Below are 45,905 nucleotides of genomic sequence, written 5' to 3'. Positions count from 1 at the left end.
TCCCGTCAGCCGACGAGCAGCGAACACTAAGAAAAGGCATGACTTTTCTTAGTGTTCGCTCATTCACCTTAACAAACTCAGAACTAATTACTAAGAAAACAATTTACACAAAAATATTGACACTGCCCACTAATCATTCTATTGTAATAAATGATTTATCTTAAAGATTTTGTTAATTGAATTTTTAATCTTTATTTTGATTCATGAAGGATAAAGAAACGCTAATTATTTGTTATATAATTATTTTATAGGTAATCTATTTTTAAAACGTTGATTATTTATACTGTAAATCATAACACCTAGCAAAAAAGGTCCTTCTAAAGAATATACAAATGAATATCGAAGAAGTGAAACAGGTCCTAAAAACATTGTTCCTATATATAATATTGGGTAAAGCAAAACGAATAAGGAAAATGTTCTTTTATATATCAAACTATAAATCAACATAAATATTATTAAATACAGAACTATTGCTGGATCAAATATTCTAATCCAAAAAGGACAATTTAAACTAGATGAATCATATAATACATCTTTCAAATACTGATAATAACCAGGAAATAGTGAATATGTTTTTATATTTCTGTTGGGATTTAAGTCTTCAAAACTAGTATTGATGGCTAGACCATTGTAAGGACTTAATCTAAAATCAAAATATGGTGTAATCAAATCTAAATAACTATTAACGGATGTTGGCAAATCAGAAAAAACCAAATAAATATATAATTTTAAAAATCCAATTGGATTTTCTTTAACTTTATCAGTTAAAAACATGCTTTTGGGATAATCAGCCGAATATTGATCAATACGATCTTTGTCAAAATTTTCAAAATAAGAAATTGCTTGATCATATATATTAGAACTCAATAACTTATTATCTCTTTCTAGATCTTTTTTTAAAATAGTAGCAATTTGTTGGATAGGAACAGATAATGCTTCTCGACTATCTCTATACCCACTGTTTAAAAAATAAGGAGTAATCATAGTAATTAACATAGATATCCCTATAACAAAAATTTGCATAAAAATAAATTCTTTATATAGAGCGTTTTCTTTAAATAATCTGCACCAACAAATCAACAATATTAATAATGCAACAATAAATATATAAATACCTTGACTTCTTAATTGAATAGATAAGAAGCCAAATAACCCTATTTTAATAAGAGTTATTTTTAAAAATCTTTTATTCCTTCTTAATCTATCAGAGGGAAATAGATATTCACAACAATTTACAATAAACAAAAGAAATGTCGCGGCAAACATAATATCTTTTGTAACATAGCATATAAGAGATTGAACTATTGGATTAACTCCCATAAATATAATTAATAACAATAGCAGCTTCAATGACACTTGTCTTTTATAAAGATAGCTCAACGAATATGAAATAGAATAGGCACAAAAACAGATTTGAAATACAAAAGTATATATTGCTAATCCTATATTTGAGTTTTTAAAAAGAACATCCCCTAAATGAATTAAACCTCCAATTAAAAAAGTATGTAAAATTGGTTGATGATCAGATAAAGGATAAATACCATCATACATAGCTAATTGAATTGGTGCATCAGCACCAAATGTTCCAGGAAACAATGCTAAAAAAGCTGGTATCCAAAATAAAACTAAAAGAAGAAAAAATATAAGCATTATTCTACTTGAAGAATATGTTGATTTTGTTATTCTTTTTGATTTAAATTTTCGAAAATACTTTTTATAGAAAATATTATATAAAAGAATCAATATAAATATTATTATTAAATTAATACCTGTTTTTAATAATAGTTGAACTACTATACCCGTTAGTGATTGATCATTTATTTTTGTCAAGATATTGAAAACCGCTAATATAGAAGCACTCCATAACCAAAGCCTGATTTGTTTTTTACTCATCATTACTTCTAACCCTTTCCAATTAAAATAGTCATATAATATATTATACGACTATTTTAAGAGTTTAATCAGCCAAAATAACTAAGTATCTCGCCAAAGCATCTTTCCAATCGGGAAGACGTTCAAATCCATGTTTATCCAATTCAGTTTGATTCATTCGCGAATTATGGGGACGTTTTGCTTTCGCTGGAAATTGAGAAGAATCTACTGGAGTTACTTCTACATCCATATTGGCTTGTTTGAAAATTTCTTTCGCAAAGTCATACCATGAAATAAAGTCTCCTGAGTTTGTCGCATGATACGTTCCATACTCTTCGGTTTGAATCATATCCACGACAAGTCTCGCTAAATCATAGGTATATGTTGGAAGTCCGATTTGATCGTTTACGACCGAAACAGCTCCTCTTTCTTTTCCTAGACGAAGCATCGTTTTGATAAAGTTGTTTCCATTCTTTCCAAAAACCCAAGCAATTCGAATAATAAAATGTTTCGGGTTTTCAAGAACGAATTTTTCTCCTTCGCCTTTCGTAATTCCATATACGTTCAACGGTTCAAATTCATCATATTCATTCCAAGGCGTTTCTCCTTCACCATTGAAAACATAATCCGTCGAAAAATACATGATAGGAATATTCAATTCTTTACAAACATCATTGATATATTTGGTCCCTGTCGCATTGACTGCGCGAACTTTATCAAGAAGTTCAGGTTCTTCGGCCTTATCTACTGCAGTCCAAGCCGCACAATGAACGACCGCATCATAATTACCTTCTTTAATGACTTTTTCAACTTGCTCTTGATTCGTAATATCCATTTCGTCAATATCGACACCAACCGCTTCAATTCCCCGTTTGGTAGCTTCGTTCACAACATCATAACCAAGTTGTCCTTTAACACCTGTAACTAAAATTTTCATTATTCTTCAACTCTTCCTTTATCCACATACATTTTTTGGAAATAGTTTTGGTATTCACCAGAAATGATGTTTTCCCACCATTCTTTATTATCGAGATACCATTGGATCGTTTGAGGAATTCCTGTATCAAATGTATATTTTGGCTTCCATCCAAGTTCTGTTTCCAATTTTGTTGGATCAATCGCATATCGCATATCGTGTCCTTTGCGATCTTCTACAAACGTAATCAAATCTTCTGATTTTCCAAGTGCCTTCAAGACCGTTTTAACGACTTGTAAATTCGTTCTTTCGTTGTGACCGCCAACGTTATACACTTCTCCAACCCGACCATTTCGGATGATCATATCGATCGCCACGCAATGATCATAAACATGCAGCCAATCTCGTACATTCGCTCCATCCCCATAAACCGGAATCTTCTCATCGTTCAGCGCACGCGAAATGATCAAAGGAATCAGCTTTTCTGGGAAGTGATATGGACCATAGTTGTTCGAGCAGCGAGAAATCGTCACAGGAAGTCCATACGTTCTGTTGTAAGCTAATACGAAAAGATCCGCAGCCGCTTTTGCGGAAGAGTATGGTGAACTTGTATGAAGTGGTGTTTCTTCTGTAAAAAATAAATCAGGACGATCAAGCGGAAGATCCCCGTATACTTCATCAGTGGAAACTTGGTGAAAACGTTTTACTCCATACTTTACGCTAGCATCTAGTAGAGTAGTTGTTCCCATCACATTCGTACGAACAAAGATTTCTGGATCTTCAATCGAACGATCGACATGCGATTCAGCCGCAAAGTTTACTACAATATCTGGACGTTCTTTTTCAAAAAGATCAAATATAAAATCATGATCCGCGATATCGCCTTTATAAAACTTATAGTTTGGCTTATCTTCTACAGGCTTACAAGTTTCCAAATTTCCTGCATACGTTAAGTTATCCACATTGATGATCATATCTTCTGGATATTTATTGACCATATAATGAACAAAGTTACCACCAATAAATCCAGCTCCACCTGTAACTAAAATTTTCATCGTTATTCCTCCTATTTTTCAAAATACCATTTGCGGGTGATATAGTTGAATACCATGACCACTCCGGTCGCAAACAGTTTCACGATCATATAATTAATTCCAATTTTATCTACACCCAACCACATAAGCAGTTGATTGAGTCCAAGTCCAATGACGCTAAACGTAATAAAGAAAACTAAATTTTGTGTTTGTGTTTTTCCATTATCGACATTAAATACCCACTTTACACTCATTATGTAATTGAAGACCACGGATACAGTGAAGGAAATCAAAGATGACCATAAGTAATAAATACCTAATACTTCTGTACAAAAGATCATTAATCCGTAATCAATAAAGAAAGCGAGTATCCCAACAAATCCGAACTTTAAAATTTGTTCAATCAGTTTCTTCATCGTTTTGTCCTTATATAAAACAATTCAAAAATCTGTCTGTTCTTCTTTACAATGACTTCCAGAATCAATCCGCACATAAACAACAGCAAACCGATGATCAACAAAAAACCTGCTACGATCAATGTCGGAAATCTAGGAACTAATCCCGTCGCAAAATACTCATTAAAGACAGGTACGAACAAACAAATCGAAATGATCAAAAAGATCAAGGCAAACAGTCCAAAAAATGCCATTGGCTTATATTCTTTAAATAATCTTGCGATTGTTCCAAGCACTTTCGCTCCATCTGAATATGTATTGAGCTTTGATTCGCTTCCCTCAGGACGATCTCGATAATTGGTAGGCACTTCGACCATTCTCAAATTGTGTGCTGCGGCATGGATCGTCATTTCCGTTTCGATCTCAAATCCTTTGGAAAGTACTGGAAAAGTTTTAACAAATGTATAACTAAAAGCACGGCTGCCAGTCATAATATCTGTAACATTTACATCGAACAGTGTATTGATCAAACCACGAACCATTCGATTTCCTGTATTGTGGAAAGGCCTTTTGTTTTCTGTAAAATATGTGCTCGAAAGACGATCACCAATGACCATTTCTGCTTCTCCTCGCAAAATCATGTCGGCCATTTCAGGAACTGGAGGATTCGTATCATCTCCATCTGCCATAATATAACAATCGGCATCGATATCTTTGAACATCGCGCGAATCACATTTCCTTTTCCTTGTGCGTATTCTCTTTTCACGATCGCTCCTGCTTTTTTAGCAATTTCTCCTGTTCCATCGGTAGAATTGTTGTCATAAACATAAATATCGGCGGTTGGAAAGGCTTCTTTATAATCTTTGATTACTTTTTCTACAGTTAGCGCTTCGTTATAACAAGGAAGCAGCACCGCGATCTTCTTATCTTGATTCATATATTCCTCCTGTTCAATAGTCAAGTTTTATAATTTCTTCATTGGATGCTTGATCTGTATACAGAACAGAATACTGAATTCCATAATTCTGTAATACCGTTTTTGTTTCAGATCCTATATTTGTTGTTAAGTAATGAATATCCCATTTCTTTAAATCCTCTATATTTAAATGAATTTGACAAGCATCTTTACTTATTAAAGAAAAAGATGTTGGATCTGAAGTTAGCTCAATTAACATATGCAAATAGCGGTTGTAAAAATCCTCTTGCTCATGTTCCGGATCAATCAAATTCCATTTCATCTCATCTGGATAAAAATTCACTGCATTTAAAACTGGAATTCCATTCGCCATCAAAAGATTTTGAGTATGTAGAGAGTTTAAGCACAGCCAATTTTCTTTGGGATTCTCAAGATTGATTTTAACAGCCTCCGAAACAAGAGTGTGATTTGTAATCGATTCCGCTCCGATTACAATTGGATTCACAAACATCCCTGTCAAGATTACCCAGCTCCCAAAGACAGGGAAAAACAATTTTCTCCATTTTGTGAATAATAAAATAGAAAAACCTCCTAAGATAAAAGGAATAACAAAATATATCAAACTGCTGATATGTCCTGAATAGAACGATGACCCATAATTTCGATAAGCAAGCAAATATATAATAATATAAATACAGCCTGTAGCAAATGCGATCGACTTTCTTAGATTCTTTCTATATTCCCATACTTTTTGAATTGACCAAAATGTAAAGAGAAAAGCCGTAAATCCATAAACGAGTACCATTCGATTCATATAAGAAAACAATGTGATTTTTGCCAACCAGGTTGGAAAGCCAATAATCATAAAGAAAATCTCTATGAGCAAGATAATAAATAACGCATTTCCAACAATTGTACTTCCTCCTTTTTTCTTCACCACATAGTAAAGGTAAGGATAATAAAGTATAAATAATACTCCAAAATGATTGAAACAGCTAATCTCACATTCATTTAATGCTTTCGGGGCTTGAAATGGAGTCAACATCATAGCGGGATCTGTAAACAGATTAGCGAAAGGATAATCGCCACCCGTGCTGATTCGTTTTCCTGGGTAAACTGTATCATTTAATAGTTTAATAGCATCTTTCGATTCAACTAAAAATACTCCCAAAACGATTCCAACGATCACTATAACAAAAAGCAGTCTCAAGAAATCGGTTTTTTCCCATTTCAATTCTTGACGATCTCGAATCAAACAGCAAACCATTAAAATCAGCATGAGCAATCCAAGCGGAACTTGCAAAGAAGGGAATATTGAAACAACAAAACCTACAAGAGCGCTTATGGATAAAATTGTAAATAAAACCTTTTTCCATTTTTGATGCGCAATGAAAAAGTAGTAACCAACTACAAAAAGTGTAGAAGCCCAAAAAAACACTTGATACATATGGGGCGCGAACCACCATTGAAGCGCTGGACTAAAAACTAAACAAATTGAAGCAAAAAGAGATAAGTATTTATTCTTCGTTAAAATGACGAACATCTCATAGCCAATGAGAAGAAAAGCAATGATCCGAAAATTCCAATACCACGAGAGTCCTATTTCATTTCCAAATAACATATATCCCCATATATCTGGCTTACCAATCAAAGTTAAGTCCAGTACAGGGCTATTGTAGCCTATGATCATATTTTGACCTGAAAGCGACATCATATGAGAATTCAATCCAAATGAATTGAAATATTGGGAAAAGAAATAAGGAACCTGAACCACAAATTCGTCACTTCGTATTGGTCTAGCCTTTCCAAATAGTTCAGTGATTATATTTTCTTCTTTGCCATATATCGTATCAAAAACTCCAATAGAAGAGCCATTGACTCTAAAAAAAACGAGAACTAAAAATACGAACAAAGCTATCGGATATCGATATCGAATAATAAAGTCCAAACTTTTTTTTAATTCTTTCGAAAACCATAATTGAAGTGTATTAACTAAAATCAAAACTGGCCCAATATAAAGAATCAATTGTGAATTCTCTAAAAAACGATGAACAAATAGAGTTATGAAGAGAATCCCAATATCACCAAGGAGAACGTTGAGATATTTTTGATTTTTATAAAGAAGATCCATTAACAATTCTCTCCATACACAAACTGATTATCCGACTCCTCCAAAGTAGGTCCGATTTGGTCCTTTTCACTTAATACAGGTTCGATTCCTTGAAGGAGGCTTCCCCAATCCACATTGACTGTCGGATCATCATAACGCATACCACCTTCTGATTCCTTATTATAGACATTATCTACTTTATAGCGAAACTCCACATCTGGAGTCAATGTCAAGAATCCATGCGCGAAACCTTGTGGAATAAAGAACTGTCGATGATTGTCTTCGGAAAGCTCTACGCTAACCCACTGTCCAAATGTAGGACTTCCTTTACGAATATCAACAGCTACATCGATCACTTTTCCTTTTGTACAAGATACCAGTTTTGACTGAGCATACGGAGGATTTTGCCAGTGCAATCCTCTCAAAGTTCCTTCTTGCGCGCTGAAGGACATATTGTCTTGAACAAAGTCAACATTGATTCCTAACTTCTCATATTTTGGTTTTGAATACGTTTCTGTAAAATAACCTCGATGATCTCCAAACACATCAGTGTCGATGATCAAAACGCCAGGAATTTTTGTTTCTGTTACTTTCATATACTCTCCTTTAGTCTTTAATATATTTGCGGTCCATGATCTTTTTCAAATAAGTTCCATATTGGTTCTTTTTATAGATTTCGTACGTTTCTTTCAATTGATCTAGATCGATCCAGCCATTATCGTAGGCGATTTCTTCTAAACATGCGATCTTGCGATGTTGATGGTCTTCCATCGTTTTTACGAAGTTGGTCGCGTCTACCAAAGATTCATGCGTTCCCGTATCCAACCATGTAAAACCGTCTCCAAGCAATGTGACATTCAAATTTCCTTTTTCAAGATAAATTTTATTTAGATCCGTAATTTCAAGTTCTCCACGAGGACTCGGTTTTAGATTTTTTGCATAATCCACTACATTGTTATCATAAAAATAGAGTCCAGTTACAGCATAGTTCGACTTTGGTTCTGTAGGCTTTTCTTCTAAAGAGATCGCCTTTCCGTTTTCATCAAATTCAACCACACCAAATCGTTCTGGATCTTCTACGTAATAGCCAAATACGGTTGCTCCATTTTCTTTTTGTGCAGCAGCTCTAAGACGTTTCGTCAATCCATGACCATTAAAAATATTATCTCCAAGAATCATTGCGACAGAATCGTCTCCAATAAACTCTTCTCCAAGAATAAAGGCTTGCGCTAATCCATCAGGAGAAGGCTGAACTTTATAAGAAAGATTCACTCCAAATTGATGACCATCTCCCAACAATTCTTCAAAACGAGGAAGATCTTCTGGAGTAGAGATGATCAAAATATCGCGAATTCCAGCCTGCATCAAAATAGACATTGGATAATAGATCATTGGTTTGTCATAAATTGGAAGAAGTTGCTTACTCGTTACTTTTGTTAAAGGATACAGCCGAGTGCCTGAACCTCCCGCTAAAATTATACCTTTCATAGTAGTCTCCTTTTTTATCGTTATAAAAATATTAAACCCTTACGTTACGTAAGGGTCAATATATAAGATTCAATTTGATAATTTCACAAAATTATTTTTTCGCAATGAACAAACACGCTTCCTTGGTGACAGTGATCGCCCCTTGCGCTTTGATCTTATCTTCTACAAATTGATAAAATTCGCGAATATGACCACTTAAGATCTCATTTTGATTTCCATGACAACTTATTATATAGTCAACGATCGGCTTTGCTTGGTCGATCACCAATGTATCGTTGTAGTCCTTGCGTTCAACTTGAGAAAAGAAAGAACCTAACAATTTTTCTCCATTTTCTTTGCCAAAAACATCAGGTAAAACGTTTTGCGACAGTTGGATCCTTGAATCAAATTCTTTCGCGAGATCCGTGATCTCTTTCATATGGCTTTTTGAATATGAGCTCGCATAAAAAACTCCACCTTTTTTCAATACACGATAGATTTCATTCAATCCCTTTGAAAGATCATTCAAGTAAAACAGAACGTGATTCGCGATCACTAAATCAAAAAAGTCTTTTTTAAATGGAATATTTTGCGCGTCGATCTGCATAAAAGAAAAATCATCAGAAAGTCTTTTTTTCGCGTCTTCGAGCATTCCCTCCGAAATATCGGAAAGAAAAATTTCTCGATTTCTTAAATCAACTTTTGGTTCAATCCATAAATCGCCATTACCAACACCTAATTCTAAAATCCGATACCCTTTTGAAAAATCGATCTGTTCTTTCAGCCAAGAAAACCAATCAATAGGATTTGTCGAATATAAATGATGAAGACGAATACGAACATGAAGATTCTTTGAATTTTTATATTGTTCTACAAGCTGATCATCTTTAGAAATAATTTCAAGAAGCTGCACTGTTTTTTCAACCGACATTCCATTACGCTCTACGATCTCGATCGTCTTTCGAATCGTTTCTTTGAGTAATTGAAAATATTGAATCTTTTGATCGACCAATCCAATTTGCTCTTTTAATGAATCGATCCAAGAAGGATCTTTTTCTAGCAGCATTCCTTCGATTTCTTCTAGAGAAAAGCCAAGCTTTTTTAATAACAAGATCTTCTGCAATCGAATGAGATCTTCTTCATTGTATTGTCGATATCCATTTGGAGCGATCTGCGAAGGTTTCAGAAGCCCTATTTTGTCATAGTAACGTAAAGTTCGTAAACTTATATTTGCGATTTTAGCGAGATCTCCAGTTTTCATCATAGAATACTTATCTATCCTTTAGTCTCGAATAACTCCATTTTAGAATACTCCAAGTCAAACACATGGCGATCAAAATAGAAAGATAGATCATCGGAACAATTCCTACACCATAAAATATGATTCGCCATATTTCATCCGTTTGAATATTACCAGCTGTAACTAAAAATTCAGAGAACCAAACGATTCCTGTCGCATAAGCGAAAGAAATACCCATTAAAACAAATACTGAAAATAGACTTAACCACTGATCTAGAGTATTCGGTTTGATTTTTTTAAATCCTAAAAGCAGCGATAAAAGCCAACTTAATATTCCAGTAAAAAACAACACTGGAATCCAAATTCTATATATATTAAAGTCAATCTCAGTTATCTTTTTACCTATTTCATTTTTAAAAATAAAATCATTTCTTAATTTTGAGTTTGAAGGATATGTTAAATCTTGATTTAGTTGTTCTGTAAACGAACCAATATAATCCTGGTCTTCTTGGCTAGGCATCTTATATGATGAATCATATCCTTTTAAGAAGATTACGGTTTCATACAATTGGATAATATCTGGAAACATTAAGAATATCTCCTGAACACTTCTTCCCCCAGCTGATTTCGTTAACTGAAATTTTTGATCTTTTTTTAAACTACCATTTTCAAAGGCTTGTCGTATTTCTTCATCAATTTTACTGTAAATTTTTTCAATATCTGCAGCGTTCGTATATCTTCCTGTATCTTCTAAAGAAAATAACATTACCCAAGGTAAAAAATCACCTGGTATTTCAGTACCTGCATACCATGGAAAATTATCTATTCTTTCTATAAGATCGGGCATACTTTGTAATGTTGGAGAGACATCAATTGCTTTCTTTATCGCATCTCTTGGAGCCCAAAATCTATAGGTTCTTTCATCTGATGCTATTTTATAAACTTGATTTGCTACAGAAGCAAAAGAGCCGCCAGTCCTTAAAGTTATATCCGAATAATTAAATGATTTTTCATTTGCTTTTAAATATTTTGCGGTTTGTATATTGAAATTGACTATTGGTAAAACAAGACATACTAGAAACAGAAATATTCTTTTAATATTTAAAGTTTTAATAAAACATAGTTTGATAACTAAACCTATAAATGCGGTAAATAAAAAAAAGTATAATACGGGTTTCATCCAGAATCCATCTTCTTTAATATAAAAACACATAGGATAGATAATACTTAAAACCACAGAATAAATTATATAGCTAATTATTCTTGTTTTCTTTGGATTCCAGCTTAAATAAAGTATATTTAATAAAGAACAAAAAAATATAAAAAGGAATGGAGCAATTATTAAATTTCGATAAAAATGAACCCCCGTATTAAATTCAAATCCAGCAGGGCAGAATAAAACGGTCGCATATCCAATTAAAGATAAAATCCGATTTCTTGAAATCCTCAACAATAGTAAATAGGTTAAAATTGCGGCCAAGCCCCAACATAAAGCAAGTAATTTATTTAAAGAAATACCAAGTTTTCTAGGTAAGTTTATAAACCAAGAAAAAGTCATCGTTTTCTGTAGAGTACGAGGATTTTCAAATTCTGGATCAAAATGCTTTTCTAGATCTGAATACTCTAACATCAATCTTTCATCACTATAACTATTAGTATCATATATTATAGTTCTATATTCAGAAGAAACAATTCTCACTAACAGTAATAATATAACTGCTATAAAAACCGACAACTTTTTAATAATCAATTTCTTAGTATTGATATTCAAAGAAAATTTTTTCAATACAACCTCCCTGTCTTAGTTTTTCCCATTAAATCTTGATGCCAATAATGAAACATAGTAATTTTTTTAATAAATCTAATTATAATTTGCTTTATTCAACGCAAAAATCAAATCATACATCCGAGCATTCCTTGTCTTTAATTGCTTATAGATCGGATTGAAGTTCTGCCACAACAAATGAAAGAACTGTTTGTTTTCCAAATACTGGCAATGCTTTTCGCAAAAAGCTTTCATTTTGATATATTCTGGATGCTGGTTCATAAAATCAGGATCGATTTGTTCTACGACACTTAATGATTCAACGCGTTCCTTCGCAAATTGTTCGCGAATAGCTAGATCGTTCATCAAATTCCATTTTTGTTTTAGAGTTGGTTTGATTTCACCGACCATACCAATCGTATTTTTTTCGTGGATGCGATAATCAAACAGCGGATGATTATAAAAAAACATCCCCTTCTTCTTAGCTGCTAGTAGATGAATCAACCAATCATGAGGCAAGGTGGTTGAAAAATTGTTTAAAAAATCTTCCTTCAATTCTTGTCTGATGACAGAAGAACACCCTTGAAAATAATTATGATAGACGAATTCTTCAAATGTGATTTCAGTAATCGAATCTGCTTCTACTTTCTTCAGCAATAAGTTATGGTTAGAACGGCCTTCTTTTTCTTCGATCATTAAAGGATCACCATTCCCATCGATCAAATCAAAACTACTCGTTAAAGCTAAGATTCTTGAATTCGAATCAAGGATATTCATCATTTTTTCAACTTTGTCTTTATGCCAAATATCGTCCTGATCACATAAAAAAATAAAATCGCCGCTCGTCAATTCGATCGTGTTTTTAAAATTCGTTTTATATCCGACATTTTTTGTATTGACATGGATCTTGATGTTCCATTCCGGATGATCCTTTTGAAGATGGAGAAGAATCGGAACCGTTTGATCGGTAGAATGATCATCTACAATTATAATTTCATCCACCTTTCTTGTTTGGTTTATGATCGAATCGATTTGTTCGCTAATATAGTTCTCGCCATTATACGTTGCCATCGCAACCGATATCATAAAATACTCCTTTTCTTTAATGCTTTCCATAATTCGATCCGCCAATTCAACATTTGCATCATAGAGGCATGCGATAATGAAGAAGCGTTCTTTGAATGACGGACATAGTCCATCAAAATAGTTTTATCCCAATAGACGTTGCCTTTTCTTTCAGCAATCAATCCGATCCATTGATCATGCATTGGAATCCGTTCTGGAAAAGGCAGGATATATTGTTTGAGTTCCTTTTTAAAAGCCATGCAACAACCAATGTATGAATTTCGGATTATATTCCGTAAAAAGCCTGGCTTAGAATGATGAAACCGCATAAAGGAGTGTTCTATCTCTTTCCCACATTCAACGACAATTCGACAATCATGGATCACAAGAATCGAATCTTTCAATTTTGGTAAGATCGATTGGATCTTGTTAGAATACCAAATATCATCTTGATCAGAGAGAAAAATAACATCATTTCTTGTATGAAGAAGCGCGTTTTCAAAATTTTTGATCAATCCTTTTCCTGGCCCTTTTAATAGTTTGATTCGTGGATCATGAAAAGAACGTATAAGTTCTTCGCTTTGATCTTGGCTTGGATCTAATGAAATAACAAGTTCATCGTCTTCTTTGAGTTGTTCTAAAATCGATTGAATTTGACGATGAAGATACTTTTCTCCATTGTAAGCAGCTAACGCGACAGAAACGCTCGGACGCTTTAATGAAGCCATATCCGCCAGTCTTTCGTTTGCATAAAGATACTTCCTTTTCTGCGGAATAATACATAATAATAATAAAGACGGTTTTTCCATCCTTCTTTATAGAATACGTTTAAATCCCTTTTTAAAATATCGTACCTGCTGATTGCTTTCGTTCCATCGGTTTGAAAGGAAGATAAATCTTGGTTGAGTTCTGCGTTCAAGATTTTAATTATCGCCTTTTGTTTTCGCATAGAACGAATAAAGTCATGATCTACATGATCTAAAAACAATTCTTCATTATATCTATATTCTTTAAAAAGAGACAATGAAATCAACATTCCGCTATTGATCCCGCAAATTTCTTGTTCCTTCAAAAGCCATGGCGTTTTTGTTCGGTGCACATATGGTTCCCTTAAAATTGAAGGAGATAAATACCCTTGTTCAGGGTGTCCATCAGTCACTAAAGGCAAATAGATATCCGCTTCTTTCGTTTGAATGGCTTTTTTTACTTCTTCAAAATATTGATTCGATATCTTTGTATCGTCATCAAACAACATGACGTATCCTTCAAGTGTAGGATCTTCTACTTGGATCTGATCCAACGCTCGATTATAAGCTTTAGATAACCCACGATTCCCATGCATGGAAATATAAATATTTCCGTCCTCGACAACATTTGAACGAATATCCACTCCATTCGTACTGTTATCACAAACGATCAGCTGAATATCTTTATGTTTGTTCAATGCTTGATAAGAAGGCGATTTTTCTAATGAATGATTATACGCGACTAAAATGGCGTATAAGGGAACAGGTATGTCAGGTTCTTTCGAATGTAAGTTCAATTTCATAGTCCTTTCTTTTTTAGAGTCTCGATAAATGAAGCTTCATAAAACATTTCGCGATAGACTTTTCGGCAATTTTCTCTTTGTTCAAATTGTTTTTGTAAAGGATAGTGACAAACCGTCTGCACGATCTGTTCTATAGAATTTTGGTCGATGTTGAAACCTAGATCATACTTTTTAACTAGATCAAACGTATCGCCTTGGATCGTGTTGATCAAAGGAACGCCTCCACATAAATAATCTAAAGATTTCATAGAAAGGCCGACGACAACGCTTGGCTTCATAATATTGAGCGCATAATTACATTGATCAAAGATCGCTTGTTTTTTTTCTTGTGAATATACGATACCGTGATCGATCACTTCGATCTCTTTTTCCTTTAATTTTTGGATCAATTGTTTTTTAGATTCCCCTTGTCCAATAAGATGCATGATCGTAGTCTTTTCTTTTTTACATAAACACAAAAACTCAACAATAAAATCGATATCGATAATATTATTGATCGAGCCCAAATAGATAAAGTGCAATTCATCTTCCGAAATCAAATTCGAAAAAGAACAAGGGATTTCTGAACGAGCCCAATATAGCGTTTCGTATTTTGGGTCATTTTCTTTTTTTAATACATTTTGATATAAATTGCATTCTGTAAAGATTTGATCTGCCGCATCTAAATGATGGTCTCTTAGATTTTTCCAAAACCGAAACGGCAGCAGATTTAAAAATTTTTGGACTGGCATCGCTTCAGGCCAAAGGTCGATCACATCAAAAACAAGTTTCGTCGATGGATGCTCTTTTTTATAAGATTCCATTTCTTTCGCAAGGGAGTTCGATGGTAATAAGCAATAAATCAAATCTGGATGGATTTGTTCAACTTGTTCTTTGATCGATCGAGATAAGCGATAATGGGAAAGCAAGCGAGATACTGAAAGATTCTTACGATATTTTCGGGCATGAACCAAAATATCCGCTCCCGAAATATATTGAACATATTCTTTCTTTCGATGCGAAAAGTCAGAAGTAATGACAGTGACTTGGTTTCCTTGCGCTTCAAAAAAACGCTTCAAAAGCCGCACTCGATCAAAATAGGTATCAAATGCAGAAATGATAGCCACATTCATTCTAGTCTCCTCCTTCACTGATTACGATCGATTGTTGAAAGGTATAGATTTGATAATCAAAACCAAACGTAGATAGCGAAGGATCGATTACTAAATTACCAAAAAGCTTTTTTATATAAACTTGATTTTTAAACAATTGAATCAGTGGATTCCAAATATTGGAAATCCACATTGGTCGTTGATGGATCTTTGCGATTTCTTTCACTAAATACCTTGTTTCCACTTCTTCTTTATTTTGAGGTAAAAAGAATCCCGAACTAGAATGATCGATCACTCCTTTGATAAATGCTGTAAAGTTGCCAACGAACAACATACTTCTGTGATTCGAAACATTCGGAAATAGGGGAATCTTTTTTGCAAAATTTGAAAGCAGACGATAATTCCCTTTTGAATTGGGACCATAGATCATAGGTGGTCGAACGATGCAGACTCGAAAATTCTCATCATTCAAAGGCCAGATTTTTTCTTCCGCCTTTTTTTTAGAATCTCCATAGAAATTTTCTGGAAGCAAGGGTGTTTTCGAAGTGATCGTCTCGACTTGATTTCCATAAACGATGATCGAAGACATAAATATAAACTGCTTACAACCAGATTCTTTCGCTTTTTGAGCTACTTCATAGGCAAGATCCGTATTGATCTGATAATAGAGCGATCGGTCTTCTTCTTTTGGAGTCGAATGAGCCAGACCCGCAACGTGAAATATCGAATCATAGTTTGAAAAATCAAAATCTTTCCAATTTGTATGAAGATCCAGTTCTTCAACCTCATAATCAGGAAATTGTTCAAGATATTGTTTTACTTGTCCGCCAAGATAGGAATGCTTTCCTGTAATCAAAACACGTTTCATGAATGCTTCCCTTCCTGAACGCCTTCGGAACAAAGCACTGAAAAAACAGTCGCGAAGAGAATACGAACATCTTCTAAGAATGTGATCTTTTGAGCATATTGACCGTCTAGTTTCGCTTTGATCGGGATCTCGAGTTCGTCGCGCCCACTGATTTGCGCTAATCCAGTTAATCCTGGTCGAATCGTAGAAGAACCATTTTCGTCGCGCAGAGCGATCAAATCATATTGATTCCATAAAGCAGGCCGAGGCCCAACGACAGCCATGTCGCCTTTAAGAATGTTAAAAAGCTGAGGCAGCTCATCTAAACTTGTTTTTCTTAAAAAATGACCGATCGGTGTAATAAATGCGTCAGGATTTTCCAAAAGATGGGTCGGCATATCTTTCGGCGTGTCTGTATACATCGTTCTAAATTTATAGATCATGAAATGAGTATCATTTTTTCCAATTCTTTTTTGCTTAAAAAGTACAGGTCCTTTCGATGTGCATTTTATGATAACAGCTAAGATCAGCAGCAAAGGAGATAATACCACAATACCGCAAAAGCTTAAAAAAAGATCGATTCCTCGCTTAAAATACTTTTGATACATAGTCTCTCCTTTCAATTCCGTTCTATTTTAGCATACTCTTTCTTCTAAAAAAAATGATTCCGTCCCGTTTCGGATTTTCGCGATAATTGTTGTAGATCCTGTTTTGTTAACAATATTCAAAAATTAAAAAGAACCGCTTTCGCAGTTCTGAAATATATTTATCGATTCTTTTGATTCCGATACGCAGGATCATCTTTGATCAAATCGAGTAAAACGGACTTGATCGTAGCGATATCGTCCGTATTTTCGATCGTTTTTTTCAATACTTCTAGTTTTTGGTCAATTTCCTGTTGAGGAATTTCTAGACGATCATGAACAAAAATCAATTTATTGTCTGTACGATGACATTGTTCGATCTCCAAAGCGAGTTCTTCAAACATTTTTTCGCCAGGCCTCAAGCCAATCTCTTGGATCGCGATCTCCTCATAAGGCTTAAATCCAGATAATCGTATCATCTTCTCTGCCAGATCCAAGATCTTTACTGGTTTTCCCATATCAAGAACGAAGATTTCTTGTTGGCTGGCATAATAACCAGCTTGCAATACAAGCTGAGCAGCTTCAGGAATTGTCATAAAATAACGCTGAATATTGTAGTCTGTCACTGTGACAGGTCCACCTTGCTTGATTTGTTCTTTAAAAATCGGAATAACAGACCCGTCCGAACCTAGAACATTTCCAAAGCGTACAGCGGCCATCTTGATTTCTCCAGAATGTTCTCTTGACTGCAAGATCAATTCTGTCATCCGCTTTGTCGCCCCCATTACATTGGTTGGATTGACTGCTTTATCGGTTGAAATCATGATCAACCGTTTTACACCGCCTTGAATGCAGGCATCGATCACATTTTTCGTGCCGAAGACATTATTTCTGATTGCTTCCATAGGACGATCCTCCATCAACGGAACATGTTTATGGGCTGCCGCATGAAATAAAACATCAGGATGATATTGCTCCATGAACTTGAACATCTCTTCTCGTTCGCGAATCGAAATGATCAAAGAGATGAGTTCAATATTTGGAGAAATCGATCCATTCCGCATTTTACGCATAAATTCTTGCTTAAGCATGTAAAGCGTATTTTCGTTGATATCGATCATGATCAATTTTTTAGGTTGAAATTGAACGATCTGACGACATAATTCAGATCCGATCGAGCCTCCTGCTCCCGTCACGCAGACTACTTGATCCGATAAATACATTCCAATTTCTTCATTTTTCAGATCGACCGTATGACGATTCAATAGATCTTCAATTTGGATCTCATCCACTCGAATAGGTTCTTTATCGTTTTCTAAAGAAAAGCGCATGATCTTTGTGATACATGGGGTTTCCGCGCACCGTTCAATGATCCTTTGCTTGTTTTCTTTATCGATCTTTGAAATTGCGATAAATATGTTTTTTACATCGTATTTTTCAACAATTTCTTTGACCTCTTCGGTCGTTCCTAACACTTTTTTCCCGCCGACCAGGGTTCCTTTTGGTTTAAAATCATCCAAATAGCCAACGACATTGTATGGATATCGGCTTCCCCGATAAATTTCATTGACCATGATATATCCACCATTGCCCGCTCCGATCACGAGCGCTTTTTCGCTTCGGTCTACATTGAGTAGATATTGATGCAGATATCGATAGCCTAAACGAACGCCTAGCTGCAACAAAAAGGCGATCACTTCCGAAATAATGATCAAAGATGGATGAAATAAATGCATCGTTTGCGTGAAGATCAGCATAATTACAGTACAAGTCAGCGAACTAAGTCCAGTCCGAACGATATCTTGAGGTCCTGTATAGGTCCATAATGCTTTTTGAGTACTAAAAACCAACCCAACAACGAGATGCAAAAGAAGCAAAAAAAGCATTCCATAAAGGATCAAATGCGTAATATGCAAAATCTTTCCATCCAGAAAGAAATTGTTATCCATGAAAAATGTAAATACATAACTTGCGAAAACGATCAAAAGATCGATCACAACGATCAAAACACTACGATAATTTTGATACAATCTAGTTTGATATAAAGTTTCCATATTTCTCATTATACACATCCCTTACGATTTCGTAAAATAGGATTGTGTATCGAATATTTTTATGTAAACTGAAAACTTAAATTCCAATCCAGACCATCAAAATCGGAATTTAGTCATTCAAAAATTCCAATTCGAATTTACTCGTACATTTCCTTCTATTTCCGTGTATCCTTTATTTGGAACGTCTTCTTTTGCTCCCCCTTTCAAAGAGCTTTTTCCTTATTCAGCTTCTAAATCGCTCATTTGCTTAGAAAGCGAAGGTTGTGTGATATGGATCCTTTGAGCAGCTCTCGTAATATTTTCTTCTGGTACCACGGCTAAAAAAATAACGCATTGTTCGAATATCCATTAAAAATACCCCTCTTCCATTATAAAAAATCCTATTCATTATTCCTATAGTAGTTATAGAAAACCAGTATTGGAAATATAGAAATAACTTGAATATCGCATCTATAGAAGGAAAGAAAAATGGATCAAAGATACGTCTGTGATTGTTTAAAAAATTGCGGATGTTCGCATGAAGATATTGAAAAATACCAAAATCATAGACAACCAAATCGATATTTAACGAACTTAGACGAAAACAGCTTGATGAAGTTCACAAACAACAAGACAAGTTGGCTATACTTGACCAACTGTGCTATGAAATCAAAGAGGAGACAAAACATGGAAATTATAAAAATTAAACAATTTGATGAAGAACGCGCACTATATAATTCGAAAAACGTTACAATTGATCACTGTCTTTTTGCTGGAATACGAGATGGAGAATCGGTCTTGAAGGAATCAAGGAATATTGAAGTCTTCGATTCTTCTTTTTCGCTTCGCTATCCTTTATGCCATGTCGATACTTTTGTTTTAAAAGATTCTTCTTTCGATGAGAAAACAAGAGCGGCAATTTGGTATTCAAAGTTTGGAAAAATCGATCAAACAAAACTATTTGATATCAAAGCGATTCGTGAATGTCAAAATATTCAAATCAAAAATAGCCAAATCCGATCGAAAAAGTTTGGATGGAAATCAAAAGATATAGAGCTCATCGACTCTTCGATCGAAAGTTAATATCTATTTCTAGACTCGAAAGATGTGTTTGTAAAAAACATTCAAATGAAAGGAAAGTATTCCTTCCAATATATGGAAAACCTCTTGATTGAAAATTCCATACTAGACACAAAGGACGCATTTTGGCATTCAAAAAACGTGATTGTTAAAGACTCGACGATCAAAGGTGAATATTTAGCTTATTTTTCTGAAAACCTCACCTTGATCAACTGTAAGATCATAGGTACACAACCACTTTGTTATTGCGAGAATTTGAAATTGATCGACTACGAAATGATCGATACCGATCTTGCGTTCGAATACTCTCAAGTCGAAGCGACCATTAAAGGAATCATCAAATCCGTCAAGAATCCAAAAAGTGGTTTTATCAAAGCTGATTCGATTGGACACATTATTAAAGAAAATTCGATCATGGAAGACACTTGTAAAATTGAAACAAAATTTTAGATCCACTTCTCTTATTACTCGAGCATTTTGAAACACTGTTCCATTCTTTGAGAAATGTTCTTTTTTGTCTTGAATTTCCTTTATACTTACATTAAGGAGGGTTTTTGAGTATGGATCAACAAAAGTCTACGATGTTGTATGGATCGTTGTGGAAAAATGTCTTTTTATTTGCGATCCCTTTAGCGTTTACAGGAATTCTTCAGCAGTTGTTCAATGCGGCAGATATCGCGATCGTCGGTCAATTTACCCAAGAAAGAGGAGCGGCTGCCATGGCCGCTGTGGGCGCGAACGCTCCAATCGTCGCCCTATTGCTCAACTTCTTTGTTGGAATCTCTTTAGGAAGCAATGTTGTGATCGCCAATGCGATCGGATCGAATCAAAATGGAACGATTCATAGCGCGATCGGAACTTCTATTTTGATCGCCTTGGCTGGAGGGATATTGCTCGCGATCGGCGGACAATGGATCGTCGATCCCCTATTAGCGTCTTTAAGCGTGCCTTCTGAAGTCATGAATATGGCGACCATCTATTTGCGTATCTATTTGATCGGAATGCCCGTGATCCTGCTTTATAATTTTGAAGCCGCTATCTTAAGAGGAGCAGGCGATACGAAAACTCCTCTATTCGTTTTGTCTATTTCTGGTGTTCTGAATGTAATCTTGAATTTAGTATTTGTTATTGGATTTAAGCTGGATGTAGAAGGGGTCGCGATCGCGACAGTTGTCTCAAACGCAATGAGTTCGACCATTTTATTGATCAAGCTTATTCGTTCAAAAACAATCATTCATCTAGATTTAAGACATTTGGATTTTAATCGATACGTCCTCGTTCGGATCTTGAGGATCGGGATCCCTGCTGGTATCCAAAGTTCAGTTTTTTCGATCGCGAACGTGATCGTTCAAGGAGCGACAAATTCTCTTGGCACTTTAGTTATGGCAGCCAGCAGTGCCGCTATGAATATTGAAATTTTCGCATTCAATGTCTTAGCTTCCTTTGGACAAGCGTGCACGACTTTTGTGGGTCAAAACTATGGCGCACATCAAATTGCCCGATGCAAACAAATACTTAAAGTATGTTTAACAGAAAGCGCGATGCTCACTTTTGCTTCCATTGTTTTAATTCTTTGTTTTGGAAAAAACTTGCTTTCGATCTTCAATGGCGATCCCGATGTAATCAATCTAGGCTATATGCGAATGATGATCATTTTCCCCGCCTATGCTTTTTCTCTTACGTATGACGTGATTTCTGGTTATTTACGTGGTTTTGGCATCTCGCTTCTTCCTGCATTTTTAACAAGTTTGTCGATTTGTGGATCTCGAATCAGCTGGGTAGCCTTTGTATTTCCAAACTTTCCAAGCTTTCAAACGATCATGATGATCTTTCCTATCTCATTAGGTCTTGCAGCCTTAAGTTTGATCGTTGCTTTATTCATAAAGCGTCCTGCTTCAAAGATCTTGCAGAAAGAAAAGGAAAGTCAAGAACTCGAAGTAAAAAACAAACCAGAACTTGCCTTAGAATAAAAAAGAAAGTCATGACTTCATCTAGAAAATGAAATCATGACTTTTTTATTCAGAAGGCATTTCTTCTCCTCCTGGGAGTGGTTCTTCTTCTGGTTGGGTTACTGGCTCATCTATAGGCTGATCGTAATACGATGGATCGTAATACGTATTGTTTTCTGTATAATCTGGATAACTTTGAATACCTGAGTATGGATCATAATAATCTTCTTGGAGTCCATCGCTTGAGCTAGAAGAAGGAACATAACCCTCATTCGAAGTAAAATCCGAGACTGGTTCGGTGATTGAATCGGCTGATTTGCCATGCAGGACCGCTTCGATCTTGTCGTGTGCCATCGTGATCGATGTAGGATCTACAAGCGTTACATACGCGGTTGATCCTAATTCTGGAGAAAATAATTGATCGCCTTCTCCTGTTAATTGGTAGCTTTCAAATTTCCATTGCGGATTTTCTTGGATCTGATATTTGATCAAAGACGTAATTTCATCTTTGGAAAGGGTCGTATCGAACGCGCCTTGGAATGCGTCGAGTAGACTCGCGTAATTCGTGATGATTTCAGGAGATGTCGCTTTTGCGATGATCGCTTTCAAAACCGTTTGCTGGTTTCGAACCCGTTGATTATCTCCATCAATGTAGGCATATCTTTCTCTTGCGAACGCTAGGGCACGCTCTCCTTCTAAATGGTTCATTCCTTCTTTGACACCTTCAAGTGTATGGTTGGCATAGAATGTTTCCACAGCCATTCCTTCTGGAATTTCTACGTCGATTCCTCCGATCGCATCCACAATATCCATGACGGAAGAAAAGTTCGCTCTAAATGTATAGTTGATCGTTATACCTAGCAATTTTTCGACAGTCTGCTTTGTCGTGTTGATACCATACATTCCTGTGTGTGTGATCTTGTCTTTTTGTCCTAGAGCACAGGCATCTTGTTCATTACAATACACATCTACATAAGAATCTCGCGGAATACTTGTTAGTAAAACTGTTTTAGTCGTTGGATTTACTGTAACAACCATATTGACATCCGAACGAGAAAGTTCTCCTACATCTCCATAAGTGTCGTTTCCGGAAATGAGGATATTGAACGGATTCTTTGTGATTTCTTGTACTTTGATCGGAGAGTTGTCCACTTTGGTCACATACGTGATTTGATAAATAGAACGAGTTTCATTCGCGAAGTTCGCGTATTGTTCAATTTCAGCAACATTCGCTTTATATCGATCATTCAAGATGATTGCTTGCACTTCATTATCATAAAGAGCTTTTACTTCACTTTCCACGCTATCAAAATCAACGAGCTTGAATGGTAAAAGCGTTTCGGTATCGACACCATATTGCTTCGTTAGATCAGATAACATCTTAGTTGTTCCCAAAGAATCGATTGATTTTAATCTTCCTACTTGAATGTCGGCGAGATCATGAATTGAAGAGTATGTACTATCGGCCTTGACCAATAAAGAAACCGTATTTGTCACTTTGGTTGCTTGATGCGTGATCGTTGTCAAAGTATCGTGCGTTTTATTCAAATATAAATCACCAACTGAAAAAATGATGAGACAACCAATATTCAAAACACTCAATAAGATCTTTGAAAAAAGCGAATGCTGAAAATGATTCCAGCAAATCACTAAGATCAGTACAAACAAAACGATTGCACAGCTGATCGGGATCACTAGCTGAGGTGGAAGGGCTTGTAGTGAATAAAATTGATATAAAAAGAAACCTGTCACACCGACTAAAGCAATAGAAAATACAATGACTAAAGCTTTATAGATCTTAGAAGTTTTCGTTGTTTCATTCATCAATGATCCCCACCTTGTTCTTTCCTATTCGCGTAAAACTCATCCGGCGATTTTAAATAATAACCACCCGGATATCGTAAAGAAAAATTAGGATTATAATATGGATCTCCATTTTTTAAAATATCTTTCCATTTTGTTTCAAATCGTTCAATCTCTCCATTGAAACGTTCAATTTTTTCAGGTGTATCTTCTAAACCTCTTGACTTTGATTCAAAATGATAAAATAAAGCATGAGGATCAAAAATAATCGAATAATTCTTCTTTCTTATTTTCATGCAGAGATCAATATCATTAAATGCGACTTTAAAGTCTGTATCCAGCTTTCCAACTTCTTCAAAAACACTTCGTTTTATCATCATGCACGCCGCTGTTACAGCACTAACTTCGCTAGCAGTAAAAGCCATATTGAAATAGCCCCCATTTTCGCGATTCAAATTAACAAAAGCATGATTTGCGATTCCGCCTAATCCCATGATCACTCCAGCATGTTGAATCGTATCATCAGGATATAAAAGTTTAGCGCCAACAGCTCCAACTTCATCTAGCTGACAATAACCAAGCATACTTTTCAAACTATTTGGCTCGATCATTTCTGTATCGTTATTTAAAAGAAGAATATAATCTCCTTTAGAAAACTCAAATCCAAAATTATTGATCGCAGAATAATTAAACTCATCTTTCCAATAAACAACTTTTACATTTGGGTATTTATTTTCGATTTCTTTATAATAATCAAAAGTGGACTCATCCGTACTATTGTTTTCCACAATGATCATTTCAAAATTTCTATAAGAAGATTTTTCCTGAATCGATTCGATTGCACGGTCCAAATCATCAATATGATCTTTATTAGGAATAATAATAGAAACTAGTGGATTTCCTACAATCTCATAATGGACATTATAGATTCCTAGTGATTTACCCATTTCAACCGTTGCTTGTAATCTCAAGCGCATCAAATGATCTTCAAGAGCCCTTTTTCCCGCCGTAAAAGCATATAGTTTACTTTCAGGATTAGCCGCTGTAGAAGCTTGATGCATTCTCCAATGATATAGAATTTTTGGGATATGATAGATCTCTTCCGGTTTTAGAACTTCGCTAGCTCTCAAAACAAAATCATAATCTTGAGCCCCATCATACTCTGACTTAAATGCTCCAATTCTCGATATCAATGATTTAGAAACAACTAAAAAATGACAAATATAATTCTGCGTTCTAAGAAGCGTTAGATTGAAATCTGGTTTAAACCTTGGATCTTTGTAAATTCCGATTTCGCTAATTAATTTATCTTCATCTGAATACACAAATTTCACATTTTTATTTTGAAGGACTTTAACATTTTCAAAAAGAGCATCCGGTGTCAATAAATCATCATGGTCAAAAAATGCAATATATTCTCCAGTGCATAGTTCCAAAGCCGCATTCATATTTCCTGCAATTCCTAAATTGGAATGTAAACGTTTAAACTTGATTCTTTGATCATCATAATGAGAACGAAAATACTCTTCTACTTGATTATTTGAACTTCCATCCGCTATGCATAATTCCCAATTAGAATACGTTTGGTTAATGACAGAATCAATCATAGCTTTCAAAAAGCTCGGATCCGTATTATAAGTAGCTACAATCAGACTGATTTTTGGCGCAAACTCAAAATGATATTTTTTTTGGGATTCAAGTACTTTAGAAGTAGGTGCCATTGTATTGAACCATTCATGGTATTCATCATAAGATAATGGTCCATTTGGATCACTTAATTGAGATGGCCCTTTTTTCAATCGCTCAAGAAACCGATCAAATCCCTCTCTGGTTAAATAATTGAATGCGTTTTGAATACGTTTAGGATTGGCTGCCCTAATATAAGATTTTGCAAGAGAGAAGACACTTTTACTCTCTATGATCGGAATAATTAATTCATCATTTTGATAAATAAATTTTAAAGAGTACGCTTCTTTTGGATCTACAGAAGTAAATATCACCTGAAAGCCGATGAGTTTATCGTTCGAATCTAATTGATAAAGTTCAACGACATCACTCCGTCGTACAGGAACATATGTGTATTCAACGCTTCTTCCAGCTTTATTCAACAATTCTATTGTTACATGTTCCAAAGTAGGAACATATACGAAACCAGAAACAACGATTTGCCCATGATTGTTTTTAATATCATCTATTGAATAATGAAAAACTTGACGATTATGATACTTATGAAGAAGATTATGAGATAAACTATAAATCGTTTCAGATGTATTTTTAGAATACGCAATAACATCAACCTTTTTTAAAAATTGAATATGTTCCAATGGTACAGTTATGACAAACCCTATTTTTTCAAAAGAATCATGAAATTGATATAAGCCTAATACATCTGGTCTATGGATCGATGTTATCTCAAAATCGATTGGTTCTTTATTCACAAGGATAGATAGTTCTGCCACCTTTCCTTCATCGAAAAAACACCAACCAGTTAAACGGATATTTTTTTCAAATTGATTATCGTTATATTCAATAGAATCAATACAAGATTTAAAAATATTACTCATCCACTTCTCCTTGCCTATAATTGTTCCGCAAAGCCTTTCTCCAATTTCTTGAAGACTTCATAACCTAAAACGACTAGCACGAGTGCTAAAAGAAATACAATCCCTAAATCTTGCCAATTGACCCAACGATGATACATGAAAACATCTCGATAAGCCGTGATCAAGATCGTCATAGGATTCCATTCGATCAATTTATATAAAAATCCAGCCGAGTCAAATTGTTTAAGTTGATAAATGATCGGAGATCCATACATCAACATATTCAAAAGGAATTGAACGATATTTTCAACATCCTGCACATACACATTTATAGCACTTAAAATAAAAACCAAACCTAAAGCCAAAAGAGCTTCAATGCAAGCTATAACTGGAACTAAAATGATATGATAAGAAATGCCGACACCACTTCCTAATAAAAAAACAAGAATGATGATACAAGAAATAAAAAAATTGACCAAACCACTCGCCACCATTGAAATAGGAAGGATTTCTCTTGGAAAATAAACTTTATTAATAATTCCCGCATTCGATTTTATGCACACTGTTCCTTGAGAAACTACAGTCATAAAAAAGGTCCATGGAATAAGCCCAGTAATCAAATAGATCAAATAGTTTTCACCTTCCATGGCAGCTCTTCCCATTAAGTATGGAAATACGATCCAGTAAACCACTACTTGCAGCAATGGATTGATAAATGACCAGAGAATCCCTAGAAAAGATCCTTTATATCGGCCGCGGATATCTTTTTTAATATTTGTTTTCAATAATTCACGATATTGATACAAATCTTTAAATAATTTCAAGAGATTCCCTCCTATTCTATTGTGAATTCACTTTCTTTTTCTTCAATAATATTCGATTCTTTATCGACCAATTGTGCTTTTATTATATGTTTCCCCAAAGAAAGTTCAGAGTATGGCATTTCAAAAGACCATCCAATAGTATCTTTATTTAAAAAACCGGCATAATCTTCTGCATACGCATTATAAACATCCGGTCGAGGATTATGCGAGTAATTTTCGACTGGTTCATTATCTAAAAAAATCTTTAAACGAATATCATACCCATTATGGATCGACCATCCATGAAAGGCCAAATTCCCCTCAACCTTAAACAATTTTGAGAAATTTTTAGGAGAATCAATATAGATAACTCCTTTTATTTTATGGCGACCTTCTAAAATCGCGGTTTTTATATCGTATTGATGATCGAGTTCAACTTGCTTTAAATATTCATCGATGACATACGTTGGATCTCCATCTAAACGAAATTCTCCTTTATAGATCCATATTGCTCGATCACAAAGCTTCTTTACAACATCGAGCGAATGCGTAACGATCACGATCGTTTTATCGCTATTTTTTAATTCTTCTAATTTGGCAAAACATTTATCCTGAAAATGCTGATCCCCCACTGCGAGAATCTCGTCGATCAAAAGAATCTCCGCATCCACATTGATCGCGACCGAAAAAGCTAAACGCATATACATACCCGACGAATACGTTCTAATTGGATTGTCGATATTCTCACCCAATTCAGAAAACTCGATAATATCATTGATTCTTTTATCGATTTCTTGATGCGTCAAGCCAAAGATGGAAGCGTTGAAGTAAATATTCTCTCGTCCCGTAAAATCAGGATGAAAACCCGCCCCAAGCTCTAAAAGCGAAGTCAATTTCCCATCCGTTTCTAAAGTCCCTTTATTTGGATAAATGATCTTGGTCATTAACTTTAATAAAGTCGATTTTCCACTTCCATTCGTACCAATCAAAGCCACAGTTTCGCCCTTTTTAATATCAAGACTAATATCCTTCAAAACTTCTTTGACATCTTTGTTTCCTCTTTTCCAAAAGATCAAACGTTCTTTTAACGTATTGGCTTTATCATATTCAACGGTAAAGTGTTTATACATATTCCGAACTTCGATCGCATTTTCTTTATTCATATCTCACCTCACACGACTCTTTCTCTTTGAAAAAGAGTGTATCTCGTACACTCTTTTTTACTCTCCATACGAAGGATACTGTTGAGATTCACTATCCAAAGACCAATTCGGATTATAAGCCTCTTCTTCATTAGAACTGTTATATTGTAAAGGATCTTCATTTTCGTAAGCTGACAGCCCCTCGTCGATCTGTTCATCATACGTCGGTGCATTCTCATAAACTGGATATGGATCCTCGAAATCCTCTTCCTGATTGATTTCCTCGTCTTGCTCCGATGTATCTTCTTGGCTAAAAGCTCCTGCAGGCGCTAACTCTTGCTCGTCTTTGATCGAATCTGCCGACTTTCCATTCAATACAGCCTGTAGTTTTTGACGGGCGATCTCGACTGAGTACTCATCCGGCATTGTAACATACGCATAGTCTCCTAGCTCCGCACAATATTCCGTACTGCCTTCTCCGCGCAGCGAATAACTCTCAAACTTCCAGTGTGGATTCCGAGCTAACTGAAAACGCATCAGATCCTTGATCTGGCTTGCAGGCATATCGGTTTCGAAGGCGCCACCGATCGCATCGACAAACTTCCCATAATTCATCAAGATCGCAGGAGAAGTGATCTTATCGATGATCGCTCTAAGCACGGTTTGCTGGTTTCGCACGCGCTGGGTATCCCCATCTACATACGCATGCCTTTCTCGAGCAAACGCTAAAGCCCGCTCCCCTTCCAAATGATTTCTTCCCTCTTTCACACCTTCCAATGTCTCATTGGCATAAAAGGTCTTGACGGCCATACCTTCTGGAACATCGATATCGATCCCACCTAAAGCGTCGACAAGATTAACAAGCGAAGAAAAATTTACTCGAACCGTATAGTTGATATTGATTCCTAGCGCCTTCTCTAAAGTAGCTTCTGTCGTCTCCACCCCACGAATTCCAGTATGGGTCAATTTATCCATTTGACCAGCTAGACAGCCATTTTGATTTGGACAATCCACCTCTAAATAATAATCGCGAGGAATGCTTGTCATTAAGATGACCCCCGTTTTTGGATTGACCGTCACGATCATATTGACATCGCTTCTTGAATTTTCCGATAAAGAACCATATGTATCATTGCCGCTGATGAGCACTGAAAAAGGCTGCTGGGTCACATTGACTTGATCTTTAGAATCCTCGACTTGATGTGTACGATCAGTATAATAGATCAATTGATCCACCGTTTTCGTATCTGTTGTAATAAATGTAAACGGCTCAGTATCATGGACCAAACCAAGATAGGCGTCATTCAAGATCATAGCGTCGATCTGCCCATCATACAAAGCAGCCGTCATTGACGTTAGACTATCAAAATCTTCCTGCTCAACAGAAACTCCTTTATCCTGAAGGGAATCAAGCATTTTTTGCGTTCCTGTCTGATCTTGAGAAAGACAAACACCAACCTTGACTCCATTGAGCTGATCTGCGTCTTTGATCGATGAATTCTTCATCACTCGAACTGATATCGTATTCGTTATCTTTGTCGCAAGATCATCGATTCGAGCGAACAATTCATCCGTCTTATAAATATAATAATTTCCAACACTATAAACGATCGTCAAAAGGACGGTCATAAATGTAGTGAATCTTCGGATCCAAACTCGATGTGTTTTTGTATAGCTGCAAATCAATAAAATAAGGGTCAACACAACAATTACGATCAAGATCGGCAGCAAATATTGAACCGGCAAAATATTCAGACGATAGATCTGAAAAGCCAACACTAAAGAAAGAACAAATAGAATCGGTGAAAGCAATTTAGAAAGAATTCCTTTTCTCACTTTTCTCTTTTGTTTTTGTTTCATAGTAAAGACGTCCCTTTCAACTTTAAAAGTTTATCATATAAGACTTTCAGTATTGAGGAATTCGATAATTTCACATATTCACTTGATGAAATATCTATAAATACAGAAAAAGGGAGAATAATAGAATTCTTATTCTCCCTTTTCGCTCACTTCTATAAATCATTTTCCTGAATATTTCGCATTAAATTTATCAATCGAACAATTGATCTGCTCTGCCAAAACGGAAATCGTATCCGATTCTTCCAAGGAAAATAGCTGAAAGTAGTATCGTTTCCAAGCTTGCGTCTTTGTATCAAACACAATCAATGTATCCTTAATCGGTTGAAATACAAAGTTTTGGATAGAAAGATCCTTCTGAATAAAGATCTCGATATCTAAAGGATTTTCAATATCCTTATATAAACTGGAAACGACAGCACATCCGATGTTGTGTTCTTGAACAAAAGCCTGAATATAAGGTGTGTTCAATAACGCAGCATCAAATAGAGCGACTTTCATTTTTTAACGATTGAAGAAAAAGTTCGGAATTTGATCGTCCTGATTTGGTTCTTCAACAGCCGTTGTCACAACGCCTGGATTGACAGTCGTCTGGATCGTCGGTTGAGTAAATAGTGCTTGGTTGCTTTGCGCAAGCTGCACTTGCGGATTTTCATTTCTTTTCTTTCTTGTGTTATTTTTTACTGGTTCTTCAAATCCAGTCGCGATTACCGTAACGATCACCGCATCGCCGAGCTGCTCATTGATCGCAATACCGAAAATGCAGTCCACATCGCCACCAGCCGCATCTTGGATTACAGCCACTGCGTTTTGCGCATCATAAAGCGAAACTTTATCGCCACCTGTAATATTGATGATCGCTGATTTTGCGCCACTGATCTGCGCTTCGAGAAGAGGAGATTGGATCGCCTTTTCAGCCGCAACCACTGCCTTGTCTTCTCCTTCAGCCATACCAATACCAATCAAAGCGCGACCTTGATTCTGCATCACGCTTCTTACATCCGCAAAGTCAAGATTGATCAGCGCAGGGACAGCAATAAGATCGGAAATCGTCTGAACACCTTGACGAAGCACGTTATCCGCTGCTTGGAACGCTTCTTCGATTGGTTTTCTTCCGATCACTTCAAGAAGGTTATCATTTGAAACGATGATCAAAGAATCTACATACTTTTTAAGTTCATCGATCCCTTCTGCAGCATTGTTGGCTCTTCTTCTTCCTTCAAATGTGAAAGGACGAGTTACGACCGCAACGGTCAAAGCCCCTTCTTCTTTTGCGATCTTCGCAACAAGAGGAGCCGCGCCAGTTCCTGTTCCACCGCCCATTCCTGCTGTGATGAAGACCATATCGGCTCCATTGACAGCGTCACGGATCTCGTTTTCGGACTCTTCTGCCGCTTTACGTCCATATTCTGGATTTCCGCCGGCGCCAAGTCCCTTAGTCGTTTCTTTACCTAAAACGATCTTGTTTTCGGCAGGCGAGTTTTTCATCACTTGTACATCGGTATTGCAGATGAAGAAATCGACTCCTTTTACTCCATCGGCAACCATACGGTTCACGGCATTGCTTCCGCCGCCTCCCACACCGAAGACTTTAATATTCGCTACTTGATTAAATTCTGGCATATTCTCAGTTCCTCCTGTTACTAATCTTTATCCGACAAAATGACACTTTTCATTTTTCGAGTGAAGCCGCCATCGCCATCTTTTGCTTTTTGGTTGATGGAATCGATGCTCGCCTCCAATTCGTTGTTGTTGACAGAGATCCGATCGTCCTGACGGATCCGATTCGTATCCTGCCATACATAGGCTGCGCCAAGATCTGCGATCAAAGCACCATCTCGAGCGCCGATCGTTGAAGGTTCATAAACGATCGCTTCCGCGTTGAAACTCGTTTCCATATCCTTCAATACAGGAATGTTGCTTCCCTTTCCTGTTAGCACATACCGCGTTTTACCGTTTCGAACGATCGGATCGCAAGCTGTATTGATCTCTACGATCCACTCTTTCAATCGTGGCAAAACAACTTCCGCTAGCTCTTTCGCGCTGATCTCAACACGATTCTCTTCTTTCTGCTCGATATATACGATCACGTCGCTGTTTTCTTCTTCTTTTCCTGAGAAAACATTTTGCAGCAGCCGATAACATATCTCGCTAGAAAGTCGATACTTCTCCTTCAAAGGCTCGATCAGCCAGCCAAATCCTTTCTCAAGATCAGCGACGGACATCAGTTTTTGATCCATGAATAAAGCGAGTTCTGTATGGCTTTCTTCAATACTTAACTGAATGATCGACCGATCGATACTTTGTTGTAAGGCCGCTGTTTCTTCACCCATGGCGAATACATCCAAACAAATATCCAGGATTTCCAGATTGGCTTGCTCGATGCACCGCGCAAACGTGAAGATCGTTTCTTTGCTGGCATACAACAAATCTACATACATATAAAAATCATTGCACTCTTCACCTTTTGGAAGCTTGCTTGTCTCGCTTCCATTGATCAAGTACGTGATTTTATTTGGATTCACATACTCCACGTCATCTCCCATCTTCTTTTGGATCGCTTTTTGATATCCTTGCTGAATATGGAATTGACGAACCGTCCTTGTTCCATCCTCGATCTGAACATGAACTTTTTGGCTGCTGTGTTTGACATTGACAGCTGGGATCAAGAGAATGACCCGCTCAATGCGATATCCAAGAGCCGCCTGTGCACTTTTCGTGGCTTCGCGGATCGCCGTTACGACACTTGCTTCATCGACGATCGAATTGCCCTGTATGCCGGAACAAGCAACACGCTCGACTCTCAAAATGTTCGATCGGGATTCAAATATTTCCATAACGACCAAACGGACCTCTTGATCTGCCAGCTCGATCGCCGCATATACTTTTTTACTCATTCGACATCTCCTTCAAGCACTTCGGCTCTATTATACATGATTCAAATTGTATTTTTAAAGGTGAAATTAACAATTCGGACATTCTCTAACAACATACTATCAAAATTCAAACTATTATTGAGCCAATTTGCCTATTCTAAGACAACTTGGATATCGCTTGAAGTATTGATCGATTCTCCAGGCGGAATATTTTGCGTAGTCACTTTTCCATATCCGCTTGTCTGAATACCGATCCCACTCAATTGCCAAAAAGCCGTAATATCTTTTCGGGTCCAATTGGTCATATCCGGCATCGTTATGTTTTCACCATTCGTCTTCAAGAACACGCGATCATAAGAATACACGGTCGAGCCTTCTTTGGCAAATTGATCGACAATTGTATTTCCATCTCCGATCATGACGATATTTACATTTTTGCCCTCCATTTGCGAATTCACGTATTCGATCGAATGGTTGATCAATGAAGGCATCGTATAGGTAGACCAAGTTGGTTCTTCGCTCTGGTCGGAAGGCTGTGGATTAGCGCCAGAAACCGCATTGGCAATCAAAGCAGCCTGCATGATCGTTTGAGCGGGAGATGGCGAATAATCTAAATAGTTCGAAGACTGCATTCCCCAATACACCATGATCTTTGGGTCGTTGGCAGGAGCAGCAAGCATCGCTGAGGACGTATAATTCGTCTTGTCATAACCGCCCGTCTTTTCATTGTAGATTTCTCCCGTTCCTGTTTTTCCGATCATCTCGATGCCATCGACATTAAATTTATCACCGGTTGCTCCTGGAGCCATGACCCCACGCATCAATTCTCTTACTTTTGCCGCCGTTTCGGCCGAAATCGGTTCGCCAACAACTTCCGGTTCGAACTTTTTCACAACATGATCACTTTCGACATTATAGATCTCGTCCACCACATACGGACGCATCATTTTCCCATCGTTAAAGATCGCAGTATACGCTTGAATGAGCTGCAAGATCGTCAAAGAAGAAGCTTGTCCAAATCCAGTGGACAAATAATCCGAAGGGGACTCAATATTCTTCGTTCCTTTCGCTTCCGAAACAAAAGGAATATCTACATATTGATAAAAACCAAAACGATCCAAATAATCACTAAATTGATTGTAATTGACATAATTTGTCAATAACTCACAGATCGCGATATTGGACGAAAAAGCCAAACCTTGCTCGAATGTGATCACCCCAAAGTTTTCACCTAGCGCATCGTTGATTACAGGAAAACCCGTTTGCGTTCCATTTGCGACTCGGGCGATGTTTCCGTTCGCATCCAAACCATAAGTGAACGATCCAGCTGTGTACGATTGTCCTGCCGGATAGACGCCGCTGTCGATCGCTGTCGCATAAACAAAAGGCTTCATGACAGAACCAGGCTCGATCGCCATTTCCGTCATATTATTTAAAAAATTCGGAATTTCTGTAGGCTGATTTTGATTGAATGTCGGATAGCTTCCCCACGCCAAGATCTTTCCAGTCTCCACTTCGACCACGATCGCCCACGCATTGCTCGCGTTGTTGGCGGTTATCGTTTCTTGAAGCTGGGCTTCTACGACCGATTGAAGGTTCGAATCAATCGTCAAAATAACATCATCCCCATCGACGGCTTCTTCAAAGACTTGAAGCGTACCCGGAAGGACAGTTCCATCCACCATTTGTTGATATTGAATCGATCCGTCTTCGCCCGCTAAATACTCTTCAAGCATTTGTTCTAGGCCGAGTTTTCCTAAGATTTTTTGTTCATCTTCATCATAAGAGGCGTATCCAATCAAATTCGATGCAAATGGAGTCGTCGGATATTCTCTTTTAATATCATCAATAAAACCGATTCCAGGAATATTGGCTTTTCGGATCGTTTCCATAACTTCTTTATCGATTCGTTTTGTTCCTGATCCAAGTTCTGTTTGACTTAAATCATTTTTGATCGCGTTCTCCAAGATCTGCGCGACTTGCTTTTCATCAATATTGGGCAAATACTTTTTCAGTTCCTTCGCCGTCTTTTTTGGATCGGAGACATAGTCAGGGTCTCCATTTTCATCCACGATCGAATCATCCAAATAAGCGACAACTGTATACGCAGGAATCTGATGAGCGATCACATTATGATTTCGATCATAAATATTTCCGCGTTTTGCTTCGACACTCGTATTGACGATCGATGAACGGATCTTTGAATGCAAGACATCTTGTCCAGACCATATATGGTGTTTAGATATCATCGTATAGACAACGTTAGAAACGACGATCGCAGAGATGACTAACATGACCACAAGGATCGCACTCATTTTTTTATTCGTTTTATTTATATTCATAATTGTCCATTCTAAGCTGTTTTTATTATATTCATTCAAACGATGAATTCAAATGGTAAAAAAATAAAAACCGCGTAAAGCGGTTATTCGTCACTGTTTCCAATAATGAAGATGTTGTTTTGATTATCTTGGACTTCATTTTTGAGCATTCCAAGAACCTCTTTTTTATCCTGCATGTTTCGAATGGTGACCTGCAGTTCTTCTACTGCGTCTTGTTTTTGATTGTTCTTCGCCGCGATGCTTTGCTCCTCTTTCGAAAGCGTTATATTATAGGCGTTCACTACGACTTTGGAACCACAGTAGAACAGGAGAGAAAAAGCAAAAATGATTCTCGAAAGACGTTCTAATGCACTTTTTCGTTTAGTTTTTCTCATTCTCATTTCTCTCAACTCCCCTTAATTTTGCGCTGTGCGAGCGCGGATTATGTTCTAGTTCCTGAACAGAAGCCACGACCGGCTTACGATTTAATAAACGATATTCAATCTTTTCTATCCCTTGTTGAGGTATCCGCTTATCGACTTTTTTTGGTGTCGCGACCTCTTTAAAGGCATTTTTCACAATGCGATCTTCTAAAGAATGAAAGGTGATCACTACCATTCGCCCGCCAGGTTTCAAAAGCTCCAACCCCTCAATCAAAGCTTTTTTCAATTGGCTCAACTCTTGATTCACCTCGATCCGAATCGCTTGAAATACCTTTTTGGCCGGATGACCCTTCTTTTTCAATACCGAATTTGGAAGCGCTGATTTGATCGTATCGACAAGTTCAAAAGTCGTTTCGATCGGATGATCTTCCCGTCTTTTAATAATAGCCTTGGCGATCTTATACGCGAACGGTTCTTCGCCATACTCGCGAAACACTTTTGTAAGTTCTTCAAGCGAATAGGCGTTCACAACATCATGAGCTGACAATAGAGCGCTTTGATCCATCCGCATATCTAATTTCGCATCCTCTCGATAACTGAACCCTCGTGTGGCATCGTCAAATTGGGGCGAAGATACTCCAAGATCCATGACGATCCCATCGACTTGATCGACCCCATACGTATTTATACGTTCCTTGATCTGCTCAAAAGGAGCATGGATGCAGGTAAAATTCTTTCCGACCTTTTCTAGCCGTGGAGTGCTTTCTTCGATCGCTTTTTGATCCATATCAAAACAATATAAATGACCATGCGAGCAGCGCTTCAAGATTTTGGAACTATGCCCGCCACGCCCTAGCGTACAATCGACATAGATCCCATCCTCTTTGACATTGAGCATGTCTATCGTTTCTTTAAGCAATACACTGATATGTTCCATAAACTACATTTCCATAAAATCCGATAAGCTTTCTGCAATTTCTTCAAAGCTTCCATCTTCCTCTTCTTCCATGCTTTCCCATTTATCTTTAGCCCAAACCTCGATATGATTTGCCACACCGATGATCATACACTCTTTTTCAAGTCCAGCCAGTTTAACGAGATTGCCAGGAATCAAGATTCGACCTTGTCCATCTAGTTCACATTCAGAAGCTTTTGAAAGCATTAGACGCTGATATTTTCGAGCGTCCTTTTTTGTCGTGGGTAATGTGGATAATTTGGCATATACAACTTCCCATTGTTCCATCGTATAAACATACAAGCAGCCATCCAGTCCACGGTTGACTACGACGCGCTCGCCCAATTCATCACGGAATTTGGCAGGCATGATCAATCGCCCCTTACGATCGATGTTATGCGCGAACTCTCCCATGAACACGTGCCATCACCCCACTTTCTGACACTTTGTGCTACTTCGTACCACTATAATACATCAACCTACCGCTTTTAACAAACTATTTTGAAAAGAATTATCTGTGTGTGACGAAATGGATTCTGTTATAATAAATCGAGAAAATGAGAGGAGAAAACAAATGATAGGATTACTTTTCGTCCTAGGTTTATGCCCAATCTTGTGGTTGATCGTAGCCTTGACACTGCTAAAATGGCCGACTTGGAAGGCCGCGTGTGGTTCAATGATCGTCGCCTTCTTGCTCGCTTTATTTGTCTGGAAACTACCCGTCATGGAAACTAGCACAGCCGCTCTAGAAGGCTTTTTGATGGCTCTTTGGCCAATTGTCGTGGTGATCGTCGCAGCTGTTTTTACATATAATTTGACAGTTAGAACAGGTGCGATGGAATTGATCAAACAAATGATGACTTCTGTCACGAGCGACAAGCGACTTCTTGTTCTATTAGTCGCTTGGTGCTTTGGAGGATTCATGGAAGGTATGGCTGGCTTTGGGACAGCGATCGCGATTCCTGCCGGAATGCTTGTGGGATTAGGATTCCCGGCTTTATTCTCTTGCTTAGTTTGCTTGATTGCGAATGGCGTCCCTACTCCATTTGGAAGCATCGGGATCCCGACAGTGACTTTAGCCAATCTTGTCGGTTTAGAAAACACATATCTTTCTTTTACAGAGACGTTGCAGCTCGCTCCATTCATGATCTTGTGTCCGTTCTTGATCGTGATGGTGGCTGGCAAAGGAGTCAAAGCGCTTAAGGGAATTTGGCCGATCGTATTAATGTCAGGTGTCGCTTTTGTCCTTCCGCAAATCGCGATTGCTTATTTTGTAGGAGCTGAGCTCGCTGTTGTTGTAGGGTCGGTTTGCTCAATGGCGGTGACGATCCTCATGTCGCTCAAGAAAAAGCCGGATCCAGCCTATCAAATGGACATTCAAAAAGGCGCTTCTCTTACTCTAAAAAAAGCGCTCGTAGCTTGGTCCCCTTTTATTTGTATCTTTATATTATTATTGTCGACTAGCAAATTGCTTCCGCCCGTCAATTCATATCTTTCGCAATTTGCTTCGAACGTGATCGTCTACAGTGGAGAAAATCCAAACACATTGACATTCACTTGGATCAATACTGCTGGTGTTTGGATCTTCCTTTCCGCGATCATTGGCGGACTGATCCAAAAAGCGAACTGGAACGACTTTAAAACAGTATTTATCGCCACCCTTAAACAAATGACACCAACGATCTTGACAATGTGCTTCGTCCTTGCGTGCGCAAAGATCATGGCATATTCTGGAATGATTTCTTCGATTTCAGAATTCGCGATCTTAGTGACAGGCGCCTTCTATCCATTCATCGCTCCTTGGCTAGGTGCTCTTGGATGCTTTGTTACCGGATCTGGAACAAGCTCAGGTGTTCTGTTTGGAGCGGTGCAAATGAATGCAGCCGAAGCGCTTCACTTAAATCCATATTGGATCGTCGCTTTGAACTCGCTAGGTGTTGGAGCCGGTAAAATGCTTTCTCCTCAAAGCATCGCGATTGCTTTAAGCGCAGTCGATGGAAATGGTCAAGATTCTAAACTTCTATCCATGATCCTTCCTTATGGAGCCGCCTTCTTGATCATTATGTCCATACTCGCTTATGTTGGAACACTATTTTTTGGACAATTGTGAATCAAATGAAAAAGCACATCACCCTGATGTGCTTTTTATTGTTATAAATTGAGCATGCCGACCTTATCGATCAGCTGTTGAAGTTTGCGAGCGCTCACGATGTCATAATCCATCGAGTGTTCTTGAGGATACATGGAAAAATCGACACCACCTAACTTTGTGGTAGGATCAAAATGATACGAACGACACGATGAATGAATTTGATCACACTGCGTATAGTTCAAAAACGGTTCTACGTTTTTTGCGGTGATCCCGCAAGCAGGCAAGATCTCGATCTGATCATGAAATTGGTTCTGCAGTTTCCGGATCAATTCCATCCCTCTTATCGCAGTTTCGTCCATGCCTGAAGTCATGACTCGATCGACATGACAAGCGATCAAAGTTTGAATCGATTCATATGGATCGATTGAAACGTCAAAAGCCCGATGAAAAACAGCCTTCTTATTATAACTATGGATCAAATCGACCATTTTTTCAGTTTCAGCTTGATCAATTTCTCCATTGGCTTTTAAAAACCCAAACGCGATCCCATCCGCTCCAGCATCTAGCAATGCTTTTGCCTCATCAAACATGATTTCTTTTTCCATCACGTCATAACAAAATCCACATCCGCGCGGCCGCACCATACAGATCACCTCAAGATCTGTATATTTCTTGACTTTCCTAAGAGTTGCAGCAGTGCATGTTAAACCTCCTAGCGCAAGAGCGGAATTTAACTCCACTCTCTTGATTCCAGCTGCTGCAGCACTCAAGCAATCCGCAAATCCGCCTGCGCAAACTTCTATAACGATATGTTTCATAATCTTATAATACCCATCATTTACACTATTTACTAGCTCTTGAGCTGTTTTTACGAATTTTACATTTTATTTTCGTATAATATCTTGGAAAGGAAGAATACTATGAACATCTATTTGGATATGTTTATCACATTCGCTAAAATTGGCGCTTTTACATTTGGGGGCGGTTACGCGATGCTTCCCATGCTCCAAAGCGAGATTGTCGAAAAAAAGAAATGGGCGACAGATGATGAGCTTTTAGATTATTTTGCTGTTGGACAATGTACGCCAGGAGTGATCGCCGTTAATACCGCAAGCTTTATCGGCTATTATCAAAAAGGGATCTTAGGAACGATCGTCGCCACGAGTGGTGTCGTCTTTCCTAGCCTCGTGATCATCATACTGATCGCTTCTCTTTTATCAAATTTTGCTGAACTCGAAATCGTCCAGCATGCTTTATCCGGGATACGGATCGCCGTGTGTATCTTGATCATGCAAGCCGTAATCAAAATGATCAAGAGTGGCATCAAAGATACTTATGGTTGGATCATTTTCGCGATCGCACTTGTCTTTTCTTATTTTCAGTGGCTTCCTACGATCTTGATCGTCATTTTAGCGGCAGGAACTGGAATTTTGATCCAAGCGATCAAAACGAAGCGAGGTTTAAAATCATGAATCTTCAATTATTGTGGACATTGTTTATTGAGTTTTTTAAAACAGGTCTGTTTGCTTTAGGCGGAGGTCTTGCTACGATTCCATTTCTTTATGAAATGATGGAAAAATACCATTGGTTCAATGCTGACGATCTGATGAATATGATCGCGGTCTCAGAATCCACCCCAGGTCCAATGGGAATCAATATGGCAACCTATGTTGGCTTTCATACAACAGGAAATAATATCCTTGGTGGATTGATCACTACGTTCGGCTTGATCCTTCCTAGCGTGATCGTGATTTGTATCGTAGCCAAATTTTTGCAGAAATTCAAAACATCACATTGGGTTCAGGATGCATTTTATGGTTTGCGCCCAGCAGTCACAGCGATGATCGCGACTGCTGGTTTAGGGGTTTTTGTTTCTACGATTTTTCCAGAAGGTATTATTTCTGTTGGATCGATTTCATGGATCCATCTTATATTGTTTGTGATCTTGAGCGGAATATCGTTTTATTTTAAAAAGATTCATCCCATTGTCATGATCTTGTCTTGCGCGCTTTTAGGAATTCTTTTTGCCCTATAAAAAAGATATGAATGCACTCATTCATATCTTTTTAATTTTCGATTTCTTTGACCCAGTCATCGATCCCGCCAATATTTTCTACATGAAAGCCTCTTTCATTCAAGATCCTTGAAGCGAGCTCTGATCGTCGTCCGCTATGACAATAAGCAAAATACTCTTTTTCTGGATCTAGCTGTACTTTCGATGTCGTGTTGAGTGGAATATTGATTGCTCCAGGGATATGGCCATGTCTATATTCTTCTGGAGTACGTACATCCAGCAAAGAAATATCGCGTATTTTCGCTTCTTCAACTGAGCGATTGATATCCATCATATCCTTCTTTCTTTATAACGTCATGTTTTGTTTTTCAAACAGTTCATATGCCTCTTCAAGAGAAATATGCAGTTTTGAAAGTTGATCAATATCAACATTCGCCCCGTGATCATCTTCTCCTGGAAGCTGGTAATCTGTGAAAATCAAGTCATCTGCATTCACACCATAAAAAACGGTACATTTGGCTTCTGGTCCGATTTGATTCATATCGTTTTGAAGATCCTCTAAAATAGATTCACTTGGATAATCGATGGTTGGATAAAAATTCAACTGACCTAAAACGACATCCCAAATATGTTGGTTGGCTTCATTTTCGTCGCTTAGGCGTTTTAGATCTTCCATACCAATGCCTGTTTGAGAAGAGAGATCTTCTAAACTCATTCCATTTCTATGTAATTCATCGATCAACCATTCTTTTGTTTTATAGTGTGCCATACTGACGCCTCCTTAACGGATACACAATAGCAAAAACTTTGTTGAGCTTCTATTTATTTGCTTGTCATAACAAAAATTCTCGATATAAGCGCACACAAATTCCGTTGTTTTTCTAGTCTATTTTTATTAAAATAGATATATAAATAGAAAGAAGGTATAGATTATGGTAGTGGTACTCTCAACTCCTTTAGTAGCCATGCTGAAAAAGACCGCATTAGAAATCCCTGGTGTATATGAAATCAAAACAAATCGCCAAAATTGTTTTTTGTATTGCGACAATGACAAAACGTCAGAAGAAAATGTCGCTATGATCAAAAACTATATCAAAGAGAAAAAAGGGACCGGATTCGTCTATAAAGTTTACGGGATTTTCAATGGAAAAGTGGATCTGACGGCCGACAGCAAGACGCCAGAAGAAAAGATGAAAGATTCATATTTTACTTCTGGTAAAAAAGATATTACAGACGAAGAAATCGAAGCGTTCAAAAAGAAAAACAATCTATAAAATAAAAATGGTTCAGCTGCAGTTGAACCATTTTATATTCTATTTTTCTTGAAGCCGGATCATTTCATCCAAACAGGATTTTGCTCTATTTAAAGTAAAAGGATCCAGTTCGATCTTTTCGCCACTTATTCCCTTTAAACAAAGATAAATATCCATAAGAGTTGTTGCTTTCATATCTGGACACACTAAATTTGTAGATACTGGATAGAATATTTTATTCATACAGTCAAACTGAAGATGCTCTACGATGCTGTTTTCTGTTCCGATCAAGAACTCTTGATGCGTGCTTTCTTTCGCAAATTTCATGATTTCCGTAGTAGACCCCACAAAATCTGCAAGCTCTACCACTTCTCTCTGACATTCTGGATGGACCAACAGAAGCGCTTTTGGATGGGCTTGTTTAGCTTTCAAAACATCTTCTTTTGTGATCGCCACATGATGAGGACATCCTCCTTGAACGAATTTAAATTGTTTTTCTGGTAGTTTTTTGGCAATGTAGCTTCCTAGATTTGGATCTGGAATAAATAGGATCTTATCGTTTTCAATATTCTTGCATACTGTATAAGCGCAAGAAGAAGTGACACAAACATCCGTTTCTGTTTTTAGTTCCGCACTCGTGTTGATATAAGCGACTATTGTATATTCTGGATATTCTTCCTTGAGCTTGATCAAAGAATAACGATTAAGCTGTTCGGCCATTGGGCAGCCAGCGCTTGGATTTGGTAAATACACCGTTTTATCCGGACATAAGATCTTGCAGGTTTCTGCCATGAACCGTACCCCGCACATCATCATATTTGGATTCTCTTCTTTTTTAGCCAATAAAGCTAAACCATACGAATCTCCAACATGGTCAGCGATCTCCAATATTTCTTGGCTTTGATACGCGTGAACGAGAATCGTCGTTTTTGTTTCTTTTTTTAATCTTCTAATTTCTTCTTGGATCTCTTGAACGCTTGCCATTATTCTATCCCACTTTCTTCTTTTTCCCACGGACTTAAAGGAGCCAATACACCAAGCGCTTTCAGCCTTTCCTCAATGAGCAGGAGGCGATCATCATTATCCGCCTCCACGAGATGATAATGATAGCCGCTTGTCACTTCCCCTAAATACTTGGACTTGCTTCCTTCAAACGCTTTCATAAAATCAAGCACATCTTGCCTTGAACGCAAATCAAGATCAACACTGATTCTGCCATAAATACGATGGGAAATACTGACGTTTTTTATTTTTCCGCCACAATCCACGATCGTAAACAACTCTTCTTGAGTCATGGAAGCATCGTGACATACTTTAAATTCTTTTTTTGGAGAATTCTCTTGTTCTTTGATCATTACATATCCCCGCGAGGTGGAAGCGATTCCCGGGGTATAGGCGCGGATCACGGTTAGATCTTGTACGATCGCTTGTCTGGATACGTTGAATTTTGCCGCGAGCGCTTTCGCGGGAATCGCTTCTTCGGCTTGCTTCAAGATCGAAATGATCGCTTCCCGTCTTTCACTTGTTTTCATACTTCTCCAATCGGTTTTAAATTCTTTAGCGAAAGATCAAGAATACCGGCATTATAGATGATCGAACCGCTAGAAATATAATCGACATTCAGATCTTTGAGTCGTTCAATATTTTCTTTCGAAATATTTCCGGAGCATTCGGTTTCAGCTCGCCCATCGATCCATTCGATCGCTTTTTTCATCGTCTCATGATCCATATTATCAAGCATGATAATATCCGCTTTGGCTTCGAGCGCTTCTTTGACTTGTTCTAGACTTTCGCACTCGATTTCTATTTTTCGGACAAATGGAGCATATTCGCGAGCCATTTGGATCGCTTCTTTAACGGAACCAGCCGCGTTAATATGATTGTCTTTCAATAAAATTCCATCGGAGAGATTGTAGCGATGATTATATCCACCCCCGATTTTGACTGCATATTTTTCAAAGAGTCTGTTGTTTGGGGTCGTTTTACGAGTATCCAGCAATTTGATGCCCGTTCCTTCTAGAAGCGAAACAACATGATGCGTCATCGTAGCGATCCCGCTCATTCTTTGCAAATAGTTCAAAGCAGTTCTCTCCCCTGTTAAGATCGTGCTGATCTTTCCAGTCACTTTTCCCAAAAGCATTCCTTCTTCAACGGGTTGTCCCTCTTCACAAAAAAAGATCACATCGCTCGAGTCATCGAGCAATTGAAACACACGTTTGAAAGTATCAATCCCGCAAATGATTCCTTTTTGTTTACAGATCAGATCCGCTTCTCCATATTCCCTATCTTTATGGATCGCGTTTGTCGTTATATCTTCGTTGGATATATCTTCTCTCAATGCCATCAAAATATAAGGATCGGCATTAAGCTTCAATGTTGTTTCGTTCATGGATCAACTTCCACCTTTCTATTTCGCTCCATAATTCATCTTGATAGTCTTGCATCAATTTTGAAGTGTCTTGATACATCTCCTTCATTGTAAAAGGAAGGAGTGCTTTGGGTTCGTATTGAGAAAACGTGATATCCTCAGCTGCTTTTTTCGCAAACACAAGAGATTCTAGCAATGAATTACTGGCTAAACGATTTCTTCCATGTACGTTCGAACAACTCGTTTCTCCACATGCATATAAATCTTTCATGCTTGTTTTGCCTGATAGATCGATCTTGATTCCTCCCATAAAGTAGTGCTGAGCTGGAACGACTGGAATTGGTTCATGAAATACATCGTATCCTTCTTCTTGACAGCGGGAACAAATATGAGGAAAATGCGTCTTTAATGCTGTTTCTCCGATCGGTGTAAGATCTAAGAATACATGATCGCTGTGATCGATTCGCATTTGCTCGTTGATCTTATCTGTCAATAGATCGCGAGGAAGCAACTCATTGACAAACCGTTTTCCATGGATATTTAAAAGGCGAGCACCTTCGCCTCGCAAAGATTCTGAGAGGAGAAAACGTCTTCCTTTCTTCGTAGAATAAAGAGTCGTAGGATGGATCTGGATATAATCGATATTCTCTAATTCAACATGATGATGTAAACAAATACTTAAAGCATCTCCTTGCAAGCTTTCATAATTCGTGCTGTTTTTAAAAATGCCACCTATGCCTCCGCAAGCCAAAACAATAGAATTGGCAAAAAGAGGAAAGATCGTTTGATCTTTTTGGACAACGATCCCGTATGCTCGGTTGTCCTTTTCTAGAAGATCGATCATCATGCAATATGGATAGATGCGGATATTCTTTCTTTTTTTTGCTTCAAGTAAAAGTCTTGACGTAATTTCTTTTCCAGTTTCATCTTCGTGATACAGGATCCTTGGCTTGGAATGGGCACCTTCTTTTGTAAAGCAAAGGCGACCATCTTGATCTTTTTCAAAATCAACGCCATGCTTGATCAAATCGTTAATGATCGTATTGCTGTAGCGGATCATCAAATCTACACTTTTTGGATCGTTTTCATAGTGCCCGGCTCTTAGCGTATCATTAAAATATTCTTGATAATCGTCTTCGCCTCGAAGCATGCTGATCCCGCCTTGGGCAAGATAAGAATCACTATGTTCAATATCTTCTTTGCATATCATACAAACATTTTGATTTTCGGGCAGATTCAGCGCGCAATATAGTCCCGCTGCCCCGCATCCTACGATCAATACATCCCAATTTTCTTTCATTGAGCTCACCTCACAGTTGACACTAATTATAACAGGGAATTGTTCTATGTCAATCTTGTGTCATGACAGTTTGTTCGATAATAAAAAAGACCAGAAAGCATACACTTTCTGGTCTATTCTAGAACCGGCAGCGTCCTATTCTTGCAGGCGCTAGGCCAACTACCTTCGGCGATGGAGTGCTTGACTTCTGTGTTCGGGACGGGAACAGGTATTTCCACTTCTCTGTCACCACCGGATCTTCTTCTCGATCGATCCCTCAAAACCGGAAAAATCTTTCAGAC

41 protein-coding genes, 1 rRNA gene and 2 pseudogenes are annotated in these 45,905 nt (G+C 37.4%); 6 read left to right on the top strand and 38 right to left on the bottom strand.

Annotation, left to right across the window (positions count from 1 at the left end; translation table 11 throughout):
• Nucleotides 1–240 precede the first annotated feature (240 nt).
• The 18 genes and pseudogenes from BO225_RS05055 to BO225_RS04970 form a co-directional block, all read right to left on the bottom strand.
• Entirely contained in the window at nucleotides 241–1,893 is a 1,653-nt protein-coding gene (locus BO225_RS05055; protein ID WP_076341184.1) for a DUF6020 family protein, read from the bottom strand.
• Nucleotides 1,894–1,957: 64 nt separating this feature from the next.
• A complete protein-coding gene (gene rfbD, locus BO225_RS05050; RefSeq protein WP_076341183.1) occupies nucleotides 1,958–2,809 on the bottom strand; it encodes a dTDP-4-dehydrorhamnose reductase in 852 nt (283 codons plus the stop codon).
• On the bottom strand, nucleotides 2,809–3,843 hold the full coding sequence (rfbB, locus tag BO225_RS05045; RefSeq protein WP_076341182.1) for a dTDP-glucose 4,6-dehydratase: 1,035 nt from the start codon (nucleotides 3,841–3,843) through the stop codon (nucleotides 2,809–2,811). The genes rfbD and rfbB overlap by 1 nt, the downstream gene beginning before the upstream one ends.
• A gap of 11 nt (nucleotides 3,844–3,854) precedes the next feature.
• Nucleotides 3,855–4,238, bottom strand: coding sequence for a GtrA family protein (locus BO225_RS05040; RefSeq protein WP_076341181.1), 384 nt, complete (start codon nucleotides 4,236–4,238; stop codon nucleotides 3,855–3,857).
• Nucleotides 4,235–5,155, bottom strand: coding sequence for a glycosyltransferase family 2 protein (locus tag BO225_RS05035; protein WP_076341180.1), 921 nt, complete (start codon nucleotides 5,153–5,155; stop codon nucleotides 4,235–4,237). The genes BO225_RS05040 and BO225_RS05035 overlap by 4 nt, the downstream gene beginning before the upstream one ends.
• A 13-nt stretch (nucleotides 5,156–5,168) precedes the next feature.
• The gene (locus tag BO225_RS05030; protein WP_076341179.1) at nucleotides 5,169–7,265 is read right to left on the bottom strand and encodes a DUF7657 domain-containing protein; all 2,097 of its coding nucleotides are present in this window, start codon (nucleotides 7,263–7,265) and stop codon (nucleotides 5,169–5,171) included.
• On the bottom strand, nucleotides 7,265–7,840 hold the full coding sequence (rfbC, locus tag BO225_RS05025) for a dTDP-4-dehydrorhamnose 3,5-epimerase (protein ID WP_076341178.1): 576 nt from the start codon (nucleotides 7,838–7,840) through the stop codon (nucleotides 7,265–7,267). The genes BO225_RS05030 and rfbC overlap by 1 nt, the downstream gene beginning before the upstream one ends.
• Before the next feature lie 10 nt (nucleotides 7,841–7,850).
• The gene (gene rfbA, locus BO225_RS05020) at nucleotides 7,851–8,732 is read right to left on the bottom strand and encodes a glucose-1-phosphate thymidylyltransferase RfbA (protein ID WP_076341177.1); all 882 of its coding nucleotides are present in this window, start codon (nucleotides 8,730–8,732) and stop codon (nucleotides 7,851–7,853) included.
• A gap of 91 nt (nucleotides 8,733–8,823) precedes the next feature.
• Entirely contained in the window at nucleotides 8,824–9,975 is a 1,152-nt protein-coding gene (locus BO225_RS05015) for a MerR family transcriptional regulator (protein WP_076341176.1), read from the bottom strand.
• A 7-nt stretch (nucleotides 9,976–9,982) separates the two neighbouring features.
• The gene (locus tag BO225_RS05010; RefSeq protein ID WP_076341175.1) at nucleotides 9,983–11,737 is read right to left on the bottom strand and encodes a hypothetical protein; all 1,755 of its coding nucleotides are present in this window, start codon (nucleotides 11,735–11,737) and stop codon (nucleotides 9,983–9,985) included.
• A 75-nt stretch (nucleotides 11,738–11,812) separates the two neighbouring features.
• Complete coding sequence (locus BO225_RS05005) at nucleotides 11,813–12,832, bottom strand: glycosyltransferase family 2 protein (RefSeq protein WP_083632093.1); 1,020 nt, start codon at nucleotides 12,830–12,832, stop codon at nucleotides 11,813–11,815.
• On the bottom strand, nucleotides 12,799–13,509 hold the full coding sequence (locus BO225_RS05000) for a glycosyltransferase (protein WP_076341174.1): 711 nt from the start codon (nucleotides 13,507–13,509) through the stop codon (nucleotides 12,799–12,801). The genes BO225_RS05005 and BO225_RS05000 overlap by 34 nt, the downstream gene beginning before the upstream one ends.
• Nucleotides 13,497–14,330 carry a glycosyltransferase gene (locus BO225_RS04995; RefSeq protein ID WP_076341173.1) on the bottom strand — a complete coding sequence of 278 codons (834 nt, stop codon included), beginning with the start codon at nucleotides 14,328–14,330 and terminating at the stop codon, nucleotides 13,497–13,499. The genes BO225_RS05000 and BO225_RS04995 overlap by 13 nt, the downstream gene beginning before the upstream one ends.
• Nucleotides 14,327–15,442 carry a glycosyltransferase family protein gene (locus BO225_RS04990; RefSeq protein ID WP_076341172.1) on the bottom strand — a complete coding sequence of 372 codons (1,116 nt, stop codon included), beginning with the start codon at nucleotides 15,440–15,442 and terminating at the stop codon, nucleotides 14,327–14,329. Before BO225_RS04990 ends, BO225_RS04995 begins: the two co-directional genes overlap by 4 nt.
• 1 nt (nucleotide 15,443) lies before the next feature.
• Nucleotides 15,444–16,289, bottom strand: coding sequence for an NAD-dependent epimerase/dehydratase family protein (locus tag BO225_RS04985; RefSeq protein WP_076341171.1), 846 nt, complete (start codon nucleotides 16,287–16,289; stop codon nucleotides 15,444–15,446).
• On the bottom strand, nucleotides 16,286–16,876 hold the full coding sequence (locus BO225_RS04980) for a sugar transferase (RefSeq protein WP_076341170.1): 591 nt from the start codon (nucleotides 16,874–16,876) through the stop codon (nucleotides 16,286–16,288). Before BO225_RS04980 ends, BO225_RS04985 begins: the two co-directional genes overlap by 4 nt.
• A gap of 158 nt (nucleotides 16,877–17,034) precedes the next feature.
• Nucleotides 17,035–18,915 (bottom strand): polysaccharide biosynthesis protein, encoded by a 1,881-nt coding sequence (locus tag BO225_RS04975; RefSeq protein WP_083632092.1) that lies wholly within the window; start codon nucleotides 18,913–18,915, stop codon nucleotides 17,035–17,037.
• Between the two features lie 213 nt (nucleotides 18,916–19,128).
• A pseudogene (locus tag BO225_RS04970) lies at nucleotides 19,129–19,255 on the bottom strand (LysR family transcriptional regulator); the annotation flags it as partial.
• 119 nt (nucleotides 19,256–19,374) lie between these two features.
• On the opposite strand from BO225_RS04970, the pseudogene BO225_RS12700 reads away from it, so the two are divergent.
• A pseudogene (locus BO225_RS12700) lies at nucleotides 19,375–20,415 on the top strand (DUF3737 family protein).
• 110 nt (nucleotides 20,416–20,525) lie between these two features.
• Nucleotides 20,526–21,935, top strand: coding sequence for an MATE family efflux transporter (locus BO225_RS04960; protein WP_076341167.1), 1,410 nt, complete (start codon nucleotides 20,526–20,528; stop codon nucleotides 21,933–21,935).
• Nucleotides 21,936–21,980: 45 nt separating this feature from the next.
• Here the strand turns inward: BO225_RS04960 and BO225_RS04955 are convergent, their stop codons facing one another.
• From BO225_RS04955 to mraZ, 12 genes are all read right to left on the bottom strand, one after another.
• Nucleotides 21,981–23,738 carry an LCP family protein gene (locus tag BO225_RS04955; protein WP_076341166.1) on the bottom strand — a complete coding sequence of 586 codons (1,758 nt, stop codon included), beginning with the start codon at nucleotides 23,736–23,738 and terminating at the stop codon, nucleotides 21,981–21,983.
• Entirely contained in the window at nucleotides 23,738–26,281 is a 2,544-nt protein-coding gene (locus BO225_RS04950) for a glycosyltransferase family 2 protein (protein WP_076341165.1), read from the bottom strand. Before BO225_RS04950 ends, BO225_RS04955 begins: the two co-directional genes overlap by 1 nt.
• A gap of 14 nt (nucleotides 26,282–26,295) precedes the next feature.
• The gene (locus tag BO225_RS04945) at nucleotides 26,296–27,084 is read right to left on the bottom strand and encodes an ABC transporter permease (protein ID WP_076341164.1); all 789 of its coding nucleotides are present in this window, start codon (nucleotides 27,082–27,084) and stop codon (nucleotides 26,296–26,298) included.
• An 11-nt stretch (nucleotides 27,085–27,095) separates the two neighbouring features.
• The gene (locus tag BO225_RS04940) at nucleotides 27,096–28,226 is read right to left on the bottom strand and encodes an ABC transporter ATP-binding protein (RefSeq protein ID WP_076341163.1); all 1,131 of its coding nucleotides are present in this window, start codon (nucleotides 28,224–28,226) and stop codon (nucleotides 27,096–27,098) included.
• A gap of 57 nt (nucleotides 28,227–28,283) precedes the next feature.
• Nucleotides 28,284–30,065 (bottom strand): LCP family protein, encoded by a 1,782-nt coding sequence (locus BO225_RS04935; RefSeq protein WP_076341162.1) that lies wholly within the window; start codon nucleotides 30,063–30,065, stop codon nucleotides 28,284–28,286.
• A 159-nt stretch (nucleotides 30,066–30,224) separates the two neighbouring features.
• Nucleotides 30,225–30,563, bottom strand: coding sequence for a hypothetical protein (locus BO225_RS12695; protein WP_076341161.1), 339 nt, complete (start codon nucleotides 30,561–30,563; stop codon nucleotides 30,225–30,227).
• A gap of 3 nt (nucleotides 30,564–30,566) precedes the next feature.
• Nucleotides 30,567–31,685 carry a cell division protein FtsZ gene (gene ftsZ, locus BO225_RS04925; protein ID WP_076341160.1) on the bottom strand — a complete coding sequence of 373 codons (1,119 nt, stop codon included), beginning with the start codon at nucleotides 31,683–31,685 and terminating at the stop codon, nucleotides 30,567–30,569.
• A 20-nt stretch (nucleotides 31,686–31,705) separates the two neighbouring features.
• Nucleotides 31,706–32,959 (bottom strand): acetate and sugar kinases/Hsc70/actin family protein, encoded by a 1,254-nt coding sequence (locus BO225_RS04920; RefSeq protein WP_076341159.1) that lies wholly within the window; start codon nucleotides 32,957–32,959, stop codon nucleotides 31,706–31,708.
• A gap of 131 nt (nucleotides 32,960–33,090) precedes the next feature.
• Nucleotides 33,091–35,280, bottom strand: coding sequence for a penicillin-binding protein (locus tag BO225_RS04915; RefSeq protein ID WP_076341158.1), 2,190 nt, complete (start codon nucleotides 35,278–35,280; stop codon nucleotides 33,091–33,093).
• 83 nt (nucleotides 35,281–35,363) lie between these two features.
• A complete protein-coding gene (locus BO225_RS04910) occupies nucleotides 35,364–35,654 on the bottom strand; it encodes a hypothetical protein (RefSeq protein ID WP_076341157.1) in 291 nt (96 codons plus the stop codon).
• Nucleotides 35,641–36,579: a 16S rRNA (cytosine(1402)-N(4))-methyltransferase RsmH gene (rsmH, locus tag BO225_RS04905; RefSeq protein ID WP_076341156.1), complete on the bottom strand. Its 939-nt coding sequence runs from the start codon at nucleotides 36,577–36,579 to the stop codon at nucleotides 35,641–35,643. Before rsmH ends, BO225_RS04910 begins: the two co-directional genes overlap by 14 nt.
• Before the next feature lie 3 nt (nucleotides 36,580–36,582).
• The gene (gene mraZ, locus BO225_RS04900; protein ID WP_076341155.1) at nucleotides 36,583–37,017 is read right to left on the bottom strand and encodes a division/cell wall cluster transcriptional repressor MraZ; all 435 of its coding nucleotides are present in this window, start codon (nucleotides 37,015–37,017) and stop codon (nucleotides 36,583–36,585) included.
• Nucleotides 37,018–37,171: 154 nt separating this feature from the next.
• On the opposite strand from mraZ, the gene BO225_RS04895 reads away from it, so the two are divergent.
• Entirely contained in the window at nucleotides 37,172–38,707 is a 1,536-nt protein-coding gene (locus BO225_RS04895) for an L-lactate permease (protein WP_233120290.1), read from the top strand.
• Between the two features lie 41 nt (nucleotides 38,708–38,748).
• Here the strand turns inward: BO225_RS04895 and BO225_RS04890 are convergent, their stop codons facing one another.
• Complete coding sequence (locus BO225_RS04890) at nucleotides 38,749–39,507, bottom strand: copper homeostasis protein CutC (protein WP_076341154.1); 759 nt, start codon at nucleotides 39,505–39,507, stop codon at nucleotides 38,749–38,751.
• Between the two features lie 102 nt (nucleotides 39,508–39,609).
• On the opposite strand from BO225_RS04890, the gene BO225_RS04885 reads away from it, so the two are divergent.
• Together BO225_RS04885 and BO225_RS04880 are read left to right on the top strand one after the other, a co-directional pair.
• Entirely contained in the window at nucleotides 39,610–40,161 is a 552-nt protein-coding gene (locus BO225_RS04885; protein WP_076341153.1) for a chromate transporter, read from the top strand.
• Complete coding sequence (locus BO225_RS04880; protein WP_076341152.1) at nucleotides 40,158–40,724, top strand: chromate transporter; 567 nt, start codon at nucleotides 40,158–40,160, stop codon at nucleotides 40,722–40,724. The genes BO225_RS04885 and BO225_RS04880 overlap by 4 nt, the downstream gene beginning before the upstream one ends.
• A 31-nt stretch (nucleotides 40,725–40,755) precedes the next feature.
• On the opposite strand, the gene BO225_RS04875 is transcribed toward BO225_RS04880, so the two are convergent.
• Together BO225_RS04875 and BO225_RS04870 are read right to left on the bottom strand one after the other, a co-directional pair.
• Nucleotides 40,756–41,037 (bottom strand): rhodanese-like domain-containing protein, encoded by a 282-nt coding sequence (locus BO225_RS04875; RefSeq protein WP_083632090.1) that lies wholly within the window; start codon nucleotides 41,035–41,037, stop codon nucleotides 40,756–40,758.
• 12 nt (nucleotides 41,038–41,049) lie between these two features.
• Nucleotides 41,050–41,472, bottom strand: a complete 423-nt coding sequence (locus BO225_RS04870) for a hypothetical protein (protein ID WP_076341150.1) — start codon at nucleotides 41,470–41,472, stop codon at nucleotides 41,050–41,052.
• Nucleotides 41,473–41,635: 163 nt separating this feature from the next.
• Here BO225_RS04870 and BO225_RS04865 point away from each other — a divergent pair, with 163 nt between their 5' ends.
• The gene (locus BO225_RS04865) at nucleotides 41,636–41,977 is read left to right on the top strand and encodes a hypothetical protein (protein ID WP_076341149.1); all 342 of its coding nucleotides are present in this window, start codon (nucleotides 41,636–41,638) and stop codon (nucleotides 41,975–41,977) included.
• A gap of 39 nt (nucleotides 41,978–42,016) precedes the next feature.
• Here BO225_RS04865 and nadA read toward each other — a convergent pair whose 3' ends face one another.
• The 5 genes from nadA to rrf all read right to left on the bottom strand — a co-directional run bounded on the left by nadA (nucleotide 42,017) and on the right by rrf (nucleotide 45,860).
• A complete protein-coding gene (gene nadA / locus BO225_RS04860) occupies nucleotides 42,017–42,940 on the bottom strand; it encodes a quinolinate synthase NadA (protein WP_076341148.1) in 924 nt (307 codons plus the stop codon).
• Entirely contained in the window at nucleotides 42,940–43,488 is a 549-nt protein-coding gene (locus tag BO225_RS04855; RefSeq protein WP_076341147.1) for a transcription repressor NadR, read from the bottom strand. The genes nadA and BO225_RS04855 overlap by 1 nt, the downstream gene beginning before the upstream one ends.
• Entirely contained in the window at nucleotides 43,485–44,345 is an 861-nt protein-coding gene (nadC, locus tag BO225_RS04850; RefSeq protein ID WP_076341146.1) for a carboxylating nicotinate-nucleotide diphosphorylase, read from the bottom strand. The genes BO225_RS04855 and nadC overlap by 4 nt, the downstream gene beginning before the upstream one ends.
• Entirely contained in the window at nucleotides 44,320–45,624 is a 1,305-nt protein-coding gene (locus BO225_RS04845) for an L-aspartate oxidase (protein WP_076341145.1), read from the bottom strand. Before BO225_RS04845 ends, nadC begins: the two co-directional genes overlap by 26 nt.
• 122 nt (nucleotides 45,625–45,746) lie before the next feature.
• A 5S ribosomal RNA gene (gene rrf / locus BO225_RS04840) occupies nucleotides 45,747–45,860 on the bottom strand.
• Between the last annotated feature and the right edge of the window lie 45 nt (nucleotides 45,861–45,905).

It is taken from the genome of Dubosiella newyorkensis, from assembly GCF_001945605.1.
Lineage (GTDB): Bacteria > Bacillota_I > Bacilli_A > Erysipelotrichales > Erysipelotrichaceae > Dubosiella > Dubosiella newyorkensis.
This window is presented reverse-complemented; position numbering and strand designations above follow the sequence as displayed.

What these genes read in the sequence shown, in the direction of transcription:
- BO225_RS05055 (WP_076341184.1), bottom strand. Translation starts at nt 1,893, where the DNA reads ATGAGTAAAAAACAAATCAGGCTTTGGTTATGGAGTGCTTCTATATTA.
- rfbD (WP_076341183.1), bottom strand. Translation starts at nt 2,809, where the DNA reads ATGAAAATTTTAGTTACAGGTGTTAAAGGACAACTTGGTTATGATGTT.
- rfbB (WP_076341182.1), bottom strand. Translation starts at nt 3,843, where the DNA reads ATGAAAATTTTAGTTACAGGTGGAGCTGGATTTATTGGTGGTAACTTT.
- BO225_RS05040 (WP_076341181.1), bottom strand. Translation starts at nt 4,238, where the DNA reads ATGAAGAAACTGATTGAACAAATTTTAAAGTTCGGATTTGTTGGGATA.
- BO225_RS05035 (WP_076341180.1), bottom strand. Translation starts at nt 5,155, where the DNA reads ATGAATCAAGATAAGAAGATCGCGGTGCTGCTTCCTTGTTATAACGAA.
- BO225_RS05030 (WP_076341179.1), bottom strand. Translation starts at nt 7,265, where the DNA reads ATGGATCTTCTTTATAAAAATCAAAAATATCTCAACGTTCTCCTTGGT.
- rfbC (WP_076341178.1), bottom strand. Translation starts at nt 7,840, where the DNA reads ATGAAAGTAACAGAAACAAAAATTCCTGGCGTTTTGATCATCGACACT.
- rfbA (WP_076341177.1), bottom strand. Translation starts at nt 8,732, where the DNA reads ATGAAAGGTATAATTTTAGCGGGAGGTTCAGGCACTCGGCTGTATCCT.
- BO225_RS05015 (WP_076341176.1), bottom strand. Translation starts at nt 9,975, where the DNA reads ATGATGAAAACTGGAGATCTCGCTAAAATCGCAAATATAAGTTTACGA.
- BO225_RS05005 (WP_083632093.1), bottom strand. Translation starts at nt 12,832, where the DNA reads ATGGAAAGCATTAAAGAAAAGGAGTATTTTATGATATCGGTTGCGATG.
- BO225_RS05000 (WP_076341174.1), bottom strand. Translation starts at nt 13,509, where the DNA reads ATGGCTTCATTAAAGCGTCCGAGCGTTTCTGTCGCGTTAGCTGCTTAC.
- BO225_RS04995 (WP_076341173.1), bottom strand. Translation starts at nt 14,330, where the DNA reads ATGAAATTGAACTTACATTCGAAAGAACCTGACATACCTGTTCCCTTA.
- BO225_RS04990 (WP_076341172.1), bottom strand. Translation starts at nt 15,442, where the DNA reads ATGAATGTGGCTATCATTTCTGCATTTGATACCTATTTTGATCGAGTG.
- BO225_RS04985 (WP_076341171.1), bottom strand. Translation starts at nt 16,289, where the DNA reads ATGAAACGTGTTTTGATTACAGGAAAGCATTCCTATCTTGGCGGACAA.
- BO225_RS04980 (WP_076341170.1), bottom strand. Translation starts at nt 16,876, where the DNA reads ATGTATCAAAAGTATTTTAAGCGAGGAATCGATCTTTTTTTAAGCTTT.
- BO225_RS04975 (WP_083632092.1), bottom strand. Translation starts at nt 18,915, where the DNA reads ATGAGAAATATGGAAACTTTATATCAAACTAGATTGTATCAAAATTAT.
- BO225_RS04960 (WP_076341167.1), top strand. Translation starts at nt 20,526, where the DNA reads ATGGATCAACAAAAGTCTACGATGTTGTATGGATCGTTGTGGAAAAAT.
- BO225_RS04955 (WP_076341166.1), bottom strand. Translation starts at nt 23,738, where the DNA reads ATGAATGAAACAACGAAAACTTCTAAGATCTATAAAGCTTTAGTCATT.
- BO225_RS04950 (WP_076341165.1), bottom strand. Translation starts at nt 26,281, where the DNA reads ATGAGTAATATTTTTAAATCTTGTATTGATTCTATTGAATATAACGAT.
- BO225_RS04940 (WP_076341163.1), bottom strand. Translation starts at nt 28,226, where the DNA reads ATGAATAAAGAAAATGCGATCGAAGTTCGGAATATGTATAAACACTTT.
- BO225_RS04935 (WP_076341162.1), bottom strand. Translation starts at nt 30,065, where the DNA reads ATGAAACAAAAACAAAAGAGAAAAGTGAGAAAAGGAATTCTTTCTAAA.
- BO225_RS12695 (WP_076341161.1), bottom strand. Translation starts at nt 30,563, where the DNA reads ATGAAAGTCGCTCTATTTGATGCTGCGTTATTGAACACACCTTATATT.
- ftsZ (WP_076341160.1), bottom strand. Translation starts at nt 31,685, where the DNA reads ATGCCAGAATTTAATCAAGTAGCGAATATTAAAGTCTTCGGTGTGGGA.
- BO225_RS04920 (WP_076341159.1), bottom strand. Translation starts at nt 32,959, where the DNA reads ATGAGTAAAAAAGTATATGCGGCGATCGAGCTGGCAGATCAAGAGGTC.
- BO225_RS04915 (WP_076341158.1), bottom strand. Translation starts at nt 35,280, where the DNA reads ATGAATATAAATAAAACGAATAAAAAAATGAGTGCGATCCTTGTGGTC.
- BO225_RS04910 (WP_076341157.1), bottom strand. Translation starts at nt 35,654, where the DNA reads ATGAGAAAAACTAAACGAAAAAGTGCATTAGAACGTCTTTCGAGAATC.
- rsmH (WP_076341156.1), bottom strand. Translation starts at nt 36,579, where the DNA reads ATGGAACATATCAGTGTATTGCTTAAAGAAACGATAGACATGCTCAAT.
- BO225_RS04895 (WP_233120290.1), top strand. Translation starts at nt 37,172, where the DNA reads ATGATAGGATTACTTTTCGTCCTAGGTTTATGCCCAATCTTGTGGTTG.
- BO225_RS04890 (WP_076341154.1), bottom strand. Translation starts at nt 39,507, where the DNA reads ATGAAACATATCGTTATAGAAGTTTGCGCAGGCGGATTTGCGGATTGC.
- BO225_RS04885 (WP_076341153.1), top strand. Translation starts at nt 39,610, where the DNA reads ATGAACATCTATTTGGATATGTTTATCACATTCGCTAAAATTGGCGCT.
- BO225_RS04880 (WP_076341152.1), top strand. Translation starts at nt 40,158, where the DNA reads ATGAATCTTCAATTATTGTGGACATTGTTTATTGAGTTTTTTAAAACA.
- BO225_RS04875 (WP_083632090.1), bottom strand. Translation starts at nt 41,037, where the DNA reads ATGATGGATATCAATCGCTCAGTTGAAGAAGCGAAAATACGCGATATT.
- BO225_RS04870 (WP_076341150.1), bottom strand. Translation starts at nt 41,472, where the DNA reads ATGGCACACTATAAAACAAAAGAATGGTTGATCGATGAATTACATAGA.
- BO225_RS04865 (WP_076341149.1), top strand. Translation starts at nt 41,636, where the DNA reads ATGGTAGTGGTACTCTCAACTCCTTTAGTAGCCATGCTGAAAAAGACC.
- nadA (WP_076341148.1), bottom strand. Translation starts at nt 42,940, where the DNA reads ATGGCAAGCGTTCAAGAGATCCAAGAAGAAATTAGAAGATTAAAAAAA.
- BO225_RS04855 (WP_076341147.1), bottom strand. Translation starts at nt 43,488, where the DNA reads ATGAAAACAAGTGAAAGACGGGAAGCGATCATTTCGATCTTGAAGCAA.
- nadC (WP_076341146.1), bottom strand. Translation starts at nt 44,345, where the DNA reads ATGAACGAAACAACATTGAAGCTTAATGCCGATCCTTATATTTTGATG.
- BO225_RS04845 (WP_076341145.1), bottom strand. Translation starts at nt 45,624, where the DNA reads ATGAAAGAAAATTGGGATGTATTGATCGTAGGATGCGGGGCAGCGGGA.